Source organism: Microcoleus sp. B3-D7, from assembly GCF_036705305.1.
Classification (GTDB): Bacteria; Cyanobacteriota; Cyanobacteriia; order Cyanobacteriales; family Microcoleaceae; genus Microcoleus.
Genome location: NZ_JAUBUE010000017.1, coordinates 67,661 through 115,213 on the forward strand (window position 1 = coordinate 67,661; position 47,553 = coordinate 115,213).

Below are 47,553 nucleotides of genomic sequence, written 5' to 3' on the forward strand. Positions count from 1 at the left end.
GTTTGCTGGTACCGGAAAATTTGCGGGTGGAAGGTTGGCGGGTACGCCTGCTGGAACTGCACCGGGGCAATTTTGTACCGACGCTGCGGGATTTGGGAGATGTGTGGTCAGGTTTGGTGGAATCAGCGCAACCCGAGGTGCAGTCGAAACTCGGAGAGATTTGTCAGTTTATGCGCCGCAGCAGCATGAATTTCGACGCGATCGCCCTGGAACTCAACGATTTACTATTAGAACAAGCCGCTAAATTGCCTCTACATTTAGAAGTAGTCGGCATGACCGATACCGGGCCGCAGCGCTCCCAAAATGAAGACAGTTGCTATCCAATTGCTGCTGATTTTCAATCTAGCAAAACTTCAGGGAACGACAAACTAATTCCTTACTTGACAATGGTTTGCGACGGGGTTGGAGGCCACGAAGGAGGAGAAGTTGCCAGTCAATTAGCCGTGCAGTCCCTGAAAGCTTTAATCCAAAATTTGCTCGCAGAAATTGCTGAACAAGAAGAGTTGATGACGCCAGCAATGGTCATCAAGCAACTCGAAGAAATAGTGAGAGTTGTGAATAATGTGATTTCCGCTCAAAATAACGAGCAGGGAAAAGAGTTGCGGCAGCGGATGGGGACGACTTTGGTGATGGCCCTGCAGTTGCCTCAAAAAGTGAAAATTTCCGAGGATGTGCCCTCGAATAACAGTCACGAACTTTATTTAGTCAATGTTGGAGACAGCCGGGCTTATTGGATTGGCAAAAATTACTGTCACCGGCTGACTGTGGACGACGACGTAGCCTCAAGGGAAGTCCAGCTAGGACACTGTTTGTACTGGGAAACTCAACTGCGAGCCGATGCAGGAGCCCTGACTCAAGCTTTGGGCACGCGGGACGCCGATTTCCTGCGCCCGACGATTCAGCGATTTATTGTCGAAGAGGAAGGGTTACTGCTGCTGTGTTCCGACGGTTTGAGCGACAACGACTGGGTAGAGCGCTCTTGGGAAAATTACGGCCCAGAGGTGCTTGAGGGCAAAATGTCTTTGGAAGCCGCGGTTCAGTCTTGGATTCGTCTGGCCAACGAGAAAAACGGTTATGACAACACCTCCGTGGTAGCCACTCACTGTCGGATGTCGCCGGAGAGATTGGTACTGTTCGATCCGGCGGTGGCGTCAGCGCCGGCGTCAGCCCCAGCGTCAGCCTCGGTGTCGCTGCCGCCGTCCCTGCCGCGGTCCCTCCAGAAGTCCGGGAGGATTCCAGAATCTCAGCTTTCAGAATCGTCCAAACAGTTGTTGTACCCCGAAACTTCCCCCGCCCCGGAACCAGTTCAAAAACGGCGGTCTAAGCTGCCGCTGCCACTACTGGGGGTGTTGGGGCTGATATTAGCCGGCGGCGGTTTAGGTTTGTGGGTGCAAAGCCTCCAAAGCCGCCAGCCAGAGCCCGCACCGCTTCCGCCACCGCCGGAAACTCCCGCCCCGATTCCTTCGGAGACTCCCTCGCCCGGGGCAGAGAGTCCCTCGCCGTCGCCCGAATCGACTCCTGCGGAAATTCCGCCGCCCGATAGTGAGAGTCCCTCGCCGTCGCCCGAATCGACTCCTGCGGAAATTGCGCCGCCCGAAGAAGCGGAAACTCCTTTGCCATCAGGGGAGTAAGCGAGAGTCTCTCGCCGTCGCCCGAATTGACTTTTGAGCTTACAAAATAATGCTTCGAGCGTCGCAGCTCTCTACTATCCAAATTCGGGAAAACTTTTCCAGTGTAAATGGAATGATTTCTGGTAGAGGTTGTTGATTTACAGCATATTCCATGTAGATGTAGATCGCGATCAACCGGGTTTTTTGAACAGAATCAGTAAGGATGCGAGAACTGTAAAGAAACCTGGTTTCTGGGGTGTACTTCATAAACCTGGAATACGCTGTATATAAATCACACTTCACAGGGGAGCATCTCAATGAAAGCAGCAAACCTAGAAATTAAAGTTTTGAGGCAGAAGGAAGGAGCCAGAAGAAGTGTTTTTACAAATATGAGATGCTCCATCACTGTTAAGGATTTTGTATCATAGTCCGCCTGCAGAAACAAGATGGCTAAAAAGTCAGCCATCACTACAAAAAGTAGTTAAAAATGCTTAAGAATCTCCATGCAGCTAACAACTAGCCATTAGCAACTAACAACATAAGCTTTTTTTATATTGACGGCGCGCAATTTATTAACTATAATTACCAGGTCAAAAATAACAAAAATCTTACGCCTAACAGTTTTCCTCAAATAACCGTTAAACTATTCTAACGTTTGCCCGTACCCAACGTCGCAGGCTCAACCTATATCTGTTAAGGATTCGTCCTGATTCACAGGAGCAAGATTTTAAAATATGCATCTCAGCGAACTGACTCACCCAAACCAATTACACGGCCTCTCGATTCATCAACTCGAACAAATTGCCCGACAAATTCGAGAAAAGCATTTAGAAACTGTAGCCGCTAGCGGCGGCCACCTCGGCCCAGGATTGGGTGTAGTCGAACTGACCTTAGCACTCTACCAAACACTCGACCTCGATCGCGACAAAGTTACCTGGGATGTCGGCCACCAAGCTTATCCTCACAAATTAATCACCGGCCGCTACAACCAATTCCACACCCTGCGCCAAAAAGACGGCGTTGCAGGCTATCTCAAGCGCTGCGAGAGCAAATTTGACCACTTCGGCGCAGGTCACGCTTCCACAAGTATTTCCGCAGCACTAGGAATGGCGATGGCGCGCGACCTCAAGGGGGAAAACTTTAAAACTGTAGCAGTCATCGGCGACGGCGCATTGACTGGCGGCATGGCACTTGAAGCGATCAACCACGCGGGCCATATGCCGAAAACCAATTTGTTAGTTGTGCTCAACGACAACGAGATGTCAATCTCGCCCAACGTCGGCGCAATTACCCGCTATTTGAACAAGATGCGATTGTCGCCACCGGTGCAATTTCTCAAAGATAACTTAGAGGAACAATTTAAACACATTCCCTTTGTCGGCGAAACTTTTACTCCTGAAATGGAACGCCTCAAAGAAGGGATGAAACGCTTGGCCGTCTCAAAAGTTGGAGCAGTAATTGAAGAATTAGGCTTTACTTACATGGGCCCGGTAGATGGACACAATTTGGAAGAGTTAATTGCCACTTTCAAACAAGCTCATACCATTCAAGGGCCGGTGTTGGTTCATGTGGTGACGGTGAAAGGCAAAGGATATGCGATCGCCGAAAAAGACCAAGTAGGATATCACGCCCAAAATCCCTTTAACTTAGCCACAGGCAAAGGCATTCCCTCCACCAAACCCAAGCCTCCAGCTTACTCGAAAGTCTTTGCCCACGCCCTCGTCAAGCTAGCAGAAGATAATCCCAAAATTGTCGGCATTACCGCTGCAATGGCAACCGGAACCGGTCTGGATAAACTTCATGAAAAACTGCCAAAACAGTACATTGATGTCGGGATTGCCGAACAGCACGCCGTGACTTTATCCGCTGGTTTAGCCTGCGAAGGAATGCGCCCGGTTGTGGCAATTTACTCGACATTTGTGCAGCGAGGCTATGACCAAATAATTCACGATGTTTGCATCCAAAATTTGCCCGTTTTCTTCTGTTTGGATCGCGCCGGCATTGTCGGTGCTGACGGCCCAACTCACCAAGGAATGTACGACATTGCCTTCTTGCGGTGCCTGCCAAATATGGTAGTTATGGCACCAAAAGATGAGGCAGAATTGCAGCGGATGATAGTCACGGGAATCAACCACACAAGCGGCCCGATAACGATGCGTTACCCGCGCGGCAACGGTTACGGCGTGCCTTTGATGGAGGAAGGTTGGGAAGAATTGCCGATCGGCAAAGCCGAAATTCTCCGCAACGGCGACGATGTGCTGATTTTGGGTTACGGTTCAATGGTTTATCCGGCAATGCAAACCGCCCAGATTCTGAGCGAGCACGGTATTGAAGCAACTGTGATCAATGCGCGTTTTGTCAAGCCTTTGGACACCGAATTAATCTTGCCTTTGGCACAGCGAATCGGCAAAGTTGTCACAATGGAAGAAGGCTGTTTGATGGGAGGCTTTGGTTCAGCAGTAGCCGAAGCTTTGTTGGACAATAATGTTGTTGTTCCAGTGATGCGGTTGGGTGTACCCGATACATTGGTAGATCATGCAACGCCTGAACAATCATTTGCCTGTTTGGGATTAAATCCGTCGCAAATGTGCGATCGTATCTTAGCAACCTTCAGCCGCAAACAGTCTCCTGTTAGCGTGTAAATAGCTAGAATTGTAGGGTGCGCCTAGCGCACCTTACCATTCATTCGAGACTAATCCTAAGAAATACCCGATCTATGACAGTGTAATAAAACGACCCCGCAAGTCCGATGGTGTCACATTCAGAACTCTACCTAAAATTTGACCGTTTGAAGCAATTTGAATCGTAGTGGCGTCATAACTACCATTGCGATATGTCTGCGGGTATTTTGACATTGGAAGCGAGTTAAAAGCAAAATGAATTTAAAAAGTTTTGACATAGTAATAGTAGGAGCCGGCCCTGCAGGCGGTCACTGTGCGAGAATCCTAGCCAAATCCGGCCACAAAGTCTTGCTAGCAGAGCAAAACGACAATTTTAATAAAAATGACTTTTCTAGCGCCGCCACGCCTCTAGAAACCCTCTCTAAATTCGATTTGCCTGAATCCGTTATCGGCAGTTTTTGGCATAAACTTACTATTGAAACTAGCAAAATCAGTCAAAGTTGGGAGTCTCCCGAAAGCTTGGGAGTTGTTCTCAACTTTGCTAAATTTAGAGCATTTTTGGCCAGCGAAGTTGAGCGATTTGGCGGTGAAGTTTGGCTGGGTTATCGCTACACCCGACATTCACAAGCCAAGGGCGAAACAACCGTAGAATTTAAACAGTTATCCGACGGTCAAATAATCAAAGTTAGCACGAAAATATTGGTTGATGCTACTGGCTTTGCTAGGGCGGTTATGTACGAAAAAGAGAAGGAGAAGCCAGATTTTTTGTCGGGAACCGGAATCGAATATTTAATTGAAGTAGAGCCGGAAGTTTACAATAAATACAGCGGTGATTTAATCTTCTTTTTGGGCGATAAATGGATGCCCAAGGGTTATTCCTGGATATTCCCAATGGAACCAAACAGGCTGAAAGTTGGTGCGGGTCGCATTTTTTTAGATCCGAAAACGGTGAGGCATTTGTCACCCCTGAAAAAATATATTGATTTACTGATTGATGAATATCTGAAGTCAAAAAATTATAAAATTATTGACAAACACGGTTCCACGCTGAAGTACAGCCCTGGTTTGAAGGATATTTATTGCAAAGATAATAATATAATTGCGATCGGCGATACTGTCTCGACAGTGAATTTTTTGGGTGGCGAAGGGATTAGACACGGGATGGATGGTGCCGAAATCGCGGGGAAATATATTCAAAGATATTTGGAAGGGAAAATCTCAGATTTTCGGGATTATGAGACGGAAATGCACCACAAGTTTGATCGGAAATGGAATATTTCAGAAAGGTTGGCCGTGAGAAAGTATATCGATGATGTTAATGATGAACTAACCGATAAAATGATTTCTTATTTAAAGTATATGAAAACTGAAGATGTGATGGATATTTTATTTTATTATAAATTTGAGAAAATTTCCCGAGGGTTAGGCGGTTATTTGCAGAGAAAAATCAAGGGATTGATTAAGAAATTTAACTTGTAAGGTGCGTCCGTTGAGAGATTGTTAGTTGAGGGAAAAATCTGGCTGATTTACGCACTTTACTAAGCTAATTTTAAGGCATTTTTTGCGGTGACTTGAATGCGCGGCAGCGACAATAAATTATCGTCAAAACTGCTATAATTTAATTTATATGATACACCAAAAGTATATCCACTCGCTCCAATTAAATGCGCGACAATTGGATCGACATCCCCGTAAGGATAGGCAAAACATTTAACAGATTTCTCTAATCCCCGTTCCAAGATAGCACGGGATTTTGCCGCCTCCCGCACAATTTCTGTCGGCGACAATGCACTCAAAGGTTGATGAGTAGCAGACATAGAACCGACTTCAATTCCGGCATCCCGCAGTTGCAAAATTTCTGGCCATCCCATTAACTGCACTTCTTCAAATTCGGCTTTTTCCCAACTATTTGTCTTTCCTATTGACTCCGCTACGAGAAAAACAGTTGCTGTAAAATCAAAGCGTTTTAGCACAGGCCAAGCATATTGGAAAAAGTCCAGATAGCCGCCGTCAAATGTCATCAATACAGCTTTACCGGGTAAAGGAGTTTTAGCCAGTTTTGCGCTTCGCCAATTTTCCCAAGTCGCACTGTAATAACCCTGATTTTTAAAATTGTGTAACTGTTGTTCAAAAATCTGGGGAGTAATTGCGTTTAAACCGTCAGGAGAAATGCGGCGGTAGGAGAGAATCGGGAGTTTTTGTGTAACGCTATGATTGTCCAAAACTTGAGGTTTCAGCGAGTGAGAAACTTCCCGATAAGAAGATTTTGAACTCAGGATTTCCGGTGCGTAAAATACTGGCTTTGGAAACTCGTTTTCTTGGGGAATTTGCATTGTCGGTTCCCCAGCGATTGCCGCGGCTGACTCGATTTCCTGCAGCGCCGCCGCCGGGAGTGAGGCGCGACGGCTGACACTTGTCCCGATCGCACCCGATCGCCTGCCGAACATCACCGCATTTGGGGGATAAATGCCCCCAGCACCCGGTGCATTCAACCCGTCGGGCAAATTAGACCTTTGTTGAGCACAAGAGGCTAAGCGCGATCGTAGCGATTGCTTGCCGTTGAGCGGTTTTCCCAACAAAGCTTCTCGCACGGCGGCGACGCACAACTCAAAACCGCTATTTCGAGTAATTGTCGATCGCAATTTTTGAGCAGAAACAAAATTATTTTCCACCGCAACACTGACAATACCGACAGCAACGCCGCCTACTTTCACCAGCACGTCTATTTCAGAAAGCTCAACTTTTATATTAGCAAATTCCTCGCTAATTTCTAAGACAATCAAATCTTTTTCGAGCGTAATTGTTGAGACTTCCTCTGCTATTTCTGGCTTGTAGAAATTCTCCAAATGCCACTGCGGACGCCCCCATAATTCTTGCAAAAAGAGCGTCCAGTCATGTTTAGGGTGCAATGGTTCCAGCAAAGTTTCCCACAATTTATTGCCTTTTTCGCAGCGATTGCGTTGAAAGAAGCGATCGAGAATTTGCCAAGCAAACTGGGCTGCAACCGCATCCGCCAACACCGAAGCCGCAACCATGCCATCGCAAATCGGCAATTCAACAATACCGAGTTTAATTCCTTCTAGTTTGATCGTACAGCACAGGCGATCGTATATTTGCGGAAGATCACAAATATCGGAAATTGGTTCGCTCACTTCCACCGTCAACTTCCAGGCAATTTCACCCTTGACTCGCTGAATTTTATCTAAAATATATCGGATTTCATTGCTTTTGAAAATTTTATGATATTTATGAACCTTATTACTTTTAACCTCTCGATCGATCCCTTGGTGCCAAGGTAGATTTAAACTGAGATGAGCAGCTTTTTCTTGATAGAATTCCAGCATTATCTCATCATATTCAATTTTCATAAAATCACAAATTTCTTCTAACTTTTTGACTTTATTATCGAGTATTTCCTCATATTTGACTAATATATGATTAGAATTTTTAGCATATTTGTAACTAATTAACATCGCCTCCTTCCAGCGATGGATACAGTGGTTTAAATCCCAACCAGGCCCCCACAAATCATGAGAATTCCTAGTAGCCTCATGCAGAGAAGCTATTGTATCCATACTGTTTCGCAAAATATGTATGAATTTAGCATCCGGCAACAAGCGCTGTATATCTTCAATAAAATATATGTGTTCCGGCGTTTTTTCCAACCAAATACTTTTGTTTTGTTCCGCCGCCAAACCATCCAAAACTCCGACAAACCAACTAACTTTAGTTGCCACAGTTTGACTATCATCAAAATCTTGCAAAAGTTCAGGCCGACTAATCTCATCCTTAAAAAAAGCTTCCATCCTACCTGGCAACTTTCCCGCAAACTTCTTGTACAGTAAATAGTGAAAAAACTTAGATTCAGGAAAAGAAATAACTTCAGGATGAGCGGCTAATAAACTTTGAAGCATGGTTGTGCCGCTTCTCGGAGAGCCTACTAAAAATATCCGTTGCATTTTTATACCTGATAAATGGTTTGTGGATGAGATTTTTTTAATGAATCGCAGAGAGCGCACAAGATCCAGAGGAAGAAAAGAAAAAGGTATGATTGATGTTTATCTCTGGGATCTCTGCAGTTAAAAACTTTTTTCCTAACTCCAACTAAAATCTTCATGCAACAAATCAGAAAGTTTCTGATTGTAAGGTTTGAAATAATTTGTCAATTTTTGTTCGATTTTCGGTGGCATTTTGCTGTATTCATCGACCTGATTAATTTCATCTTCTTTACTTGCACTCGAACTAATTTCCAAAAAATTTAACACTTCCGAAAAAACTTTGCCTGTATGTGCGTAATAATCTTCGCTTTTGATAATTAGCAACTGTTCTCTCGGAAAATAGTCGAGCCAATTTTTGATTTGTTCTACATAAATTCCCCGCGACAAATAAGAATAATGCTGGTGATTAAAACTGTAATATTTTTCATCAGCTTGGATTCTTTCAATCTCACCTTTGAGTCTATCAGGTTCTGAAGCGATCGCCTTTTCAAAATCCAACTTTTCGCAGCCGCTCGCCACTTCTAAATGATAGTGCATCCACGCTCGTTTTACCGGGTTTCGCAGCATTACAATCAGCTTAACCTCCGGAAAACACTTGTAAACTCGCTCCGCCACCAAAGGATGATAAATATAGTAAGAAGTCATCTCCCACAGGAGCACCTTCTCACTCGCTACACTCCGCGTCAACTGCTTGCTGTACCAATCAACACCACGCTCAAAATTTAATTCAAAAAAGTGAATGTCCTGGGAACCTTCTTTGATAATTTGCAAGTGATTTGCGAGATGGCCGTATAGAGATTCCGTGCCACAGTTTTGAGCACCAATCATTAAAAAGTTAGGTTTTTGCTTATTTGCCAACTGAGTCAAAATCTTGGCGTAGCCGGGATTATTCTTATCCAAATCGTAAGTTTCAGCGGCTGGTTCGGCTAAATCCATAAGCGGCATTTTGCCCTCAAATTTCCAGCGGAACGGCGGACAAAGAATCGTTTTTTGGTTTACAGTCGATCGCACGTACAGCGGATAAACCTGCCAATGATAATCGTAGGCGTAAGCCAAAGTTTCCTCGTAAACCCCAGCATTCACGTAATACTGACCGTTTCCTAAATCCAGCCTATCTATTTGCAGCCGGATTTTGCCTTTCCCTTTCACCAGCGGCAGCAGTCTGCCCATTTGATTAGTATTAGTCTCAAAACAGCTTTGACCATCTTCTCTGCTGATTGTCACGGCAAAAATAGCAGCAGAAATTTCCTGATACACCGAATAATGAATTTCAATGCTAATAGCATCACCGCTATCTATTTCCGTATTTGGCGACACTTTGACATCGGTAATTTCTACTTCCATAGAACCGAATCGATTCTGATTACCTCGCAGTGGCGAGCCGCTACTTGTAGCTTCAGCAGCAGGCAGGGGAGTGCGATTTTCTGTGGACGAGCGCATTTCTGACAAATACTGACCAACTACCACTTCCGGTTCCCCATAAGCCACGACTTCACCTGATTTCAGCCACAAAGCCCGATCGCACATTTTCTGAATTTGCGATGCGGTGTGAGAAATCAAAACAATCGCACATCCTTGATTCTTAAACTCAGTTATCTTGTTCAAACATTTAGTTTGAAAAGCCACATCACCAACCGACAAATGTTCATCAACTAACAGCACTTCTGGATCGGTATGCACCGCCACCGAAAAAGCCAGCCGCATTTTCATCCCCGTACTGTAAGTCCGCATCGGGCTGTCAATAAACTGTTTTAACTCTGCAAATTCCACAATATCGTCAAACCTGCGCGCCACTTCGCGGCGAGTCAAACCTGCCACCACCGCACCCACAAACACGTTTTCTCTGCCCGTTAGATCCGTGTGAAAACCCGCACCCAAATCCAACAAGCCGCCAATTCGGCCGTTAACTTTAATAGTTCCTTCCTCAGCGTGACCAATCCCGCCGACTAATTGCAGCAGCGTTGATTTTCCCGCGCCATTCTTGCCAAGAATTCCTAGCATTTCCCCAGGAGAAACAGTAAAATTTATATTCCGCAGCGCCCAAAAACGCGACTCCGGCTTCAGCCGCCACCAACCGGACAAAGCGGCTTCCATAATCGTATAAGGTTTCGCGGTAGAGTAGCGGTTAAAACGCTTACCCAAGCCCTTGACAATAATTGCTTCACGCATTTACAACTCCTCCACAAAATTATCGCTTTGCCGTCTAAAAATTCCCAGTCCGATGGGCAAAAGAGCCGCCACAGCCAAGGTCAAAATTAACAGAACCCGCCAATCGGGCGGCATACCTTTGAGCAGTATGGCGCGGTAAGCTTCTATCAGTGGCACCATTGGATTTAAGTAATAAAAAATCTTAAATTTTTCCGGGACGCTGCTGATGTCGTAGAAAATCGGAGTCAGGTAAAACAGCATCTGCAAAACTACTCCCAAAGTGTGCTGAGTGTCCCGAAAAGTGACATTCAAAGCGGCAAGGGGATAAGCAAAACTAACTGTCAGGAAAAACTGAATAATCATCAGCAGGGGCAACAAAAATAGCACTGCATTCAGATGAACGCCATCAATTGCCAGAAAGATAAGTAACACCGGCAATGCTAAGAAAAAGTGAATGAGCCCAGTCGTCGTCGTGACTACCGGCAAAATTGCCGAGGGGAAATTTGGCTGCCTGATTAGTGCCTTATTATTGGTAATTAATGCCGTTGATTTAAATAATACCGTTTGAGACCAATTCCAGATTAACAAGCCGCTGAAAGCAAAGGAAGAAAATTTTGGAATATTAAGGGGTACAACAGAGCGAAACAAAAAGGAAAATACAGCCAACTGTAACAGCGGACTGATTAAAGTCCAAGCAATCCCCAAGGTCGATCGCTTGTAAAGTAATTTCATCTCGCGATCGACCAACACCCGCAGCAAATCGAACCAATGAGCCATTTTGCGCCCATCGACGAACGTTTTCGCATTTCTCACCGCACACCTCCGGCAGCTATCTGAGGTTCTAGCCCGGAGGCCTCCCAGGGCTGAATCTTAACCAAATTCTGAGTCGGCACCAGGGTCAGCTTGTCAGCAATTGGTTCTAAAAAATCAGCTTCAATTAATTTTATTGCCATAATTACCATTTTTAATTTTGGTTGTTTTTCCTTCAATTCCTATTTATTTATACTTACTTCAATGGTTCATTACACCTCTATTTGTGGTTGCTTATTTTGCCTAATTATGTCAGTTATAGGATGAACTTTTCAGCTTTTTATTGTCCAATAGTGTAAATAAAAGTAGAGGTTGAAGTAGGGTGTTGTCCACTAAGATAGGCTCAGAATGAGCAGCACTTTTGGGCATACCTTTAACCGCGATCGCCCGAGCCAGGGGTTCGGGAAAGTCAAGCGCCAGAATCGATCGCAAGTGAGCGCCCCGCAGTGGCTCTACACCGAATTTGGGAGTGACGTGACCGACTGACAGTTCACCGTAACGGAGGTAAATGCCCTCGGGTTTTTGCTCGTCAATGATTCGTTCTGCTGCTTCCCAACCTTCCTGCAAATCGATTTCAATTTCATGTCTGCCCAAGTCAGCATGAGTAGGCTCACCTTGCATAAAACTAGAAAGAGCCGATCGACTTTTCAACTCATCGATGACACCCCGCAAATACCAATAACCGCGCAATTTTGGCCGCAACCACCGCCAAGTTCCCCGCATCCGCAGGCTTTCGAGTAAATCAAGAACTTTTCTCAGTCCCAGTGCCAGCCAATCCACAGCAGCCGGCCAGAAAAACGTGACCGCCACCACAATTTGATCCACCAGCGAGTCAGCAGTTTCGTAGACTGCTACCGGCAGTATCGCTCTAAGTTCCGGGTGTCGGTGGCCGATCAAAACATCCGATCGCCCTTCCTGACGAGCTCGGCGGAAAGAGCGATCGAGATTGTTGGTTTCGTGTTCGTAATGAAAGCCCACTGCTTCAGCAGCCACAACAAAAGGTACATCAGCTTTCAGCAAACGCACCCCAAACTCGTAATCTTCCCCGCCGCAGTTCCCGAAAGCCGAATCAAAGCCATCGAGACGAGCAAACAGTTCTGCATCCAAAGAAAGGTTGCCGCTGAGCAAATCTTGATAAGTAAATCGGTGACCAGGCTGACTCATCTGATAAAACTTGTCTTCCCACCAAGCCCGCACATGTACGCCAAACAATGTAGTTCCTCCCTGCAACTTTGGCGGATAAGGACCCATGACAGCACAGCCCGGACGCACTTGGTGTGCCCGCGCGTGGCTTTCGACTAAAGACGGCAGCGCTTCGATGTCATCGTCCAGAAACAGCAGCAATTGCCCGGTAGCCGAAGCTGCTCCCGTATTGCGGGCGATGGAAGCACTCCGGCAATTTACCTCCATCGCGTGCAGTTTAAACGGAGCTTTGTAGTCTTGTAACATTGCCAAAGTATCGTCAATGCAACTATCTGCGACTACTGTAACTTCCATTAGGTCAATCGGATAAGTCTGCGAGTGCAAAGCATCAAGAGCGCGCCGCAGCGAAGAACTTCGGTTGTGAGTGGGAATAATTACGCTAACTTTTAAATTTTCCATATTTACATTATCAAAATTAACTTCATCTGCATTTCATCTGCATTTCATCTGCATTTCATCTGCGGTTAAAAATAATCTAAAAATCCCTATTTATTGCTCCCCTTAATTTCTTGCAACCACTTGCGAGACACAAAATAAGCCATCGGGCCACTGACACAGCCCCGCAGTTGAGCCAAAAGCAAATCACTAGGGATAGAATCCGCTTGCTTTCGCAAAGAAGCAATTAGTTCAGGAATTTGTTTGTACAACAGCCATGACAAGGCTAACACAGGCACACTGAATTCTCTGTTGATTACAAACATCCGCGTCCAGAAAGCATAGACTCCGATGCCGTAGCCTTGGAGCGTTTTTCGCAATTCTTCCCAAGTGCGCCGATGGCGGTGCCAGCTCAATGCTCTCGGCTCGTAGACAATGCAGTAGCCCGCGCGCAAAATGCGGGCAAAGAGTTCACAGTCTTCGCCACCCACCGTGGGCGTTCCCGCCCCCAAAGCTTCGTCAAACAGGCCAATGTAGTCGATCGAACTTTTCCGCAAAGCCATACTCGCCGAAACTCCCACAAGATGCACAATCAGGGGATTGCAGTGCGCCCCATCAAACACTAGGCGCTCAAATCCCCGCCCGTGGGGGCTGTAGCACTCAAACCATTCTTGGGCTTCGGTTTCCAGTTCCAAGGGCATCACCAGCCCCGTGACGCACATCACTCGTGGATCGCTGAAATTTCGCAAGAGCGATCGCAGCCAGTTCGGATCGGGGGCAGCATCATCATCTGTAAGGGCTACGAATTCATGTTTAGCTTCGCGTAAAGCTCGGTTACGGGCAGCGCTGGAGCCTGGTACGTCTTCCCGCACATAGCGGACTTGTGGGTAATTTTTGACCAGTTCCTTGGTAGCGTCCGTGCTGGGACAATTGTCAATTACTAAGTATTCCTGACCCTCGTCTGGGAGCTGCATCAGCGCGTCTAGACAGCGCCGCAAATCTTCCGGTCGATCGCGCGTGCAAACCGCTACTGTGGCGAGCGACAATGCCTCCACCGACCCCCGCTCATCCCATTCTAGAGTGTCGTAGACCAAGTTTTTCCAGAAGTTGTCACCAGCACAATTCCTCAGTGTTTTCCGTAATTCGTCACCGCCAATGCGGCCTCCGACTACGTGAAAAAGAGCTTGACCGATCGGTTTTCCGTGTAGTCGAATTAAAATCAAGGCTTTGCTGTAACGCTCCTCAACCGTAATTTCTGGCGGGAGTTTGGAGATTTCCAGCTCAAGAATAGCTGTTGCCATTTTAGATTTTAGATTTTAGATTTTAGATTGCGAAAAAATCCTAGATACTCCGTATATTACCGGATGTTTTTTACCCGAAATTGTTTTAGGGAATAGCAACTTCTCAATGCCATACTTGCCGAGCGCCGATCGCGAATCAAACATAAAGCCTCATTTGGTTATGGCTATTATTTATTTTTACTTTCGATGACCCGCTGATGTCAAGTTTTTTTCCTAATAATATTTTTTTGATCGAAAACCTTCGCACCTCAATGCACGTGTCAATTGCAGCCGTTATTTGCCGTCGGCGTCCTCCCCAGTCTCCCATTAATACCAAATCTCACAACCAGATTTTTTGATAAAACCGGGTTTGTGCGATCGCCCCTCATTTCAGATTTAATTGCGATCGGGTACTATTCTCTAAAACATACCAAACAATTAAACACTCTCGCCATTAAAACTTTGGCGGTTAAACCGCGCACGAATTAGCTGAAAAAACGTCCAAAACTCCACCCTAAATAAGACGCAGCAATGATAAAAAAACAGGAGATTACAGGCTAATTGGAGACTGAACGAGCTGAGATTACTTCTGGCAAGCTCGTGGTATTTTTATAGGATGAATATCATCTCTTGTCGGGGGATTTATGTGGCTATGTTTGGGGTAAAACAAAAAAACACATCGTTTTGTCCCCTAGTCAAGGAGAGAAATAAACAAACCTAATTATGGGCCAGTTAGCCGATTTTAGATTTGAGTTTTGATACTTCGGCGAGACTTTGGGCGAGCCGTCGAGTCCAGCTAAGTCGAGCCGCGCTCAGACGTTGGGCGAGCTGTCGAGTCGCCCTCAGTCGAACGATTTGAGATTTACTTCACAGATGAATCTGGAGCTTGAACAAGACTCTAAAACTTTGAGCTGCTGGCGATTCCTGTCGGAAACTTATATCCGTTTTTGGGCGGCGTCAAAAAGCCATTTAAACTCTCTCCTCGATAGCCACAAGGTTTGCTTAGAAGAATGTATCAAACTTTTACAAAGAAACCGATCAAACTCATAAAGCCTCTCTCTGCCCTGACAAAAGCAGTTAGCTAGCACGATGCTGGTTCTCCGTTTTTCAGATTGGACTATACACTGCCCTCAGAACCCTAAAAATGAAGAATTGTAAAGTTTTATCAAGATCTTTGGGCATCTGAATTAAAATCTTCTCATAAAAAAGACTAGCTTTTAGCAGGCGCAAATTGTGGAAAAAGGTTTAAAACTCAGAATATGAGATCGAGTTCGCTACTCTTACATGGTGCAATAAAATGTAACTTTTGATGCCAGAACCAGTAGCCTGAACTTTGTCGAATGCCGAATGCCCGTCCGGCCAATGCCTTCGGAAAATCGCTTTCTTGGCGCTGCATCAAATCTTAAGTGCAATTACTTTCCTTGCACGAGAGCCGGAGCCTTCGAGCAAACATTTAACTCCAGGGCTTACGCACCACAACTTTAGATAAACCGGGTTTTTTTTACCGGGAGCGAGGGCGGCAACAAAGTGTTTTCGTTCATCAAACCCGGTTTCAGCGTCCGAGACTGAACTCGATCGAATGAATGCAGTCGCAACCAATGTTTAAAAGTGGCGATACTGCAAGTTGCGTGCAAAGCAGGGAGCTAACCGCAGTGATGGATCTGGATTGTTTACCTTACGGCGCAGGCCACGCACAGGAAGGGGTCTGTCTGCTAGTCCGAATGGGGCCGCACCGCATTTTACTCGACTGCGGTATAGAGGATATTGCACCGCTATCAGCGACACTAAATCGATCGCTGCCAGCCGATTTTGTGGTGTGTACCCACGCCCACTCTGACCATGCCAGAGGTTTGCTAGCACTCCATCAATCTTTCCCCCACTTGCCAATTTACGCCAGCGAAGTGACAGCGCGACTGCTACCGCTCAACTGGCCAGAAGTGGCTCATCAGCCAGAGTCCAGGTTCTGTCAGGGACTGCCCTGGCAGTCGCCGCTCGAAGTGCGCCCAGGACTGAGCGTGCAGTTGTTCCCGTCGGGCCATTTGCCCGGAGCGGCGACTGTGCTGCTGACTTATGCAGCCCCGCACCGCACCTACACAGTGGTTTACACCGGCGACTTTTTCCTGTCCAATTCTCGTTTGGTGGAAGGTTTGCCCCTGGGAGAACTCAGGGGCATGAAGCCTGATGTGTTAATTTTGGAAGGCAGTTACGGCACGGCGCGCCACCCTCACCGCCGACAACTAGAAAATCAGTTAGCCGATCGCATCCACCGCGCCATCGCCGACGGTTACTCGGTACTGCTGCCCGCCCCGGCCCTTGGTTTGGGCCAAGAAATGCTGATGCTGCTCCGCAGTCACCACTACTTTACGGGCCGCGACTTGGATATTTGGGTGGACGGCACTGTCGCCGAGGGGTGCGACGCTTATCTGGAACTGTTACCCCAATTTCCCACCGCCGTCCAAAATTTTGCTCTGCACCAACCTTTGTTTTGGGACGAAAGGGTGAAACCCCGCGTCCGCCGCCTGTCTGCCGAACAACGCCCCGGATTGGGAGCGACGCCCTGTATTGTGATTACTGACCAAATAGCTGATTTGGCTTTGTATGTTGCCGATGGCACACATCCTTGGATTTTGCTCGCCCCTCAAAAACCAGGATATCCCGTCAGCGACTGGCTGGGCAACAGGCCCGAATCTGGAGTCACAAGTGTCGAAACTTATCTGCTAGCCGAACACTGCGACGGGCCCGGGACGACCCAACTCATCCACAATTTGCGTCCCCAGCACGTAATTTTACTCCACGGTTCCCCTGCATATTTGGCTGACTTGGCTAACTTGGACGAGCTGCGAAACCGCTACCAGTTGCACACTCCGGCGGCCGGAACACTTGTCGAATTGCCGATCGGGGAAATGTTTTTGCAGCCCGCTATCCCAGAAACTAACTATGAGGGAGAAGTCAGCGAATTGGGGACAGAGGTAGCAATTAGCTTGCCCAGTCCGATTACAGCCGATCCTCGGTGGGCCAATTTTGCCGATACCGGTTTGGTAGAAGCGCGCTGGCAAGGCGAAGAACTGGTACTGCGGGGCATCTCCCAGCGGGAACTCCTTTTTCAAGGCAGCGCCGTTCAGACCAACCTCGAATGCTGCGGCAATTGTCAGCACTACCGCAGCCAGCGCTGTTGGAACCAGTCCAGTGCTTTGTTTGGCTTTAAAGTTACCCCCGACGGTTACTGTCCCGTGTTTAAAGCGATACCGGAGTCGGAACTTTTCCTAGATGGCGAAACAGACGGCGAATAAGCTGTCGGGCATCTAGAAACCAGCCTGCAGGCCTAGAAAACAAAAGAACAGCCCTGGACGCACCCAGACAAAAAACCCGGTTTCAGCAGGGGTAAGCTGTCGCCCATTGAATTTTTCAACTACTGTGTACTTACGCTCTTGTCGCGTGGGCCGGATATCCCGCCATCAAGCTTAAATTTAAAGGCAAAATAGCTTATGTGGTCACAACCCAGAATATTTTCGGCCTCAACCGGATTTTTTGCATAATAATTTCTCCACAAAAAAGGGAGAAAAGTAGTTTTCTTTTCCCCCAAGTTTTCCTTGTGCCTCAAGCGCGAGCTCAAAACTATTCCAAATTCGAGTCCGGGTAGTGATTGCGAATTTGTTCGGCTTCGGGACAATCGTCAGAAACTAAGGGTTCGCAGTTAGTTCGGGACACCGAAGCCAACTTCTGGGACACAGCTCCAATACTTTCGAGACGCACCATTTCTTCCCAAGAGCTGATTTCGTCTTCTTCGTCGGTTTCGTAGCGCAGCGTGACTAGATCCCCTTCAATATCTAGGATACGAGCGCGCTCTATCCAACGTTGCTGATCTCGAAGAAAAATAGAAACCTCACGACCATCACAACAGAGTTGATAGATTTTGCGCTGTAGCATTTGTCAGTTCTCCTGCGCAGTGTAACTTGCTTAAAATATGGTCTGTTTACCGTAACGTACTTTGGGTTTTACATCGGAAGGCACAGCCGTATGGACTAGCCAGTTTCACGTTTTCCGCAACTTTTGTACCGATGGGAGTTACCAAATTTGATTTTACCACCAAATCTATCTAGTACGCCATTTATCCAATTACAGGTTCTGCAGCCAGTGGCATCCCTCGTGAGAGGCATTTGCCAGCATAGATTGGAGCATTAGGACTTGACGACAGCACCCGATTAACAGCGACAATAACAACAGACTCTGCCTCAAAAATCTCGCTCTCTTTTGCCTCAATTCCCCCAGAAACCTCTTGTTTCGACGTTTGTTCGATCGCCCACTAACGCCTCTTGGCTCAATCTCAAATCTCAAATCTCAAAGCGAAAGCTCTAAAGCGACACTCAAACAGCGACAATAAAAACAGACTCTGCCTCAGAAATCTCCCTCTCTTTTGCCTTAAGTCCCCCATAAACCTCTTGTTTGGATGTTATTTCTAGCCCCCAGTACCCCCTCTCAACTCAATCTAAAATCTAAAATCTAAAATTTAAAATCGATTGTTCGATCGCCCACTAAAGCCTCTTGGCTCAATCTCAAATCTCAAATCTCAAAGCGGAAGCTCTAAAGCGACACTCAAACAGCGACAATAAAAACAGACTCTGCCTGAGAAATCTTCCTCTCTTCTGCCTCAAGTCCCCCATAAACCTTTTGTTTGGAGGTTATTTCTAGCCCCCAGTACCCCCTCTCAACTCAATCTAAAATCTAAAATCTAAAATTTAAAATCGATTGATCGGAGTGTGATAAAAATCACTGACAGCAGGCAGCCCCTAAATGTAGAAAATGGTGGCGGCCAACAACTAGCTTCAAAACGGGCAGCGGAACCTGTGGCGGTTAAGCTAAAAGAATTGCGGTTCCGTTCAAAACAAATTGGAGTCATCGCTCGTGCGTATTAAGGAGGCTAATTGATGGTGTACGCAGAAAATTGGTCGCAGCCGTCTATCTTGGAGCTAGCGCGATCGGGCAACTTTCAAGCCCTGAATTACTGGATTGACAGCTTGCTGCGCCCCGAAGGGATTTATGCCCGCGTCGAACAGGCTCAGGCCGGCTGCGTCCAAATCCTCCTAGAATTCCAGCGCGAATTTGCGCCAGAGACTACATTACTCGGGAGCACTCTCCGGGAAGGCCTAGTCAAATTTATTTGCCACCAACTCTGGAGACTCAACTCGCCAGCAGTAGAAGGAGTGCGAATTCACGCGCGCTTGGCTGGGGATGCAGACATTCTCTGGAAACAGTCAGTACGAATTGTCACTCCGGCCAACCGCCAGCGTCGGCGTTACCGTTCCCTACCGGTCGTCGATTGGGTTAAATTTAAAACGTATCGTTCTCTGCTGCTAGTGGGATCGGCACTTGCATCATTTATTTTAGGGTGTTGGGTCAGCTACCACGAAGCTCTGACCCTGCAGTCAGCATCTCCAGTATCCGGGTACCAGCAAGCTGCGGTAATGTCGGGGCCGCCTCCAAAACGTGCGGATACGGTGCAAGCGGCCTTAGAAGTGGTACCAGTAGTACAGCAAAAGCAAGTTGCTAATCGTTACGACCCAACAGTAACGCTGATGTTCGGAGGAAATGTGAATCTATCGGATGCGCTCGGAGCATCTGCTGCCAACGATCACCAATGGGCTTTCGCCAATATGGATGAGTACCGGCAAGCAGATGTGGCGATGGTTAACCTAGAAAACTCCCTGACTCGCTCTACATTGGGCTCTGCCAAAAAACAATTAAATTTTAAAGCCGATCCAGAATCGGTGAAAGTATTAACAGCCGGAGGAGTGGATATTGTCAATCTGGCAAATAGCCGCGCTATGGATTACGAGGAACCTGGGCTGGTGGAGACTATGAATACTCTAGATAGTAGTGGGATTCAACACCTGGGAGCCGGCAGAGATATTAAACAAGCGAGGCGTCCAGATATTATTGAAGTTAAGGGTCAGCGAATTGCCTACCTCGGTTATTACGATGCCGAGCTTAACGTCGCCGACCAAGGGAAAGCGGGCACGAACCCCCGCCGCAACAATCGCGTGGCCGAGGATATTCGAGCTCTTAGGGGTCAGGTAGACTGGATTATTGTTAATTACCACTGGGGAGTCGAATTGGCAGATTATCCGGGGGACTGGCAGATTGATTTGGCTCGGTTCACGATCGACCAAGGAGCTGATTTGGTAGTGGGACACCATCCCCAGGTACTGCAAGGTGCAGAAATTTACAAGGGCCGTCCGATAGTTTACTCGCTGGGTAATTTTATATTCGGCGGGAATGCTCGCAGGGATTACGATACCGCAGTCCTGAAAGTATCGCTCAAAGACAGGAATATGAAGGTAGAGTTTCTGCCTGTGGAGGTGAAAAAGTTTCAGCCGAAGGTGGTGAAGGGAGCCGCAGCCGATCGCATTCTCAAACGTGTCGAGCAAATTTCTAGTATTTTCGATCGACCGATGCAATCTTCTGTAGTTCTCGATGCCCTAGTCCAGCCAGGAGCGGCATCAAAAACTCCAAATTCTCCATTGCCAGGAGCAGCACAGAGCGGTACATACCAGCCCGGGCGAGGTTCCGGGGGAACCTCCGGTGAAAGCACTCAGCAAGGGCCCGGACAACCCAAGCCTACTTTGATTTTGCCGGCTTTGCCGGCTGCGCCCCAACAGCCGGACAACTCCTCATTTTTCCCGAACGGGACGGGGCCTGCAATTGAATCAAACCCACCTCCGAATCAAAATTTGCCGCCGCGCATCTACCCCACTCAACCTCAAAATCCCAGCCGGGAACCAGAGCCGTTTACAAAAGAGCCATTCATCAAAGAGCCGTTTATTTCGCCCCCTTCTCCCAGTCAAGGAGCAGTGCCGAGTCCCCAAAGCTCTCTTCCCCCCACTAGGGCTGTATCTTTTGAAGTCGCACTCAAAGGGCAGCCGACCTCAGCGATCGTACCAACTACCCGCAGCAACCGCTCCAAACAGCCGATCGCCCTGCCTCCCATAGCTGGGAGCATTGGTTAGCCGGTGGGGGCGGGAGCGAGGATGCAGGGGGAGGATAGGGGTGGTAATGGGTGAACATCAAGATACTAGCGACCAATTATTAACGATCGATTTACTGACAACCAATGATCAATGACCTACTACCGATGACAAATGTGTTTGCGATCGCGCTCAAGCAAAAGCAGTACAAAACCTATATCCTCTCCGACGAAACGGCTAACTCTACTCTAGAAGTTGTGCCGGAACGGGGCGGTATTGCCACTAGCTGGCTGGTTGAAGGCAAAGAAATCTTCTACTGGGACGCGGAACGGTTCGCCAATCCCGATCTAACTGTACGTGGCGGGATTCCCATCCTGTTTCCCATCTGCAGCAATCTCCCCGAGAATACTTACACCCACAAGGGAGTCGAGCGTAAGCTCAAACAGCACGGCTTTGCTCGAGACTTGCCTTGGACAATAGGTGAACAAGTTACGGAGGGTTGCGCCGCTCTTACGCTGATTCTCGATAGCTGCGACAAGACGCTGGCTGTTTATCCCTTTGATTTCCAACTAGCCTTCACTTATCAGATTAAAGGCAATTCTTTGGAAATTTTTCAGCGATACACCAATCTGTCTGCCGAACCCATGCCGTTTTCTAGTGGTTTGCACCCCTACTTTTTGGCGACGGACAAATCTAAGCTCCGCTTTGAGATTCCGGGGATGCAGTACAGAGATCAGAACACCCATGAAAAGGGTTACTTCACCGGGGTTTTTGACGAGACGCTGGATGAAATTGATGTTTCCTTTGACGAGCTCACTGGTCTTGCTGCTACTGTCACTGACGCGGCGAGCGGCTTGCGGCTCACCCTCAGTTACAACTCCAGCTATGGGAAGTTGGTTTTCTGGATGGTGAAGGGCAAGGATTTTTACTGTTTGGAACCTTGGACTGCTCCTCGAAATGCCCTCAACACTGGCGAACACTTGATTTATTTGCAGCCGGGAGCGACTTGCGAGATGCTGGTTCGCATGACTGCAAATTTTATTTAAAAAACACTTGCTATTTCAAATGAGGGGTGCTACTATTAGAAATTGTGTGCGGTAACAATGTTTTCGCGGGTCGCTAGCTCAGCGGTAGAGCATTCGGCTTTTAACCGATTGGTCTCGGGTTCAAATCCCGGGCGACCCATAAAAATTTGTGAGTTAAGAATTTTGAGTTTTGAGCTGAATGCTCGGAACTCAAAATTTTGTTTTTTGAACTTTTAAGTAAATCTGGAAAGATAGTGCGCGATCGGTGGCAAATTGTCTTAATATTATCGTAAGAATTAAGCTTGTCCAAAATTCACTGCCCAAAAATCACAAATAATTAGGAGGAATATCTATGGCGCTTGTACCTATGCGATTGCTGCTCGACCACGCGGCTGAAAATGGTTACGGCCTACCGGCTTACAACGTCAACAACATGGAGCAAATCCAAGCGATCATGCGCGCTGCTGACGAAACCAACAGCCCTGTGATTCTGCAAGCTTCTCGCGGCGCTCGCTCCTACGCTGGCGAAAATTTCCTGCGCCACTTGATTTTGGCAGCAGTTGAAACCTATCCTCACATTCCCATTTCCATGCACCAAGACCACGGCAATGCCCCCGGCACTTGCTATTCTGCCATGCGCCAAGGTTTCACCAGCGTGATGATGGACGGTTCTCTGGAAGCGGATGCTAAGACTCCCGCCAGCTACGAGTACAACGTTCAAGTTACTCGCGATGTGGTGAATGTTGCTCATTCGATCGGCGTTAGCGTTGAAGGCGAACTCGGTTGTTTGGGTTCTCTGGAAACAGGGATGGGCGAAGCAGAAGATGGCCACGGCTTTGAAGGTGCGCTTTCTCACGATCAGTTGCTGACAGATCCTGAACAAGCTGTGGATTTCGTTGAGCAAACCGGCGTTGATGCTCTAGCAGTCGCGATCGGCACTTCTCACGGCGCTTACAAGTTCACTCGCAAGCCGACTGGCGAAATTTTGGCAATCAGCCGCATTGAAGAAATTCACCGCCGCTTGCCGAATACTCACTTGGTAATGCACGGTTCTTCTTCTGTGCCCCAAGAATTGCTGGAAATTATCAACAGCAACGGCGGCAAAATCCGCGAAACCTACGGCGTACCTGTGGAAGAAATCCAAAAGGGCATCAAGTGCGGCGTTCGCAAGATCAATATCGATACTGACAACCGTTTGGCGATTACTGCTGCGGTGCGCGAAGCTTTGTTTGCCAAGCCCGATGAGTTTGATCCCCGCCACTTCTTGAAGCCGTCGATCAAGTATATGCAGAAGGTTTGTAGCGATCGTTATAACTCTTTCGGTTGCGCTGGTCACGGTACAAAGATTAAGCAAGTGTCTTTGGACGATTTTGCAGCTAAGTATGCTAAGGGCGAATTGAGCTCTTCTGCTAAGAAGACTGTCGCTGTTTAAGAATTTTAGGTTTTAGATTTTAGATTTGTCTGAAGTCTAAAGTTAGGATTGCCGGGTAACTGTGGAGTTGCCCGGTTTTTGTTTGTGCGAGTTTATGTATTTAGTTACTGGGCGATTGAAATGGCTACTATACAAGGCGTTGGTGATTTAGGGTATGACTGGCTCAATATGCAAGTCAGAGGAACCAGTATCCACAAAACTTCGGGATTTTAAAGTTATTTTTTTCATACCCTGATTAAGCAATGCCAAGAACGGGAAACAGTGAAACGCTTTCAGAACTTGGTGAGGGTGTTGAAGCAGAACTTATCCAACATCCAGGTTTATCGAGTTGGTAACATCAACATCAATGCTTACATTGTTGGGGTGACGGATGGCTGTGATTGGGCTGGATTATCTACTAAACTGCTGGAGACGTAGTATATGATTGTATCAGTGTTCTAAATTCTAATAAATAATAGTGTTCTAATAATTATGTCACATAATACGGAAGCCCAAGTTAGTTTTACAGCTCGATTGATGGCCGCCAGTCGAGCATTTGAGAGCAAACGAACCAATCGGCTGTTTAACGATCCGTTTTCCGAACAATTGGCGGGAATCGAAGCAATGGAACTAATGCTCCCCAAAGTAGAAGAATACGAAGCGAACGGTCGACCTTACGTTGCAGTGCGAACTCGCTTTTTCGACGACTTCCTCATGCAATATAGCCACACCATCCGCCAAGTCGTGTTGCTGGGAGCCGGAATGGATACTCGTGCATATCGGCTAGATTTGCACCCGGAAACGCATTACTATGAAATTGATAGAGCATCAGTTTTAGATTATAAAGAAAGCATATTGAAAGACATAACGCCAAAATGTCATCGGCACGTGCTGGCGATGGATTTGCGAGAGACCTGGGTGCAACCATTAGTCGAAAGCGGTTATCGAGCAGACCAACCCTCGGTATGGTTGTTGGAAGGATTGCTCTACTATTTGAGTGACGGTGAAGTGAACGAGCTGATGGCAACTATTAATGCCATAACCTTACCAGGTAGCAGATTGGGAGCGGATCTTATCAACGAAGCAATCCTCAACAGTTCCGGCGATCTAACTTCATATTGGCAATCGAGTTGCAATCATCCTGAATCCTTTTTTGCCGAGTATGGCTGGAACGCTTTTGGCATTCAACCCGGTGAAGATGGAGCTTCATTTGGACGTTTTACCTTTCAGTTTTCACCGCGTTTTATTATTGATGACCCTCATATCTTTTTCATTACCGCTAACAAAACAGGACACGTTTAATATCAATTTGTTGCATTTTGCTACTGCCATACTTTTGGCGGCGTTGCTTAATCAGGGTATGAAAAAAATAAGTTGAAAATCCCTAAGCTTTGTCGATACTGGTTTCTATGACTTGCCTATTAGCCTTTCATACCCTAAATCAGCAACGCCCTATACAAACTACGTCTGCCTCCGCAGACTAAAAGATATCAATTACACCGCATAGGCGATCGCATATTGCTTCAACACAGGTGAAATCGTGTAAAAATTTGCTTGTTGTGCTATCAAGCAGCGCCGCGATAGAGATTGCAGCGCATTTAGCAAATCTGAAGCCGGAATTATCTCATTTTCTAGCAATTTTGCCCGGTTGATTGGCTGGCTTTCTTTCGCTAACAAGGAGATTACTTGTTTTTCTAGTTCGGATAGGCGATCGAACTGCTGTTGTAAAACATCTTTCAAATCTTCGGGCAACAATATGGTATCATTTGGTAATAACTCTGTCACGCCTCCACCCAAGTCTTGAATCAGACTCGCCACGCTTTTTAACCATAGGGGGTTGCCTTGGTAGCGATGAATGAGTGTTTCACTGTTGTCGCTTTCTTCTAACCCATAATCTCTGAGTATTTCCTGTCCGGCGGCGATGTCTAAACCTTTGAGTTGTAAGGTACGAATATAAGTATTTTGGTTTTTAACTTGAGTCACTTCTCTCGGTTGTTCCCAACCGATTAAGAGAAAGCAGCTTTGATGGGATAATTTTTCTATTTGTTTGAATAAAGAGCGATATTCTTCGCATTCAGGTTTAAATTTTCCTGCCAATTCGCCACTACAGAAAAGGTTGTGAACGTCATCTAAGACGATTAAACAGCGATGGTTTTGTAAATACTTAATCAGCGGTAATCGTTTTTGGTTTGTTGGGGATAAATCTTGTTTTTCGGAATGGGAAAAAAGCTGTATTAGGTTAGATTGAAATGTATCTAGGGTGGGGAATTCGTCTAGAGTGTACCAAACTGCGTACTCAAACTCGTCTTTGATTTGTTGTACGAGTTGGACTGCTAGGGTGGTTTTGCCGATACCGCTGATGCCGGTGAGGGTGATGAGGCGGCTGTGTTGTTGTAGAATCCATGTGGTGAGGGTTTGGAGTTCGAGGGGGCGATCGTAGAAATCACCCAACTCTGGCATTTCGCTTAAATCTTGATGTAGAGTTTTGGTTGGTTTTGGGTTAGCTGTTTCGTGATTTGGTGGGTGTGAGTTTCGGATATTTGGCGGGTGTCTACCTTCTCCACAGGTGTTAAAACTACCACTGATGTATTGTTCGCTGACGTTTTGTGCAAAGTTTGAAGAATTAGAGACTTGGAACCTCTCCATTGTGGAGCGAAAATTTGTTTTACTGACATCTTCCCCTAACTCCTCTGAAAGTATCTGCCATAATGCCGATCCGATTTCCCTGATGCGACTTTCAGAACAGTTAAAATCTTTAGCTATTTCTTTGTATGTCTCGCGTTGTAGAGTTCCCCGCAGTACCGCTTCCTGTAAATCGTCAAGGTGCTGACCTGTTTTCTCCAAAACTATGCGATCGGCGACATTTAACATTTCTTTAAGATTCATCTGGCAGGGAGATGCGAGAGTTTTGTGTATTGTAGCTCACAACTGCCAACATTTTCCTACATTTTCGTACATTGTTGTACAAACTTCGATTAAATTTAAAGTAAAAGCGAGGGAGACTTGGCGGCAAAATAGAACTTTTTTGGGCTAGACAAACGTTGAATTCATTAAGGATAATGGAACAAGTATTAAAAGGATAAATTGATTTATGAATTGGGAAGATTTTGCCAGTAAAGCAGGTGAAGAAGTGGTAGAAAATGTTGTAGAAAAAACTATGGGAATTAATGGAAATACAGTCAAAACAGTGAAAGCGGTTGCAGAAACTGGTGCTGCGGTAGGTGCGGCTGCCAGTGCTGCAACAGGGTTGACTGTTGCAGCAACTTCAGGAGCAGGAATTACTTCTGGTCTAGCTGCAGCAGGTGGTGTGGTTGGTGGAGGCATGGCGCTTGCTCCTGCGGTATTAGCAGCAGGCCCAGCTTATCTTGGGGCAAAAATAATGAATGAAACTTTGTTCAAAGAGCAATCGAACTTGTCTCAGGAAGAGAATGAGGCTCGTGCAGCGGCAAGAACAGCTACAAACGTTGGGGTTGTTGCCGGTATAGCTGGTGCTGGTGCTGTAACGGTAGCTGGCGGTGCCTCTGGTGCTGCAATTATGGGTACCCTTGCTGGTATCGGTGGCGTTGTCGGGGGAGGTGCGATCGCTGGTACTGCCATAGTTGCTGCTGCACCTGTTGCTGCGGCTGCTGCTGTTGGATACGGAATATATAAACTTTTTGGAGGTAAAGGGTAAAGATAGTTAGTTCAGTTTGACTTTGAAGGTCTAATTAATCTGAAGTTTAGCGGAGCACTTAATTAAGATGGATGAGATAGTCAATAAGTTAGCTGGTCTAGGAGTTGCTGGTTTAGTCTTAGTTGGGCTTGTTGCAACCTCTTCTTATGCAGGAGCCGTAGCAATTACAACATCGTTAGCTTTTTTAGGTGGTCCTTTTGGCATGATTGGTGGCGCAGTTGCTCTCACCCTGATTGCAGGCGTTTCAAGCATGATTGCAAAGGTTGGGGTTGAGACTCTAGCAAAGGCTGTAGTTCAGAAGCTTAAGGAGAGTGGCAGATCTGAGAGTTCTATAATTCAAGAAATCAATAATTTTCCAATGATTACTCAAGGTCTACGTTCCCAACTACGTGAATATGTCCGCCTAGTATAAAAGGAATAAGTGTGATTGCTGCTCTCCATTACTGCGATCGCCTTTTTTTGTAGGTTGGGTTGACGTGGGTGTCACCCAACCTCTTTGTCTACTTACTATCTTATCCATTTCCACCATTTCAAAGTGCGCTGATTGCACGGATACTGATCGCACATAATCATCATCCCTAATTTGCTATCGACTTCCCGCATCAATTCTCCACAAAGCATCCGGCTGAAATTTGTTATCTGCGTCCAAGCGCACAGTACCATTGTCGCCCAATTCCACCCCAGCCAACCTCTAATTTGATTGTGTTGTTCGCCGCGACTTCTGAATCTTACCGATAAAACCACATAAAATATTTTTTTATCTATTCAGTTAGCCATAAAAATTTAAGTAAACATAGCATCGGGGGGGGCGAGTTATGCCGCACTAAACTCGCTCCTCATATAAATATCTAACTAAATTTTTCCCTTAAACCTTCTGCTTCTTCCTTCGCGTCTTCGGGGTTCATTTCTAACACAAATACCCCATCCAAGCCGGCAAAACCTCCGGCGAACCGTACCACTTGCCCGGAGAACGAGGCGAATGCCAAACTCCCTCCAACACCAGATTTTCGGCCCCGTCCAAAACAGCAGCTTCCACCGGCGTAATTCCATCTCCCCAAGTTTCGCCCTTCCCCACAGTCAACTCGTAACTTTTATACGCCAGCCAAGTTCCTAAACCGCGCTTGCCAAAAACAGCCTTCCCAGCAGCGCACACGTAGCGCACCTGCGGGTGAAAAGCCCCCGGATAGTGAATTTTGACAAAATCTAGATTTTTGCGCGTCCAGCGCTCTTGAGAGACGTGCGGCGTGCCTAAAGTGATTAAAGTATTCACATAAGGGTGAGCTTCCCACAAACCCGCGTCCTCAAGCACGTCGCCGTGAATCGTGTAAGGCTTTTCGCCCAAATAGATGCGAGAAATCCAGCCGCCAGCGGAATGACCGACGAGATTGATCTGGGGAACGCCGTATTGCTGTAACATTTGTTTGACTGTGCGATCGAGCTGTCGCAAAATTGGCACCATCGACCGCCCGCCAAAAGTTGGCAACCAATCTCCCTTGCCCAGAGGCACTGTTACTGTTGGGAAACCTCGATCGAGCAGAGACTTTTCTAATTCGCGATAGTCGGAAGCAGCAGCAAAATATCCTGGTAAAATCACGGTTGGTAATGGCATTGTCAATTTTAAATTTTAGATTTTAGATTTTAGATTTTGCGGCCGGAGTGCTACGATCTGTTTTTCAAGTTCAAAGACGCTTGCTGAAGCATCCTTTGAATTGCTAATATCTGCCGCTCGTTAAACCTTTTGCTTAGGGAATATCTACTTCTATGGCTCGCGAGCCGATTCAAACATGGTATTTTACCCTAGTTGTCGTTCACTTAGAAGACCGTTTTCTACTGGTACAAGAGCGCAAGTACGAGCAGCAGTGGTATCTCCCAGCAGGGCGAGTGGAAAAAGGGGAGACTTTGCTCGAAGCTGCTATGCGTAATACCCTTGAGGAAGCGGGCATTTCCATCATCGTTGAGGGAATTCTCCGGGTAGAACACACAGTGATGCCTAAGGGCAATGTGCGCCTCCGAGTCATTTTTGTGGCTCGTCCCCAAGATAAGACGCCGCCTAAGAGTAAGCCGGATGAGCATACTTTGTGCGCGGGCTGGTATTCTCTCAAGGAATTAGACCAGTTGTCTCTACGGGGAGAGGAAGTTCGAGAAATGTTTCAATATATGGCAAGCGGCGCTCCAATTTACCCCATCGACTTGCTCACCATCGAGGGAGCTCCTTTTAAAAATTACCGCTATCGCTGGTGAATCAAGGGGCTTTTGAGATTGCCGCCACAGCCTCCGCGTACAACGCGCACCAACTCGATCAGTTTTGAGTTTTTTGATCTCGTAACCGAATTGGAAACGCCGATCGATCCGTTCGCTTGATCGTGTGTAATGAAATAATTAGGCCCCTGAACCCGAAAAAAGACGGTATAGCAACGGCGCAGTCTGTTTTTTCCATCGCCCCAGTCCGGCCGGCCTGACGCCCCACTCACCATTCTCAACAATAACTGAGAAACCGCGTATAGGATTCGGCCAAAGGGATTAGGCAAGAAAAACAATGGTTTCAGCAATTAACAACGTCCTCACCCTATTTGCGGTTGCTATACAAGCGTGGAACCAGGCAAAAAACCGGGTTTCTAGGCTTGAGTGCTTGATGTGAGGGTCGCCAAATCTCAATAAAAGTCGATCGGGCAATTTCGATACCGACCGTGCTAAAATTATACCTTTGAATTCTCCAAGAGCAACTTTTAAAATCACTCAAAAAAAATATCAATTAATAACTATTAACTTCCAATTCCCAATTATCAATTCTCAATTACCAATTACCAATTCCCCATTCCCCATAGTCATGACTGACTCTTCCTCCCTAGCCAACACCCTTTCCGAACCGCTGCGCCAGCCTTTTTGGTGGGCAGCCCTAGCTTCTGTCAGCCTTCACGGAGTGCTCGGAGTAAGTGCCCCGACGCTCTCAAGCATACTTTATGGTGGAAATTCCTCAAAAAATATCCCCGGTTCTGTCGGCTTGGTAGAACTAACTCCCGCAGAAGCCGGCCGGCTGCCACAAACCATACCACCGCGCGCGTCTAATACGCGATTTACGCCATTTTCGATCGCACCAGTTCCCCTTCGACCCGGGCCAAAGTTAGCCCCGCCCTTGCCCCCCGCACCGGATACCATCAACTTGCCCGCCATGCCGCCGGGAATGCCGCCTCCTGGATTCTTTTCCCCTCTGCCTTATCCCTCTCTCCCGCCGTTAACGGCCCCAACAGCCCCGCCACCTCCCAAAACTCCATCCCCAACAGTCAGAGCCCCCTCCCAGCCAATACCCACTTTCGTCCCACCCGTACCTCCCAGCGGTTTCCTTTTCCCACCCTTACCTGATAATTTTGATCGCAATATTCCGCCGCCGCCACCATCGCCGCCACTGACGGAACCACCCCCATTTTCAGGACTTGATCCATATGACCCGGAAGCACTCCAAAGAATCATAGCTCAACGCAATATACCCGATCTTTCAGATCCAAATGATATCGCTAGCCCTCCTTACGCAGGTGAAACGAATTCTGGAACCGCTCGATCACTAAAGTTACCAGGCAAATCTCTTCAGCTAAAGAATCCAATGATAGCAACTGGTCCAGGAATAGGGCCTAGCCAACCATTCGATCCGAACAATAGACCCGCTCCGGGACAACCGGACTCAAACTTACGGGGCAATCCAGAAACTATGGCCAAGAAGATTCGAGATGAATATCTTGCCTTGTTTAACGACTTCTTTCGAAGTTATCCTGACTTGCTCCCGGTGGGGCAGACTTTTTCCGTGAATAATGTTGCTTATCCGGTAGCAGCTTGCTCGGACAAACTCGAAGGAAGAGCACTATTTGGAGCTGTTGTCCAACCCCAAGGGTCGCTCCGGGCCAAGCCTAAAATGATTGTGGCGACGGGTTATCCGATTCTTGACAAGGCAGCTATAGCTGGTATTGAATCTCTAACATTTCCACCAGCCAGCACGCACAAGCTTTACCAACTGGCTGTAGATTTTAAGTACGACGAAAAAGTTTGCAGTGGCATTCCTGTCACCCCAACCAGGCCCAACCCACCAGGCCAGCAGCAGCCAGCGCCCGCCCCGACAGCGCCCAGCAGACCAACAGGCCAGCCGCCATCTCCAGCGCCTACTGAAGTGAAACCGCAGTTTGAGAAGCCGCCGGCCCCGTCGAACAAACCGCAGCCAGGGGCCCAACCGTCGCCGTCGGCACCCAAGCCTGCAGCTAAACCGTCGCCCTCGCCTGAACAAAAACCAGCCGCCGAACAGTCGCCTTCTCCTCAACCGCAACCCGCCGAAGAGTCCCCGCAGCCGGAAGCAGCGCCATCTCCTGCAGCCGAAGAGTCCCCGCAGCCGGAAGCAGCGCCATCTCCTGCAGCCGAAGAGTCCCCGCAGCCCGAAGCTGCACCATCTCCTGCCCCGGAAGTGTCGCCCTCGCCGGAAGCAGCGCCATCTCCTGCAGCCGAAGTGTCGCCATCTCCTGCCCCGGAAGTGTCGCCCTCGCCGGAAGCAGCGCCATCTCCTGCAGCTACCGAAAATTAATTGGGCATCGGTAATTGGCAATCCGGTAGGGGAATGGGTAATATCCAATCTGCTTGCTTGACTATTGTGAGTTAGTAGTTAGTAGCGTGCGTCAGCTTGAATATGTGTTGCTTCTCAAACTAATTTCTCCTTGCTGACGCACCCTACTTTATCCACTAAGAATGAAGTTGTTTTTCGTCCCCCCGACCAGGTTTTGGACGATTGAATTTGTGACTGCAAAGCTAATTACCTATTCCCATTAACCTCTCAATTGTATTGAACTTTATACATTTGAAATAAGTCGCCGCTTTGCTTTTTTACTACCTTAGCGCCCGCAGCTTTAATCATTTTTTCCCAATCTTCAATTGTCTCTAAAAATACTTCGCCGGCTCGATAAGTTTCCAAAATTGCCCAATCTTCTGCTAGAGGAGCATCGGGGTTGAGGACATCAAAAACAAAATGACCGCCCGGTTTTAGTACCCGCTTTACTTCTCCCATCACAATACTCCAATAGTCTATGGGATAGTAACAGCTAAAGCCTGTAGCGAGGCATAAATCGAACTGAGCCTCCTCGTAATTTAACTGGTGGGCGGGAGCCCATTCTACGCCTTTAAACAGCTTAGAATTGAGCTGAGGGCCGCGAGCGTTTAAGGCGTCTCGCGCTGCGCTGCTGATTTCTTGACCGTAAAAATATGCTTCCCAATCCCGCCAAGGGTAGATGAGAAAGCTGACTCCGCAGCCAATGTCTAAACAGCGCTGATTTTTTTGAGGTTTGGCAATTTTCCAGAAGGGAGAAACTGTTTTTTCTTGGAGAGTTCCTGCGACTGATTCCAGGAAAATCGGCATTGCTTCGACTTCTTCGGGTAAAGCGAAAGCTTCTCCCCGGTATTCGCGATCGAATCGAGAAGCGACTTGCGACAGTAAAACTTGCCAGCTATCTGATTTTCCTTTAGCAAACCAAGTCTGCTCCTGACCCGCTACTGGGCGATCGGACTTTTTAGACATTCTTGAATTACCTTTTAGAAGCTTTGAGAGCTTTTGTAAAGTTTTGGCGGTAAGGCTTATTAAAAATTAACGCGGGCCAGAGCAGCGAGAGCTTCAGGCGATTTGTAAAACTTCTGTCGAAGTTAGTGCGATCGAAACCATTCCAAAATTTCCAAATACCGCCACCGTAAGCGATCAGCAATGCCAAGCTAATTAACGTACTCATTTAAAAAACCCCTAAGCAATGGATAGGATTTTGGGTCAGCTAGTCAAAGCGCTACCCTTAATCTATCATTTATCAGACGCCAAGGCGCAGTGATAGCTGTAGTAATTCCACCTTCAGAAAGAGACTTCAAAATCCTCGCTTGCCACAAACTTAAAAATAACACCCCCGAAATAGCTTTCACCGAGCAAGCAAGAAGGCACTTCTGTCAAAAGTCGAGCATTCTGAGGACTTATACGATTGAAGAATTAAAGAATTGGGAATGACTGATGACAGAAGGGTTTCGAGCACGGGCCTACAGTTGCATTCTTTTTTTGAACTGGTATTACCCAACATCCCCTACAAATCCGAGCTCGACCGGGGGATTGGTGCGATGCCGCAAGTTCTAATTCGGTTGAAATCGGTTGCTGTTGGGGGACGGCCAGGCCGAACGGGATTTCCCAGACGTGTGACTACTCGAAGATATTTAAGTAAGAACTGATTGCTGGTGGCCGACGAATTACAGCAGGCAAACTTTTTCTAGCGGACAATAGCGGTAGAGAGCTTTCTAAGCAAGGAGGATTTTATGCGTGCAGTGCTGATGGCTGGGGGATCGGGAACGAGGCTCAGACCCCTGACGTGCGATTTGCCCAAACCGATGGTGCCGATTCTTAATCGCCCGATCGCAGAACACATTATTAATTTGCTAAAAAGGCATCAGATCACGGAAATTATTGCGACGCTGCACTACCTTCCCGATGTCATGCGCGAATATTTTACTGACGGGACAGAGTTTGGCGTTCAAATGACTTACGCTGTGGAGGAAGACCAACCGCTGGGTACGGCTGGCTGCGTCAAAAATATTGCTGAACTGCTCGATCGCACTTTTCTGGTCATCAGCGGCGACAGCATCACAGATTTCGACTTAACGGCAGCGATCAAATTTCACCGCAGCAAACAATCCAAAGCCACGTTAATTTTAACTCGCGTTCCCAACCCGATGGAATTCGGGGTCGTGATTACCGAGGAAAATTACCGCATCAGCCGCTTTCTGGAAAAGCCTTCTAGCAGCGAAATTTTCTCCGATACTATCAATACCGGCATTTATATTTTAGAACCCGAAGTCTTGGATTACCTGCCGGTAAATCAGGAGTGCGACTTCTCGAAAGACTTGTTTCCCCTGCTACTGGAAAAAAATGAGCCGATGTACGGCTACATCGCCGAGGGTTACTGGTGCGATGTCGGCCAGCTAGATGTTTACCGGGAATCTCAGTACGACGCGCTGCGGGGAAAGGTCAAACTGGATTTGAGCTACTACAACGAAGTTCGATCGGGAATTTGGGTAGGTCAGAATACTTTTATTGACGATAGCGCGATCATCGAAGTACCGGCCATGATCGGCAACAATTGCCGAATTGGAGCCCGAGTTAAAATCGATGCCGGTACAGTGATCGGAGATAACGTGACAGTCGGGGCCGACGCCAACCTCAAACGTCCCATCGTCTGGAACGGAGCAATTGTCGGTGAAGACGCTCATCTTAGGGCCTGCGTGATTTGCCGGAGTACCCGCGTAGACAGGCGCGCTCACGTCCTCGAAGGTGCTGTCGTCGGTTCAATGTCCATCGTGGGAGAAGAAGCACAAGTGGGGCCAAGCGTGCGCGTCTGGCCGAGCAAAAATATTGAATCCGGTGCTCTGTTAAATCAAAATTTAATTTGGGGAGAACAAGCTAAGCGGAATTTGTTCGGTCAGCGTGGCGTTCAAGGACTGGCAAATGTGGATGTTACCCCGGAATTTGCAGTGAAATTGGGCGCAGCTTATGGCTCGACTTTGAAACCCGGGACTTCGGTATCGGTTTCTCGCGACCAGCGGAGCATTTCGCGGATGGTTTCGAGGTCTTTGATTGCGGGTTTGATGTCGGTGGGAATTAATGTGATCAATTTGGAATCGACGGCAATTCCGATCGCGCGCACGGTTTCGTCTACGATATCAATTGCCGGCGGCATTCATGTTCGCATTTCGCCCGATCGCTCCGACCACATTTTAATTGAATTCTTCGATATCAAAGGCATCAATATTACTAAAGGAGCTGAGAAAAAAATCGAGGGGGCTTATTTTAAGGAAGATTTGCGGCGAGCTCTAATTCCCGAAATTGGAGAGATGACGTACTTTAACCAAGCTCTCGATGTTTACAACCGCATTTTTGAGCGCCAGATGAATGTTGAGGCAATACGCTACAGCAATACTAAGGTGGTAATCGATTACGTTTACGCGGTTTCTGGAGCAATTTTGCCCCAAATGCTTGCCAAGTTCGGTTGCGATGCGGTGGTACTCAATGCCAGTCTCAAGCAGACTTCTCTCAGCAACGGGGAACGGGAATATTTGCTTGACCAACTCGGCCGGGTGGTGAAAGCACTCAGCGCTAATTTTGGAGTGCAGGTATCGGCTAACGGCGAACAGCTCATTTTGGTAGATGAGTCTGGGATAGCGATTCGTGGGGAAATGCTGACGGCGTTGATGGTAAATTTGATGCTGACTTCTCATCCCAAAGGTACAGTAGTAGTGCCGGTGCACGCGTCTTCTGCGGTGGAGGCGATCGCCCGACGCTATCAAAGCCAGGTAATCCGCACGAAGGCGAACCCAACTGCTTTGATGGAAGCCGCTAACAGGAACCCGAATGTGGTTTTGGGCGGCAGCGGCCTTATGGGTTTTATTTTCCCGCAGTTGCATCCCGGATTTGACGGAATGTTCTGCATTGCTAAAGTGATAGAAATGATGACGATTCAGGAGCGATCGCTCGGACAGATCAAGGCGGAACTTCCCCGCATCACCCACCGCAGTTACAGCGTCCGCTGTCCTTGGACTATCAAGGGTTCGCTGATGCGACATTTAGTAGAAACTCATTCGCCCGATCGTCTAGAATTATTAGATGGAGTGAAGATTTTTAACTACAGCGACGACAATTGGGTATTAGTTTTACCCGATGCTAGTGAACCGACCGTTCATATCTTCGCCAACAGTGAGGATCGAGATTGGGTATCTGAAACGTTGAAGGAGTACCGCGCCCTCGTTCACGATTTTGTCAGTCAAGCCGAGGCGGCGGTTCTCCAAGATAAATTTGGTAACGTGTAATGCGTAATCGGTGACAACTAATAGCGAATAGCCCAGAAAAATCAGTAATCACCAATTACAAATTTGCAATTGGCAATTCCCAAAAGCAAGACGCACAAGTCATCGGTACACGGATAGCTATTTTTTCCTTCTTCCTTCTTCTTTCTTCCTTCAACATCCAATTCCCAATTACGCACAGATAACAGATGAATAGCTGCATTTTGATGGCGGAAATAATTCAACAACCGCAACTCCGTTATACTCCTGACAATCAACTTCAAATCGCTGAGATGTTGGTGCAGTTTCCCGGCCCAAAACCTGAAGATCCGCCCGAACATTTGAAAGTGATAGGATGGGGAAATTTTGCTCAAGAAATTCACGAGAAATATCACGAGGGCGATCGCGTGATTATTGAGGGGCGGTTGAGCATGAATACGATCGAAAGAGATGGTATTAAAGAAAAGCGCGCTGAACTGACAGCTCAAAGGATTTACAGTGTCGGCGCCGATGCCATGAGTTCGGCTCCCCCAACTAGAACCGCCCCGGAACCTGCTCAAATTCGCGACAGCGCCCCGGCTAATGTGCCGAGCAATGTAGTTCCTTTAGGCTCGCGGAACCGCAGTTCTAACACCGCTCCAGGTGGCGCTAACCGCACGTCTAGTTCGGATTGGAACTCGCATCAGTCTTCTAATTCTGAGTCCGATCGCCCGTCGGGTTCGTCTAACGAACCGGAAAATCCTGATTACGATCCGATTCCCTTTTAAAAATTAGGGTGCATCACTTTACGAGCGATCGCAAAACTTCGGCGTTCGATCGAAAGTGACGCACCTTAATTTAAGGGCGATTCCCTACGGGATAGCTTCGCACGCGCGTACTTGAGGAAAAAAACGGCGATCCTCTTCGAGGGCTGCGCTAACGACTTTGGCCCAACTACGATCTAAATTGCAAATTTTACAGCTCGATTGTCACAACTTTTTTCTTGCTTTTTTCGTCGCGCAGCACGACTGTATTGTAGGGTGATGTATCCGTCCCCAGCGGAATTGGCAGCTTAAAGCTGCCGCTCTTGTGCTTAAGTTCGCCTAAATCAATACTTTTCGTTATATTGCCATCTGTTGCCAGATAAGCGGTAAGTTCGCCTTTATAATGTTCAATCAAAAAGTCTCTGAAGAAAACGACTTCCCCACCCTCCTCGGCATCGATAGCAAGGATGACCGTACCGCTAAACGTTGCGCCTTTTTCTTCTTCATCAACCGTCGCCATTTTAATTTCCGAGGGGTCTTGACCGGACATATCTGGCATAAATTTTTTCTCCTGAACTGAGCGCAATAATTAACAAGAATCTTACCTGACGCTAGGGGCGATCGCAAAACTCTTAGGACGTATTTCTGCATCGGTCTTGCTTCTGTCTGAGGTTATAGAAGCCCGGGAGCGCGCATTATACACCAATTACTCTCAATTATTGAGTCACTAAGTACAGACCGTTAAAATTTTCTATTCTATAATACCCCCAAGTCTCGCAAACACCGCCGCGTTAATTCGATTCGATATTGAGCATCCTTAGTCTGGAGTTTTTAATTGATTGGGTGGAGAATCAAGCCTGATGTTTCTGATAATTTAAGAGCGATCGCACTTCACTCAAGAAAGGGCGATCGCCCTTAAAGATTATTCTTTCCAGTAACTGGTTAAAATCCGCATTACTTCACCTGCTAGAGGGGACGGTAAAGGCGGACTCCATTCACCAACTTCTGCAAAACCCAAAACGTGCAGCAGATTGATGATGCTTTCCACTCCTTTGGGAATCCCGCAAATCAACAATCGGATCGGTTGCTTTCCGATGGGTGCGTCGGGAATTTCTTCGCGCAGGAGTTCGGGAACTGACTTTGGCTCTGATATCATAAGTTTTAACTACACAAATAGTCGGATAGCGATCGCCCTTGAGTTTTCGAGCCAAAGGGGCGATCGCTTTTCCGTTTGTACATTCTGAGTATAGGTCATTCTTCCAAGTTAGTCAACTGCCAAACTCAAAAAAATACCCGTACCGGTTAATTAAAGGAGAGTGAAGGTTGCGGGATGGTAACATCAGCTTGCAAAGTCGTGCCCAGTAGTTGAGAATCACCAGTGATCCGTTGGAAATTAGCAGTTGTGATGGCCGAGCGCAACATCAGCAATAAGGAGTTGGCTGCTTTGATAGGAATGCACCCAACTTCCTTTTCTCGACTCAAAACCCGCCGTCGCCTCACGAGAATTGACGAATCGACTCTCAATGCTCTGTGCAAAGCACTAAACTGCCAACCGGGAGATTTAATGGTGTATGAGGAGGAAAATTCCGATCGCACTTAAAAAACCGACTGCGATCGTTAGCAGTAAGGTTGACAGCGACGCACCCTACAGATTTGATCGCACAATTTCCACTGCAAAAACGCGAGCAAACTCAGCGACAAGGATCGATCGCACTCGATCGACCTCAATTCCGGGGATAAACTGCTCTAAACTGCCAACAGGTCGATCGGGAATCCCGCAAGGTACAATTTGCCCAAAACCAGCCAGATCCGGACAAACATTTAAGGCAAAACCGTGCATCGTAATCCAGCGGCTGACTTTAATGCCGATCGCACCTACCTTGCACGCATCTACCCAAACCCCAGTCATACCGGGAACCCGCGAACCCTTCAACCCCAAAACTTCCAGCACCCCCAACAGCACTTCCTCCAACTGCCGCAAATACCAGTGCAAATCAGGCTGGTGGCGCCGCAAATTTAAAATCGGATAGCCCACCAATTGTCCCGGACAGTGGTAAGTCACCTCGCCGCCCCGCTCAACTCGGTGCAATTCCGGCTGAGTTTCGCTGTCAAATTTCAGAAATTCCAACTTCGCGCCCTGTCCCAAAGTGTATACCGGCGGATGTTCCACCAAAATCAGCACATCTGGCAAATCTGGATTTACCCGACGTTCTTGCACGAGTTTTTGCTGGATTTCCCAAGCTTGGGAGTAGGGCACAAGTCCCCAATCGAGGACTAAGCAGGGTTGTGCATTTAGTTGTTGAGGGATGAGAGGAGAAACCATGCAAAAAATCAATAGTATTTTTACGGAATATTGGCCCAGCTTAAATCAAGAATTGTCAACATATAATAAAAGATTTGGAAGATAAGTGTTTTCCAGAATACATAGTGCTACTGTATAAAATATACCCAAGTTACAGAAGGGAGGGAGCTCTATGAAGCTTGTTATCCAGGGTAAAAATATAGAAATCACCGATGCGATTCGCGAGTACGTCAATCAAAAGGTGGAAAAGGCAGTTAGCCATTTTCAAACTTTGACGACGGAAGTGGACATACATCTATCGGTGGCTCGTAACCCCAGGATCAATCCTAAGCAGACTGCTGAGGTGACAATTTATGCTAACGGCAGCGTGATTCGGGCTGAGGAAAGCACGGAAAGCCTGTATGCCAGCATAGATTTGGTTGCCGACAAGATAGCTCGTCAACTGCGGAAATTTAAGGAAAAACGCCACGACAATAAGACCCAGAGTAGTGCCAAAACGGTTACGGTAGTTGAGGAACATCCTGTAGTAGCGGATCTGATTGGCGATCGAACTCCCGAACTTCCTGCTGAGGTTGTACGGACTAAGTATTTTGCTATGCCTCCAATGACGGTGCAAGAAGCTTTGGAACAATTGCAGATTATCGATCACGATTTCTATATGTTTCGTAATGCGGAAACAGGCGAAATTAACGTACTCTACGAACGCAAGAGTCACAGCGGCTATGGAGTTATCCAACCCCGCCACAGCAACGGTAACGGTAATAGCAAAAATGGCAAAACTGCCGAAAGCGCTACATCTGAAAAATCGAGTGTTGCGAAAAGCTAGATAATTGCTGACTGCTAATTGTTAATGGCTGCAAGTCGTTAGCAAAAAAGGACTAAAGTCCTTACTACGAACCACGAGTTTTTAGTAAGGACTTTAGTCCTTTCTTGGTTTTTTAAAATAATGATTCGTAGTAAGGACTTTGCGGATATTTTCAACAGAAAATGGATGAGTGTTGATCCGCCCCCAGATTTAGCTAGAAAAATTGCTCTCACCTCTGGCACGCAGTTCGATAATTGTCACATTCTAGGAGTGCCCGAACTTGGGCCATACGCACGGCGAGGGCTACAAATCAACGTCTTGCAAACCGAACAATATATTGAGTCTGATGTTAGTCCTACTTTCCCCAATATCTCGATTGTCGAACTGGTGAATCAGTACACTCAGCCGAGTCAATTTGCTGCCAGAACCCCCTCTATTCAAGATTTTAAAGTTTTGATAGAGGAAAATCTCTACTCTCAGAACTTTCTTCCTCACTAACAACCGTTAGTTCGCAGTCATAAATTTAGTTTTTTCTGGGTTTTTTATAAAATGAGGCATGACGACTTTCGTCCTCATTACCAACAATATATTTAAGCAAATCCATCTAAATTTTGATGGTTTCTAAAGCTTTGAGTGCTTCTGCAACGTGTGCTTTGAAGTCTAACATGGAGTCAAAAATATGCTTGACAACGCCTTCTTTGTCAATGACATAAGTTACTCTACCGGGCATAATCCACAGGGTAGCTGGAACTCCGTATAATTGCCGAACTTTATTCCCTGTATCACTCAACAAAGTAAAAGGTAACTGATATTTGGCAGAAAATTGCTGGTGAGACTGCTGCGAATCTTCGCTAATTCCTATGACTTCTGCACCTGCGTCTTTGAAGACTTCGTAGCTATCTCGAAAAGCGCAAGCTTGGGTGGTGCATCCGGGTGTGTCGTCTTTGGGGTAAAAGTAGACTATGACGTTTTTTTTACCTTTAAAATCTTTGAGGCTGACTGATGTGCCAGTTTGAGATGGTAAGGTAAAATCGGGTGCGGTGTCTCCTACTTTGACTGTCATGTTTTTTTAACTGAGTAGCTCTGTTTGGGTTAAAATTTAACTTTTGTTATTGTACAGTTTTTTTGAGCAATCGTTCGTAGTTGCGATCGCCCAATTCGACAGCCTCCGATTTTTCCTTTCTCGCACTCCTAGAAAAAACCATTGTTACCAAATCGAGATGCTTCCGACGATTCGCAGTTACGCGGATTAATTCGAGAGGCTTTTTTGAACCGCACATCCACGGGAATTAACGAAGATTCTGATTAACAATGGCAGGGGCGGCGCTGAAGCGTTACCACAAAGTTAGTTGTTATCGGCCTTTAGTTAAATTTTTTAATTCCCGCCAGATTGGAGGAATTTGGCCGGAGTGTGTGCGGGGCTGGGTGAGGATTCCTTGAGTGGGACTGAACAGCAATGATAGCACAAAGAATCCCGATGCAACTAAAACTATTGCGGGCCCGGATGGCAAGTTATAAAAGTAGCTGAGATACATTCCGCTAATGCTGGAAATAACTCCGATTATTGCGCCTAAAATCATTACTTGATGCAGGCGATTGACTAGGAGATAGGCCGTACTTGCAGGTGTAATTAATAGGGACAAGACTAGCACTACGCCAACTGCTTTGAGGCTGGCAACTATGGTGAGGGCGATGAGTACCATCAGTCCGAAGTTGAGCAGGTTTACTGGCAAACCTGTTGCTTGCGCTCCTAATGGGTCGAAGGTGTAAAATAGCAGTTCTTTATAAAAGACTACTACAACTAATAAGACTACGGCGACAATGACGGCTGTGTCGATCGCATCTTCGACAGTCACGCCCAGGATGTTGCCGAAAAGAAAGTGGTTGAGGTCGATTTTGTTGTCTTTTTGGACGATCGTAATTAGGGTGATACCGAGGGCGAAGAAGGCTGAAAATACGATGCCCATTGCCGCGTCTTCTTTGATTGTGGATCGAGCTTTGATCCAAGCTATGATTACTGTACTCAAAACTCCGGCAATGAACGCGCCGATAAAAATATTTGCTCCGAGGATAAATGCGATCGCCAATCCGGGCAAAACCGAGTGGCTGATAGCGTCTCCGAGCAAGGCCAGCCGCTGTACCATTAGGTAGCTGCCGACGATCGCGCAGACGATGCCGACGAGAATGGCAATTACGAGCGATCGCTGCATGAATCCATACTGCAACGGCTCAATTAAGGTTTGTAGCATAAAATTATAACATCACAGTTAACTAATGACTAACAACCAAAGCAACCGGGTTTAATGGGAGATTGATCGTTGCCAAACCCAATATTACCCAAGAAACTGGCTTCACAACCGTAACTCGTAGATTAATGACTGTTAGCTAATTAAGCGGCTTGTCCGGCAAAAAACATTACTTGTCCGCCGTAGGCGCGGTAAAGGTTTTCTTGGGTTAGCACTTCTTGGCGGGAACCAGCGGCAATCAATTCTGTATTTAGCAAAATTAAATCGTCAAAATTAGTGATTGATTCGCCTAAGTCGTGGTTGACTACTAAGACGATTTTTCCGGCATTTGCTAGTTGGTGGAAGATCTCAAAAATGATATTTTGAGTTTTTTGGTCAACGCCGACAAACGGCTCGTCAAAGCAGAAAATAGCGGCTTCTTGGGCTAATGCTCTCGCTAGAAATACTCGCTGTTGCTGTCCGCCGGAAAGTTGTCCGATCGGTCTGTCTTTGTAAGCACTCATGCCTACTCTTTCTAAGGCATCGGCAGCGGTGCGGCGACTAGCTGCCGAAAAGCGGCGAAACCATCCGGCTTTTCTGACTCTTCCCATCATCACGACATCCCAAACGGTGGCGGGATAGTTCCAGTCAATTTGCGATCGCTGGGGCACGTAGGCTACTGTTTCGAGTCGATCGGCGATCGCTTCTTGGCCCCAGGTAACAGTGCCGCGAGCTGCCGGAATTAAGCCCAACATTGCTTTGATCAGCGTGCTTTTGCCGGCACCATTGGGGCCAATAATACCCGTCAGCCTTCCCGGTTTGACGGAAAGATTGATATCTCGGAGTGCCTCTACCGTGCGGTAGTTTACTGCTAAGTGCTTAACAGCGATAATTTCAGTGTCGGTAGCGCTGTCTTTGAGGTCGCAAACCATTTTAGACCAAGGATTCTCGTTGGGCAATGCGGCGGTATTCATGGGGGTGAGTCTATCTCCTTTTTATTAAGTTTACTGTAAAAATGAAAAGAATATGAAATCATCGGTAAATAGGAATAATCTGGAACGCAGGAGAGGTAGATAATGCGACAGTGCCAGCTCGAAACCCCTCAAACCATAGGTTTGGCGGCGAAAATCTCAAATCGGTTAAAACTGATATCTTCCACCCTTCTCAATAACAGGCAAGATGCCTGTTCCACAAAGAGTGAGTCTTCCTGTGGGGTGGGCAAGATGCCCGCCCAGACAAGGGTTATTGAGAATGGTGCAAGATGTGAGTTAAAACCGACGGCAATTGTGAAGCAATCCGATAAAGGAGAGTTTAGCGGTGAGTCGGGGATTGAAACCGCCGCCCCTGGATGGGACAAGTCCAAGGCATTTTGGATTAGAACTATTGCTTGCGGCATTTTGACTGTGGGTTTATTTAGTTGTGCTTCAACCCAGGGCGATCGCCTCTCTCCAGAGGCAGATGCTAAACCCAAGGTAGTTGCTACCAGCACAATTATTGAGGATTTGACCGGTCGAGTAGCGGGAGGCGAAGTTCAGCTAACAGGAATTTTGCAGCCGGGAACCGATCCTCACGTTTACGAACCGGTGCCAAAAGATTCTCAAGCTTTAGAACAAGCTAACTTAATTTTGTATAACGGTTACAATTTGGAACCGGGATTAATTAGGATGATGAATGCCGCCGGAATTAAGGCGCGGAAATTAGCAGTGGGGGAAGTTGTCAAGCCTTTGCTACTGAATAAAGAAGGCAATACCGTACCCGATCCGCACGTTTGGGGAAATGTGGAAAATGTAGTTCAAATGGTAGAAGCGATTCGGGATGCGCTAATAGACCTGTCGCCGGAAGATCGGGAGAAGTTTACACAGAATGCTGTGAAACTTACTGAAGAGTTAAAACGTTTGGATAGTTGGATCGAACAAGAGATTAAAACAATCCCCGAAAATAAGCGCGAATTAGTAACAACTCACGATGCTTTTCAATATTACAGCCGCGCCTACGGATTGGGAAGTGCTGGAAGTTTAATCGGGATTAGTACGGAGGAACAGCCAAGCGCTCAAACGGTGCAAAAGTTAGTAGAATCGGTGAAAGCTGCGGGAGTTCCTGCTATTTTTGCGGAGACTACAATTAACCCGCAACTGATTAAAACAGTGGCGGAGGAAGCAGGGGTGAAATTGGCGGCGCAGCAACTTTATTCGGATTCGATTGGGGCGGCGGGAAGCGATGGCGATTCTTATGTGAAAATGATGTCGGCTAATACTCGCGCTATCGTCGAAGCTTTGGGGGGGAAATACACGCCGTTTGAAGTTAGCAAGTAGCAAGTATGGTGCCCCGGAAGAGTTTTATTTTCTCTGCGGGGTGACAGCTAGCTGACGCAGCCTACAAGTTTCAGTAGGCTTGCATTGCATAAGTCTTTGATTGATACAGAAACCGCAGATTTAAGGCAGATAAACACAGATAAACGCAGATTCTTGAAGGAAATGAAAGCTTGGGAATGCAAGAGGTCTAGTTTACCTGCTTCGACAAAATTAAATTGAGCACGTTCAATTCGTTGGAACTTAAAAGATATTTATCTGTGAAAATCTTTTCTCTCATCTGCTCTAAACTGTAACTTCTAAAGACAATAAATGGAAAATTTTGATAGTTATCTCCTATAGGCAGAACATTACCAACGGGATATAGTGCCCGGACATATGCAGCCAAGATATCTCGGAAATTTTGGTATTTCGGTTCTTCCGGGTTGCTGGCAAAATATTCGCTCAATACTTCACCAGCAATAAACGCAAACAATGGCAAGGCATAATACTGGTCATTACGCTGGCTGCTTTGCTCAAATCTTTGTGTTTTTTCAACAGATTTGGTCAGTTGTTTAACTAACTCCATAGCATCTTGAATCGCAAATTGCAAACTCTCGGGATAGCAACTACTATGGCTAATGACCTGCATATTATGCCAAAGTTCACTGTTAGCATTGTTGAATATTTTTACCAGAGGCATCATGTAGGTTTCCTCCAAAGTTTTCGATGCAATAGGCACAACTAACAAACCGCCACTCATGTAGCCGAGTTCGAGGTTGTTAAGGCTCAATAAATTCTCGAAACCTTCACTTACTAACTGGGAAAACTGATTGTTAAAAAACTCGCGCTGTGCAAGATACGAAGTCTGGGACTTACCAGTAGATTCAACATTTTCTCTCAATGCAAAATCAGCTTGACCCAGCAAATCTTCTAGACTCTTATACACTTGTGGTAAGCGCCGATCGCTCCTGTTCTTCCTGTGTTCGCTCTTCAACTGGTCGATTAACTTTTTCATTTGGGATGAGAATGTTTCACCAGCAGCTAACACAGACTTGCCACCGATGGGTATGATGATAAATTTATCTTGGTCAATTTGCCCGCCACCATAAATTCGCGTCAATATAGATGCTTTCAAAATCAACAGGATATTTAAAAGACTCAGTTTACTTTCCTGTATAGATATCTCTTTGTTATCTTCAAAATACACTGAGCGATCGCCCAAATAGAAAATTAATTCTTTGTCCTGATTATCAATCTCATCCTTTCCGCGACCCCGATAAATTACCTGAATCACTTCCATCAGGTTTTTCTCTATTTCAAACCTAGGAATTTCAACTAGAATGTGTTTAGCCTTGGGAAAAGATAGCCCACGACTACCTGAAGCAGTCATAAATACTACTTTCACATCTTCTTTGCATTTTTGGATTAAATCTTTTTCCTCGTCACCAATATTAGCGTGTATTTCTATATACTCCGTTCCTATCTGAAACTCACCTCGATGCTCTCTAATCTTGTCTATCAAATCACCCAATCTTTGTTTATCCTGAATATAGACGATCACTTGTTCAACATCGGAGCGTTTTAAGAGAGCTTCTATATCCTCTAAAATTTCCTCTTGTACTTTGTTTATCAAATCTGTCTCTCGATCTAGCACAGCATCTTCACTAAATTTGCAAGATTCAATGAAAACTTTGTATGTAATGCTTAAACTTTTGGCAGGATACGAATTAGTATTGATAACAGTCGCGTCTGTACCTTGAAACTTAAAATGCTCAACTGACAGAGGCAAACCTGGATTTTTAGCTTTCCGAAAATAGATTTTGTCCGGTTCAGCAGAGGTATCGCTTAAGTGTTGGCTGATTACAGCCTGGTCCACGATAGAAGCATCTGCAACAATCACCTTTGTGTTAAATCCGTGCGCCGATTTTTCTCTCAATTCATACTTATTTAGGATATCGTTGATGCCATTTAAAAATTCTACTCCTCCCTCATCTCCTGTAATTTCATCGATCATGATAAACAAATGCTTGATGCGAATGGAGATATCTTTCATACGAGCAGAAAGAACCTTATTTTCGTTTTTTATGTAAGCATTCCTAAAAATTTTATCAAAATGTTTTAATGTGTCGCCTGCATCGGTTTTCTTTAAAGAGTGGATGGAAACAGTAGCGACAATATGGTTGGAATGTTTAGTATCAATCAGGGTAGAAATAGCTTCACAAATGCTATTAAGTACGCCCTTAGTTGTAACTCCAGTATCTTCAATTACATTTTCTGTTTGTCTCTTGAGTCGGTTCGATCGCCTATTTTGACGCTTAGTTTGTCGGCTATCTTGAAAATTCACAACCTGTAATGGAAATTCTCCCTGCTGCTGATTCGAGAGATACTGGACAGTATATTTATGGCCACTATCTTTAATTAAATCGCTATAGGTATTAATTGCTAATATTCTGTCATCGCATAAATCGTCAGTACCAGGTTTTTTAAAATTGTTGATAATATCTAGATTTACCTGTTTTCTGGGACTGACATAAAAGAAGAGAAATCCATCGTTTACATGATCTGTGAGAAACTTGGCGATCGCAGTTGTTTTGCCAATACCCGGATTTCCAGTCAAAAAGACATAACTAGCGGCAGATTCTAAAGCTTTTTCAATGAGTTTAGCGTGAGCATTCCGCAAATTCAAAGTTTCACTCAATCCTAACTGCTGCATCAATTCATCCGGCACAATTCCCACCGAGTTAAAAAAACCTTCAAGTCGCTCTGTGTGACGTACAACATTGATTTTATCTGCCGACATTGCTAATATATCATCAACAAACTTTTTGCCGCGATCGAAACTGTGACAAGCACTCCGCTTGATTTTCTTTAAAACTTCCTTGCGGGCATCGACGATTTCTTCAGGACTCGAATCATGCTTGTAAATCAGGTAACAAGTTTTCAAAACATCTAAATTTTCAGGACGGACTGACATCGCGCTAATTCCGCGATCGGTATATCCCACCGCATTAAATATTACTGACGAATCATCAGCAAGTATCTCCGTTTTTCGGAGAAATTCATAAAAACTATAAGCGTAACCGCCAGCTTGAATTAACTTAGCACTCTCCTTATCATCATACTTAAACGCAGTAAAATAACTCTTCAAACCTTGAGAAAACTCGGCTCTTCTGGGTTGGCGGTGGAAACTGTATAATATAGGAACTTTATGCTAGAGGCTAAGCTCATGGATTTCCATC

General features: G+C 46.5%; 38 protein-coding genes and 1 tRNA gene (1 of these 39 running past the window's edge). 21 read left to right on the plus strand and 18 right to left on the minus strand.

All coding sequences use genetic code 11. From position 1 onward, the window contains the following. From QUB25_RS14235 to QUB25_RS14245, 3 genes are all read left to right on the plus strand, one after another. Positions 1-1,631 carry the 3' portion of a protein phosphatase 2C domain-containing protein gene (locus QUB25_RS14235; protein ID WP_333183846.1) on the plus strand. 508 nt of this gene lie to the left of the window's left edge, so the window shows 1,631 of its 2,139 coding nt (coding positions 509-2,139); the start codon falls outside the window, past its left edge; its stop codon occupies positions 1,629-1,631. Positions 1,632-2,344: 713 nt separating this feature from the next. Beyond that, complete coding sequence (gene dxs / locus QUB25_RS14240) at positions 2,345-4,252, plus strand: 1-deoxy-D-xylulose-5-phosphate synthase (protein ID WP_333183847.1); 1,908 nt, start codon at positions 2,345-2,347, stop codon at positions 4,250-4,252. 234 nt (positions 4,253-4,486) lie between these two features. After that, positions 4,487-5,710, plus strand: coding sequence for an NAD(P)/FAD-dependent oxidoreductase (locus tag QUB25_RS14245; RefSeq protein WP_333183848.1), 1,224 nt, complete (start codon positions 4,487-4,489; stop codon positions 5,708-5,710). A 59-nt stretch (positions 5,711-5,769) separates the two neighbouring features. On the opposite strand, the gene QUB25_RS14250 is transcribed toward QUB25_RS14245, so the two are convergent. The 6 genes from QUB25_RS14250 to QUB25_RS14275 form a co-directional block, all read right to left on the minus strand. Further along, a complete protein-coding gene (locus tag QUB25_RS14250; protein ID WP_333183849.1) occupies positions 5,770-8,190 on the minus strand; it encodes a sulfotransferase in 2,421 nt (806 codons plus the stop codon). A 135-nt stretch (positions 8,191-8,325) separates the two neighbouring features. Then, the gene (locus QUB25_RS14255) at positions 8,326-10,398 is read right to left on the minus strand and encodes a Wzt carbohydrate-binding domain-containing protein (RefSeq protein WP_333183850.1); all 2,073 of its coding nucleotides are present in this window, start codon (positions 10,396-10,398) and stop codon (positions 8,326-8,328) included. Continuing rightward, complete coding sequence (locus QUB25_RS14260; RefSeq protein WP_333036325.1) at positions 10,399-11,154, minus strand: ABC transporter permease; 756 nt, start codon at positions 11,152-11,154, stop codon at positions 10,399-10,401. Positions 11,155-11,186: 32 nt separating this feature from the next. After that, on the minus strand, positions 11,187-11,330 hold the full coding sequence (locus tag QUB25_RS14265; RefSeq protein WP_333036324.1) for a hypothetical protein: 144 nt from the start codon (positions 11,328-11,330) through the stop codon (positions 11,187-11,189). Positions 11,331-11,439: 109 nt separating this feature from the next. After that, complete coding sequence (locus QUB25_RS14270) at positions 11,440-12,789, minus strand: glycosyltransferase (RefSeq protein ID WP_333183851.1); 1,350 nt, start codon at positions 12,787-12,789, stop codon at positions 11,440-11,442. An 86-nt stretch (positions 12,790-12,875) separates the two neighbouring features. Next, the gene (locus tag QUB25_RS14275; protein ID WP_333036321.1) at positions 12,876-14,066 is read right to left on the minus strand and encodes a glycosyltransferase; all 1,191 of its coding nucleotides are present in this window, start codon (positions 14,064-14,066) and stop codon (positions 12,876-12,878) included. A gap of 1,634 nt (positions 14,067-15,700) precedes the next feature. On the opposite strand from QUB25_RS14275, the gene QUB25_RS14280 reads away from it, so the two are divergent. After that, positions 15,701-17,335, plus strand: coding sequence for an MBL fold metallo-hydrolase (locus QUB25_RS14280; RefSeq protein ID WP_333036402.1), 1,635 nt, complete (start codon positions 15,701-15,703; stop codon positions 17,333-17,335). 325 nt (positions 17,336-17,660) lie between these two features. On the opposite strand, the gene QUB25_RS14285 is transcribed toward QUB25_RS14280, so the two are convergent. Next, complete coding sequence (locus QUB25_RS14285) at positions 17,661-17,972, minus strand: DUF6679 family protein (RefSeq protein WP_006633466.1); 312 nt, start codon at positions 17,970-17,972, stop codon at positions 17,661-17,663. An 830-nt stretch (positions 17,973-18,802) separates the two neighbouring features. On the opposite strand from QUB25_RS14285, the gene QUB25_RS14290 reads away from it, so the two are divergent. The 7 genes from QUB25_RS14290 to QUB25_RS14320 all read left to right on the plus strand — a co-directional run bounded on the left by QUB25_RS14290 (position 18,803) and on the right by QUB25_RS14320 (position 24,745). Continuing rightward, positions 18,803-18,958 carry a hypothetical protein gene (locus QUB25_RS14290; protein WP_158307982.1) on the plus strand — a complete coding sequence of 52 codons (156 nt, stop codon included), beginning with the start codon at positions 18,803-18,805 and terminating at the stop codon, positions 18,956-18,958. A 12-nt stretch (positions 18,959-18,970) separates the two neighbouring features. Continuing rightward, positions 18,971-21,049, plus strand: a complete 2,079-nt coding sequence (locus QUB25_RS14295; RefSeq protein WP_333183852.1) for a CapA family protein — start codon at positions 18,971-18,973, stop codon at positions 21,047-21,049. A 134-nt stretch (positions 21,050-21,183) separates the two neighbouring features. After that, complete coding sequence (locus QUB25_RS14300; protein ID WP_445242191.1) at positions 21,184-22,053, plus strand: aldose epimerase family protein; 870 nt, start codon at positions 21,184-21,186, stop codon at positions 22,051-22,053. 67 nt (positions 22,054-22,120) lie between these two features. Next, positions 22,121-22,192, plus strand: a tRNA-Lys gene (locus QUB25_RS14305). Between the two features lie 192 nt (positions 22,193-22,384). After that, the gene (gene fba / locus QUB25_RS14310) at positions 22,385-23,464 is read left to right on the plus strand and encodes a class II fructose-bisphosphate aldolase (RefSeq protein ID WP_006633469.1); all 1,080 of its coding nucleotides are present in this window, start codon (positions 22,385-22,387) and stop codon (positions 23,462-23,464) included. A gap of 234 nt (positions 23,465-23,698) precedes the next feature. Then, a complete protein-coding gene (locus QUB25_RS14315; protein WP_333183863.1) occupies positions 23,699-23,881 on the plus strand; it encodes a nuclease A inhibitor family protein in 183 nt (60 codons plus the stop codon). A gap of 54 nt (positions 23,882-23,935) precedes the next feature. Then, on the plus strand, positions 23,936-24,745 hold the full coding sequence (locus QUB25_RS14320) for an SAM-dependent methyltransferase (RefSeq protein WP_333183853.1): 810 nt from the start codon (positions 23,936-23,938) through the stop codon (positions 24,743-24,745). Between the two features lie 192 nt (positions 24,746-24,937). Here the strand turns inward: QUB25_RS14320 and QUB25_RS14325 are convergent, their stop codons facing one another. Next, the gene (locus QUB25_RS14325; protein WP_333183854.1) at positions 24,938-26,329 is read right to left on the minus strand and encodes an NB-ARC domain-containing protein; all 1,392 of its coding nucleotides are present in this window, start codon (positions 26,327-26,329) and stop codon (positions 24,938-24,940) included. A gap of 205 nt (positions 26,330-26,534) precedes the next feature. Here QUB25_RS14325 and QUB25_RS14330 point away from each other — a divergent pair, with 205 nt between their 5' ends. Further along, complete coding sequence (locus QUB25_RS14330; RefSeq protein ID WP_333183855.1) at positions 26,535-27,116, plus strand: RNA polymerase subunit sigma-24; 582 nt, start codon at positions 26,535-26,537, stop codon at positions 27,114-27,116. Positions 27,117-27,183: 67 nt separating this feature from the next. Continuing rightward, positions 27,184-27,528 carry a hypothetical protein gene (locus QUB25_RS14335; protein WP_333036310.1) on the plus strand — a complete coding sequence of 115 codons (345 nt, stop codon included), beginning with the start codon at positions 27,184-27,186 and terminating at the stop codon, positions 27,526-27,528. A 495-nt stretch (positions 27,529-28,023) separates the two neighbouring features. On the opposite strand, the gene QUB25_RS14340 is transcribed toward QUB25_RS14335, so the two are convergent. After that, complete coding sequence (locus tag QUB25_RS14340) at positions 28,024-28,725, minus strand: alpha/beta fold hydrolase (RefSeq protein WP_333183856.1); 702 nt, start codon at positions 28,723-28,725, stop codon at positions 28,024-28,026. A 152-nt stretch (positions 28,726-28,877) separates the two neighbouring features. On the opposite strand from QUB25_RS14340, the gene QUB25_RS14345 reads away from it, so the two are divergent. Both QUB25_RS14345 and QUB25_RS14350 read left to right on the plus strand, forming a co-directional pair. After that, positions 28,878-29,357: an NUDIX domain-containing protein gene (locus tag QUB25_RS14345; protein WP_333036304.1), complete on the plus strand. Its 480-nt coding sequence runs from the start codon at positions 28,878-28,880 to the stop codon at positions 29,355-29,357. A 586-nt stretch (positions 29,358-29,943) separates the two neighbouring features. Continuing rightward, a complete protein-coding gene (locus tag QUB25_RS14350) occupies positions 29,944-31,677 on the plus strand; it encodes a hypothetical protein (RefSeq protein WP_333063693.1) in 1,734 nt (577 codons plus the stop codon). Between the two features lie 246 nt (positions 31,678-31,923). Here the strand turns inward: QUB25_RS14350 and QUB25_RS14355 are convergent, their stop codons facing one another. Next, positions 31,924-32,661 (minus strand): class I SAM-dependent methyltransferase, encoded by a 738-nt coding sequence (locus QUB25_RS14355; protein ID WP_333036301.1) that lies wholly within the window; start codon positions 32,659-32,661, stop codon positions 31,924-31,926. A 7-nt stretch (positions 32,662-32,668) separates the two neighbouring features. Continuing rightward, positions 32,669-32,866 (minus strand): hypothetical protein, encoded by a 198-nt coding sequence (locus QUB25_RS14360; RefSeq protein WP_006633481.1) that lies wholly within the window; start codon positions 32,864-32,866, stop codon positions 32,669-32,671. A 562-nt stretch (positions 32,867-33,428) separates the two neighbouring features. Here QUB25_RS14360 and QUB25_RS14365 point away from each other — a divergent pair. Together QUB25_RS14365 and QUB25_RS14370 are read left to right on the plus strand one after the other, a co-directional pair. Continuing rightward, on the plus strand, positions 33,429-35,972 hold the full coding sequence (locus QUB25_RS14365) for a mannose-1-phosphate guanyltransferase (protein WP_333063692.1): 2,544 nt from the start codon (positions 33,429-33,431) through the stop codon (positions 35,970-35,972). Between the two features lie 185 nt (positions 35,973-36,157). Beyond that, positions 36,158-36,715: a single-stranded DNA-binding protein gene (locus QUB25_RS14370; protein WP_333036297.1), complete on the plus strand. Its 558-nt coding sequence runs from the start codon at positions 36,158-36,160 to the stop codon at positions 36,713-36,715. A 187-nt stretch (positions 36,716-36,902) separates the two neighbouring features. Here the strand turns inward: QUB25_RS14370 and QUB25_RS14375 are convergent, their stop codons facing one another. Together QUB25_RS14375 and QUB25_RS14380 are read right to left on the minus strand one after the other, a co-directional pair. After that, entirely contained in the window at positions 36,903-37,250 is a 348-nt protein-coding gene (locus tag QUB25_RS14375) for a hypothetical protein (RefSeq protein WP_333036295.1), read from the minus strand. A 363-nt stretch (positions 37,251-37,613) separates the two neighbouring features. Then, the gene (locus QUB25_RS14380; protein WP_333183857.1) at positions 37,614-37,847 is read right to left on the minus strand and encodes a hypothetical protein; all 234 of its coding nucleotides are present in this window, start codon (positions 37,845-37,847) and stop codon (positions 37,614-37,616) included. Between the two features lie 222 nt (positions 37,848-38,069). Between QUB25_RS14380 and QUB25_RS14385 the strand changes: the two genes are divergently transcribed. After that, positions 38,070-38,291, plus strand: a complete 222-nt coding sequence (locus QUB25_RS14385; RefSeq protein WP_333036292.1) for a helix-turn-helix transcriptional regulator — start codon at positions 38,070-38,072, stop codon at positions 38,289-38,291. Positions 38,292-38,336: 45 nt separating this feature from the next. On the opposite strand, the gene lipB is transcribed toward QUB25_RS14385, so the two are convergent. Then, positions 38,337-39,014: a lipoyl(octanoyl) transferase LipB gene (lipB, locus tag QUB25_RS14390; RefSeq protein WP_333183858.1), complete on the minus strand. Its 678-nt coding sequence runs from the start codon at positions 39,012-39,014 to the stop codon at positions 38,337-38,339. A gap of 151 nt (positions 39,015-39,165) precedes the next feature. Between lipB and hpf the strand changes: the two genes are divergently transcribed. Continuing rightward, entirely contained in the window at positions 39,166-39,819 is a 654-nt protein-coding gene (gene hpf, locus QUB25_RS14395; protein WP_190663308.1) for a ribosome hibernation-promoting factor, HPF/YfiA family, read from the plus strand. A 165-nt stretch (positions 39,820-39,984) separates the two neighbouring features. Beyond that, on the plus strand, positions 39,985-40,296 hold the full coding sequence (locus tag QUB25_RS14400; RefSeq protein WP_333183859.1) for a hypothetical protein: 312 nt from the start codon (positions 39,985-39,987) through the stop codon (positions 40,294-40,296). A 106-nt stretch (positions 40,297-40,402) separates the two neighbouring features. Here the strand turns inward: QUB25_RS14400 and QUB25_RS14405 are convergent, their stop codons facing one another. The 3 genes from QUB25_RS14405 to QUB25_RS14415 form a co-directional block, all read right to left on the minus strand. Further along, positions 40,403-40,861 carry a peroxiredoxin gene (locus tag QUB25_RS14405; protein ID WP_333134665.1) on the minus strand — a complete coding sequence of 153 codons (459 nt, stop codon included), beginning with the start codon at positions 40,859-40,861 and terminating at the stop codon, positions 40,403-40,405. A gap of 289 nt (positions 40,862-41,150) precedes the next feature. After that, positions 41,151-42,047: a metal ABC transporter permease gene (locus QUB25_RS14410; RefSeq protein ID WP_333183860.1), complete on the minus strand. Its 897-nt coding sequence runs from the start codon at positions 42,045-42,047 to the stop codon at positions 41,151-41,153. 140 nt (positions 42,048-42,187) lie between these two features. Beyond that, positions 42,188-42,997, minus strand: coding sequence for a metal ABC transporter ATP-binding protein (locus tag QUB25_RS14415; protein ID WP_333183861.1), 810 nt, complete (start codon positions 42,995-42,997; stop codon positions 42,188-42,190). Between the two features lie 102 nt (positions 42,998-43,099). Between QUB25_RS14415 and QUB25_RS14420 the strand changes: the two genes are divergently transcribed. Next, entirely contained in the window at positions 43,100-44,335 is a 1,236-nt protein-coding gene (locus QUB25_RS14420; RefSeq protein ID WP_445251948.1) for a metal ABC transporter substrate-binding protein, read from the plus strand. Positions 44,336-44,522: 187 nt separating this feature from the next. Here the strand turns inward: QUB25_RS14420 and QUB25_RS14425 are convergent, their stop codons facing one another. Beyond that, positions 44,523-47,462, minus strand: coding sequence for an ATP-binding protein (locus tag QUB25_RS14425; RefSeq protein WP_333183862.1), 2,940 nt, complete (start codon positions 47,460-47,462; stop codon positions 44,523-44,525). Positions 47,463-47,553: the final 91 nt, after the last annotated feature.

What these genes read in the sequence shown, in the direction of transcription:
- QUB25_RS14275 (WP_333036321.1), bottom strand. Translation starts at nt 14,066, where the DNA reads ATGGCAACAGCTATTCTTGAGCTGGAAATCTCCAAACTCCCGCCAGAA.
- QUB25_RS14375 (WP_333036295.1), bottom strand. Translation starts at nt 37,250, where the DNA reads ATGCCAGATATGTCCGGTCAAGACCCCTCGGAAATTAAAATGGCGACG.
- QUB25_RS14350 (WP_333063693.1), top strand. Translation starts at nt 29,944, where the DNA reads ATGACTGACTCTTCCTCCCTAGCCAACACCCTTTCCGAACCGCTGCGC.
- QUB25_RS14410 (WP_333183860.1), bottom strand. Translation starts at nt 42,047, where the DNA reads ATGCTACAAACCTTAATTGAGCCGTTGCAGTATGGATTCATGCAGCGA.
- QUB25_RS14340 (WP_333183856.1), bottom strand. Translation starts at nt 28,725, where the DNA reads ATGCCATTACCAACCGTGATTTTACCAGGATATTTTGCTGCTGCTTCC.
- QUB25_RS14265 (WP_333036324.1), bottom strand. Translation starts at nt 11,330, where the DNA reads ATGGCAATAAAATTAATTGAAGCTGATTTTTTAGAACCAATTGCTGAC.
- QUB25_RS14360 (WP_006633481.1), bottom strand. Translation starts at nt 32,866, where the DNA reads ATGAGTACGTTAATTAGCTTGGCATTGCTGATCGCTTACGGTGGCGGT.
- dxs (WP_333183847.1), top strand. Translation starts at nt 2,345, where the DNA reads ATGCATCTCAGCGAACTGACTCACCCAAACCAATTACACGGCCTCTCG.
- QUB25_RS14365 (WP_333063692.1), top strand. Translation starts at nt 33,429, where the DNA reads ATGCGTGCAGTGCTGATGGCTGGGGGATCGGGAACGAGGCTCAGACCC.
- QUB25_RS14255 (WP_333183850.1), bottom strand. Translation starts at nt 10,398, where the DNA reads ATGCGTGAAGCAATTATTGTCAAGGGCTTGGGTAAGCGTTTTAACCGC.
- QUB25_RS14245 (WP_333183848.1), top strand. Translation starts at nt 4,487, where the DNA reads ATGAATTTAAAAAGTTTTGACATAGTAATAGTAGGAGCCGGCCCTGCA.
- hpf (WP_190663308.1), top strand. Translation starts at nt 39,166, where the DNA reads ATGAAGCTTGTTATCCAGGGTAAAAATATAGAAATCACCGATGCGATT.
- QUB25_RS14370 (WP_333036297.1), top strand. Translation starts at nt 36,158, where the DNA reads ATGAATAGCTGCATTTTGATGGCGGAAATAATTCAACAACCGCAACTC.
- QUB25_RS14250 (WP_333183849.1), bottom strand. Translation starts at nt 8,190, where the DNA reads ATGCAACGGATATTTTTAGTAGGCTCTCCGAGAAGCGGCACAACCATG.
- QUB25_RS14260 (WP_333036325.1), bottom strand. Translation starts at nt 11,154, where the DNA reads ATGGCTCATTGGTTCGATTTGCTGCGGGTGTTGGTCGATCGCGAGATG.
- QUB25_RS14325 (WP_333183854.1), bottom strand. Translation starts at nt 26,329, where the DNA reads ATGAATCTTAAAGAAATGTTAAATGTCGCCGATCGCATAGTTTTGGAG.
- QUB25_RS14330 (WP_333183855.1), top strand. Translation starts at nt 26,535, where the DNA reads ATGAATTGGGAAGATTTTGCCAGTAAAGCAGGTGAAGAAGTGGTAGAA.
- QUB25_RS14355 (WP_333036301.1), bottom strand. Translation starts at nt 32,661, where the DNA reads ATGTCTAAAAAGTCCGATCGCCCAGTAGCGGGTCAGGAGCAGACTTGG.
- fba (WP_006633469.1), top strand. Translation starts at nt 22,385, where the DNA reads ATGGCGCTTGTACCTATGCGATTGCTGCTCGACCACGCGGCTGAAAAT.
- QUB25_RS14400 (WP_333183859.1), top strand. Translation starts at nt 39,985, where the DNA reads ATGAGTGTTGATCCGCCCCCAGATTTAGCTAGAAAAATTGCTCTCACC.
- QUB25_RS14345 (WP_333036304.1), top strand. Translation starts at nt 28,878, where the DNA reads ATGGCTCGCGAGCCGATTCAAACATGGTATTTTACCCTAGTTGTCGTT.
- QUB25_RS14280 (WP_333036402.1), top strand. Translation starts at nt 15,701, where the DNA reads ATGGATCTGGATTGTTTACCTTACGGCGCAGGCCACGCACAGGAAGGG.
- QUB25_RS14415 (WP_333183861.1), bottom strand. Translation starts at nt 42,997, where the DNA reads ATGAATACCGCCGCATTGCCCAACGAGAATCCTTGGTCTAAAATGGTT.
- QUB25_RS14285 (WP_006633466.1), bottom strand. Translation starts at nt 17,972, where the DNA reads ATGCTACAGCGCAAAATCTATCAACTCTGTTGTGATGGTCGTGAGGTT.
- QUB25_RS14405 (WP_333134665.1), bottom strand. Translation starts at nt 40,861, where the DNA reads ATGACAGTCAAAGTAGGAGACACCGCACCCGATTTTACCTTACCATCT.
- lipB (WP_333183858.1), bottom strand. Translation starts at nt 39,014, where the DNA reads ATGGTTTCTCCTCTCATCCCTCAACAACTAAATGCACAACCCTGCTTA.
- QUB25_RS14270 (WP_333183851.1), bottom strand. Translation starts at nt 12,789, where the DNA reads ATGGAAAATTTAAAAGTTAGCGTAATTATTCCCACTCACAACCGAAGT.
- QUB25_RS14420 (WP_445251948.1), top strand. Translation starts at nt 43,100, where the DNA reads ATGCGACAGTGCCAGCTCGAAACCCCTCAAACCATAGGTTTGGCGGCG.
- QUB25_RS14295 (WP_333183852.1), top strand. Translation starts at nt 18,971, where the DNA reads ATGGTGTACGCAGAAAATTGGTCGCAGCCGTCTATCTTGGAGCTAGCG.
- QUB25_RS14320 (WP_333183853.1), top strand. Translation starts at nt 23,936, where the DNA reads ATGTCACATAATACGGAAGCCCAAGTTAGTTTTACAGCTCGATTGATG.
- QUB25_RS14335 (WP_333036310.1), top strand. Translation starts at nt 27,184, where the DNA reads ATGGATGAGATAGTCAATAAGTTAGCTGGTCTAGGAGTTGCTGGTTTA.
- QUB25_RS14380 (WP_333183857.1), bottom strand. Translation starts at nt 37,847, where the DNA reads ATGATATCAGAGCCAAAGTCAGTTCCCGAACTCCTGCGCGAAGAAATT.